General features: G+C 63.0%; 60 protein-coding genes and 1 pseudogene (2 of these 61 cut by a window edge). 36 read left to right on the top strand and 25 right to left on the bottom strand.

The features are described from left to right. The 6 genes from I2G20_RS08635 to I2G20_RS08610 all read left to right on the top strand — a co-directional run. Positions 1-34, top strand: the end of a protein-coding gene (locus I2G20_RS08635) for a Na+/H+ antiporter subunit E (RefSeq protein WP_196259280.1). 449 nt of this gene lie to the left of the window's left edge; 34 of the gene's 483 nt are visible here — the last part of the coding sequence; its start codon lies off the left edge, out of view; the stop codon is at positions 32-34. Beyond that, positions 31-357, top strand: coding sequence for a cation:proton antiporter (locus I2G20_RS08630; protein WP_196259279.1), 327 nt, complete (start codon positions 31-33; stop codon positions 355-357). The genes I2G20_RS08635 and I2G20_RS08630 overlap by 4 nt, the downstream gene beginning before the upstream one ends. Then, entirely contained in the window at positions 357-710 is a 354-nt protein-coding gene (gene mnhG / locus I2G20_RS08625) for a monovalent cation/H(+) antiporter subunit G (protein ID WP_196259355.1), read from the top strand. The genes I2G20_RS08630 and mnhG overlap by 1 nt, the downstream gene beginning before the upstream one ends. Positions 711-845: 135 nt before the next feature. After that, positions 846-1268, top strand: a complete 423-nt coding sequence (locus tag I2G20_RS08620) for a Ros/MucR family transcriptional regulator (RefSeq protein ID WP_196259278.1) — start codon at positions 846-848, stop codon at positions 1266-1268. Between the two features lie 219 nt (positions 1269-1487). Then, the gene (locus tag I2G20_RS08615; RefSeq protein WP_196259277.1) at positions 1488-1853 is read left to right on the top strand and encodes a helix-turn-helix domain-containing protein; all 366 of its coding nucleotides are present in this window, start codon (positions 1488-1490) and stop codon (positions 1851-1853) included. After that, positions 1840-2292, top strand: coding sequence for a DUF6456 domain-containing protein (locus tag I2G20_RS08610; protein WP_196259276.1), 453 nt, complete (start codon positions 1840-1842; stop codon positions 2290-2292). The genes I2G20_RS08615 and I2G20_RS08610 overlap by 14 nt, the downstream gene beginning before the upstream one ends. Before the next feature lie 46 nt (positions 2293-2338). Here the strand turns inward: I2G20_RS08610 and I2G20_RS08605 are convergent, their stop codons facing one another. Both I2G20_RS08605 and I2G20_RS08600 read right to left on the bottom strand, forming a co-directional pair. Next, the gene (locus I2G20_RS08605) at positions 2339-2770 is read right to left on the bottom strand and encodes a SufE family protein (protein ID WP_196259275.1); all 432 of its coding nucleotides are present in this window, start codon (positions 2768-2770) and stop codon (positions 2339-2341) included. Positions 2771-2893: 123 nt separating this feature from the next. Further along, complete coding sequence (locus I2G20_RS08600; protein ID WP_196259274.1) at positions 2894-3199, bottom strand: hypothetical protein; 306 nt, start codon at positions 3197-3199, stop codon at positions 2894-2896. Positions 3200-3508: 309 nt separating this feature from the next. Here I2G20_RS08600 and I2G20_RS08595 point away from each other — a divergent pair, with 309 nt between their 5' ends. The 3 genes from I2G20_RS08595 to I2G20_RS08585 all read left to right on the top strand — a co-directional run bounded on the left by I2G20_RS08595 (position 3509) and on the right by I2G20_RS08585 (position 6813). Beyond that, entirely contained in the window at positions 3509-5317 is a 1809-nt protein-coding gene (locus tag I2G20_RS08595) for a PAS domain-containing sensor histidine kinase (protein WP_196259273.1), read from the top strand. A gap of 11 nt (positions 5318-5328) precedes the next feature. Continuing rightward, on the top strand, positions 5329-6303 hold the full coding sequence (locus I2G20_RS08590; protein WP_196259272.1) for a peptidoglycan-binding domain-containing protein: 975 nt from the start codon (positions 5329-5331) through the stop codon (positions 6301-6303). Between the two features lie 162 nt (positions 6304-6465). After that, positions 6466-6813, top strand: coding sequence for a DUF1491 family protein (locus tag I2G20_RS08585; RefSeq protein ID WP_196259271.1), 348 nt, complete (start codon positions 6466-6468; stop codon positions 6811-6813). Here I2G20_RS08585 and I2G20_RS08580 read toward each other — a convergent pair. Then, complete coding sequence (locus I2G20_RS08580) at positions 6797-7948, bottom strand: DUF2336 domain-containing protein (protein WP_196259270.1); 1152 nt, start codon at positions 7946-7948, stop codon at positions 6797-6799. The genes I2G20_RS08585 and I2G20_RS08580 overlap by 17 nt on opposite strands. Positions 7949-8301: 353 nt before the next feature. Here I2G20_RS08580 and I2G20_RS08575 point away from each other — a divergent pair, with 353 nt between their 5' ends. Next, positions 8302-9126, top strand: coding sequence for a hypothetical protein (locus tag I2G20_RS08575; RefSeq protein ID WP_196259269.1), 825 nt, complete (start codon positions 8302-8304; stop codon positions 9124-9126). 70 nt (positions 9127-9196) lie between these two features. On the opposite strand, the gene I2G20_RS08570 is transcribed toward I2G20_RS08575, so the two are convergent. The 3 genes from I2G20_RS08570 to I2G20_RS08560 are packed head-to-tail and all read right to left on the bottom strand — an operon-like array spanning position 9197 to position 12473. Next, positions 9197-9742, bottom strand: coding sequence for a DUF1254 domain-containing protein (locus I2G20_RS08570; protein ID WP_196259268.1), 546 nt, complete (start codon positions 9740-9742; stop codon positions 9197-9199). Continuing rightward, entirely contained in the window at positions 9739-10278 is a 540-nt protein-coding gene (locus tag I2G20_RS08565; protein WP_196259267.1) for a DUF1214 domain-containing protein, read from the bottom strand. The genes I2G20_RS08570 and I2G20_RS08565 overlap by 4 nt, the downstream gene beginning before the upstream one ends. 32 nt (positions 10279-10310) lie before the next feature. Further along, positions 10311-12473 (bottom strand): transglycosylase domain-containing protein, encoded by a 2163-nt coding sequence (locus I2G20_RS08560; protein ID WP_196259266.1) that lies wholly within the window; start codon positions 12471-12473, stop codon positions 10311-10313. A gap of 160 nt (positions 12474-12633) precedes the next feature. Here I2G20_RS08560 and I2G20_RS08555 point away from each other — a divergent pair, with 160 nt between their 5' ends. Continuing rightward, positions 12634-13359, top strand: coding sequence for a phosphotransferase family protein (locus I2G20_RS08555; protein ID WP_196259265.1), 726 nt, complete (start codon positions 12634-12636; stop codon positions 13357-13359). A 10-nt stretch (positions 13360-13369) separates the two neighbouring features. Here the strand turns inward: I2G20_RS08555 and I2G20_RS08550 are convergent, their stop codons facing one another. Then, positions 13370-14590: a serine hydrolase domain-containing protein gene (locus tag I2G20_RS08550; RefSeq protein WP_196259264.1), complete on the bottom strand. Its 1221-nt coding sequence runs from the start codon at positions 14588-14590 to the stop codon at positions 13370-13372. A gap of 87 nt (positions 14591-14677) precedes the next feature. Here I2G20_RS08550 and I2G20_RS08545 point away from each other — a divergent pair, with 87 nt between their 5' ends. The 7 genes from I2G20_RS08545 to I2G20_RS08515 all read left to right on the top strand — a co-directional run bounded on the left by I2G20_RS08545 (position 14678) and on the right by I2G20_RS08515 (position 19199). Then, entirely contained in the window at positions 14678-15286 is a 609-nt protein-coding gene (locus I2G20_RS08545; protein WP_196259263.1) for a TetR/AcrR family transcriptional regulator, read from the top strand. A 73-nt stretch (positions 15287-15359) separates the two neighbouring features. Beyond that, positions 15360-15818 carry a YcgN family cysteine cluster protein gene (locus tag I2G20_RS08540; protein WP_196259262.1) on the top strand — a complete coding sequence of 153 codons (459 nt, stop codon included), beginning with the start codon at positions 15360-15362 and terminating at the stop codon, positions 15816-15818. Between the two features lie 254 nt (positions 15819-16072). Further along, positions 16073-16348 carry a hypothetical protein gene (locus I2G20_RS08535; RefSeq protein ID WP_196259261.1) on the top strand — a complete coding sequence of 92 codons (276 nt, stop codon included), beginning with the start codon at positions 16073-16075 and terminating at the stop codon, positions 16346-16348. 135 nt (positions 16349-16483) lie between these two features. Continuing rightward, positions 16484-16918, top strand: coding sequence for a curlin (locus tag I2G20_RS08530; RefSeq protein WP_196259260.1), 435 nt, complete (start codon positions 16484-16486; stop codon positions 16916-16918). Between the two features lie 59 nt (positions 16919-16977). Continuing rightward, positions 16978-17382, top strand: a complete 405-nt coding sequence (csgH, locus tag I2G20_RS08525) for a curli-like amyloid fiber formation chaperone CsgH (RefSeq protein ID WP_196259259.1) — start codon at positions 16978-16980, stop codon at positions 17380-17382. A gap of 234 nt (positions 17383-17616) precedes the next feature. Then, complete coding sequence (locus I2G20_RS08520; RefSeq protein WP_196259258.1) at positions 17617-18030, top strand: curlin; 414 nt, start codon at positions 17617-17619, stop codon at positions 18028-18030. A 116-nt stretch (positions 18031-18146) separates the two neighbouring features. Continuing rightward, complete coding sequence (locus I2G20_RS08515) at positions 18147-19199, top strand: dipeptidase (protein ID WP_196259257.1); 1053 nt, start codon at positions 18147-18149, stop codon at positions 19197-19199. Between the two features lie 39 nt (positions 19200-19238). Here the strand turns inward: I2G20_RS08515 and I2G20_RS08510 are convergent, their stop codons facing one another. From I2G20_RS08510 to I2G20_RS08495, 4 genes are all read right to left on the bottom strand, one after another. Beyond that, a complete protein-coding gene (locus I2G20_RS08510; protein WP_196259256.1) occupies positions 19239-20594 on the bottom strand; it encodes a dicarboxylate/amino acid:cation symporter in 1356 nt (451 codons plus the stop codon). Positions 20595-20784: 190 nt separating this feature from the next. Beyond that, the gene (locus I2G20_RS08505) at positions 20785-22074 is read right to left on the bottom strand and encodes a phospholipase D-like domain-containing protein (protein ID WP_196259255.1); all 1290 of its coding nucleotides are present in this window, start codon (positions 22072-22074) and stop codon (positions 20785-20787) included. Between the two features lie 53 nt (positions 22075-22127). Continuing rightward, positions 22128-22853: a DNA alkylation repair protein gene (locus I2G20_RS08500; RefSeq protein WP_196259254.1), complete on the bottom strand. Its 726-nt coding sequence runs from the start codon at positions 22851-22853 to the stop codon at positions 22128-22130. Beyond that, positions 22853-23200, bottom strand: a complete 348-nt coding sequence (locus tag I2G20_RS08495; protein WP_196259253.1) for an ArsR/SmtB family transcription factor — start codon at positions 23198-23200, stop codon at positions 22853-22855. Before I2G20_RS08495 ends, I2G20_RS08500 begins: the two co-directional genes overlap by 1 nt. A gap of 184 nt (positions 23201-23384) precedes the next feature. On the opposite strand from I2G20_RS08495, the gene I2G20_RS08490 reads away from it, so the two are divergent. After that, a complete protein-coding gene (locus I2G20_RS08490; RefSeq protein ID WP_196259252.1) occupies positions 23385-23861 on the top strand; it encodes an SRPBCC family protein in 477 nt (158 codons plus the stop codon). A gap of 31 nt (positions 23862-23892) precedes the next feature. Here I2G20_RS08490 and aac(3) read toward each other — a convergent pair whose 3' ends face one another. Then, positions 23893-24705, bottom strand: a complete 813-nt coding sequence (gene aac(3) / locus I2G20_RS08485) for an aminoglycoside 3-N-acetyltransferase (protein WP_196259251.1) — start codon at positions 24703-24705, stop codon at positions 23893-23895. A gap of 213 nt (positions 24706-24918) precedes the next feature. On the opposite strand from aac(3), the gene I2G20_RS08480 reads away from it, so the two are divergent. Beyond that, positions 24919-26142, top strand: coding sequence for a lytic murein transglycosylase (locus tag I2G20_RS08480; RefSeq protein WP_343070319.1), 1224 nt, complete (start codon positions 24919-24921; stop codon positions 26140-26142). Positions 26143-26220: 78 nt separating this feature from the next. Here the strand turns inward: I2G20_RS08480 and I2G20_RS08475 are convergent, their stop codons facing one another. After that, positions 26221-26718 (bottom strand): GNAT family N-acetyltransferase, encoded by a 498-nt coding sequence (locus I2G20_RS08475; RefSeq protein WP_196259250.1) that lies wholly within the window; start codon positions 26716-26718, stop codon positions 26221-26223. 78 nt (positions 26719-26796) lie between these two features. Between I2G20_RS08475 and I2G20_RS08470 the strand changes: the two genes are divergently transcribed. Together I2G20_RS08470 and trhA are read left to right on the top strand one after the other, a co-directional pair. Further along, a complete protein-coding gene (locus tag I2G20_RS08470; RefSeq protein WP_196259249.1) occupies positions 26797-27840 on the top strand; it encodes a sensor domain-containing diguanylate cyclase in 1044 nt (347 codons plus the stop codon). Between the two features lie 128 nt (positions 27841-27968). Next, positions 27969-28658: a PAQR family membrane homeostasis protein TrhA gene (gene trhA / locus I2G20_RS08465; protein WP_196259248.1), complete on the top strand. Its 690-nt coding sequence runs from the start codon at positions 27969-27971 to the stop codon at positions 28656-28658. A gap of 30 nt (positions 28659-28688) precedes the next feature. Here the strand turns inward: trhA and I2G20_RS08460 are convergent, their stop codons facing one another. Next, positions 28689-29648, bottom strand: a complete 960-nt coding sequence (locus tag I2G20_RS08460; protein ID WP_196259247.1) for a DMT family transporter — start codon at positions 29646-29648, stop codon at positions 28689-28691. A gap of 102 nt (positions 29649-29750) precedes the next feature. On the opposite strand from I2G20_RS08460, the gene I2G20_RS08455 reads away from it, so the two are divergent. Next, positions 29751-30062 carry a hypothetical protein gene (locus tag I2G20_RS08455; protein ID WP_196259246.1) on the top strand — a complete coding sequence of 104 codons (312 nt, stop codon included), beginning with the start codon at positions 29751-29753 and terminating at the stop codon, positions 30060-30062. 266 nt (positions 30063-30328) lie between these two features. Here I2G20_RS08455 and ilvD read toward each other — a convergent pair whose 3' ends face one another. Both ilvD and I2G20_RS08445 read right to left on the bottom strand, forming a co-directional pair. Then, positions 30329-32173, bottom strand: coding sequence for a dihydroxy-acid dehydratase (gene ilvD, locus I2G20_RS08450; protein ID WP_196259245.1), 1845 nt, complete (start codon positions 32171-32173; stop codon positions 30329-30331). 317 nt (positions 32174-32490) lie between these two features. Further along, positions 32491-33273: a MauE/DoxX family redox-associated membrane protein gene (locus tag I2G20_RS08445; protein WP_196259244.1), complete on the bottom strand. Its 783-nt coding sequence runs from the start codon at positions 33271-33273 to the stop codon at positions 32491-32493. Between the two features lie 251 nt (positions 33274-33524). On the opposite strand from I2G20_RS08445, the gene I2G20_RS08440 reads away from it, so the two are divergent. After that, complete coding sequence (locus I2G20_RS08440) at positions 33525-33722, top strand: heavy-metal-associated domain-containing protein (RefSeq protein WP_196259243.1); 198 nt, start codon at positions 33525-33527, stop codon at positions 33720-33722. Between the two features lie 512 nt (positions 33723-34234). Further along, positions 34235-34729 carry a DUF305 domain-containing protein gene (locus I2G20_RS08435; protein WP_207747574.1) on the top strand — a complete coding sequence of 165 codons (495 nt, stop codon included), beginning with the start codon at positions 34235-34237 and terminating at the stop codon, positions 34727-34729. A gap of 194 nt (positions 34730-34923) precedes the next feature. On the opposite strand, the gene I2G20_RS08430 is transcribed toward I2G20_RS08435, so the two are convergent. Then, entirely contained in the window at positions 34924-36132 is a 1209-nt protein-coding gene (locus I2G20_RS08430) for a BaiN/RdsA family NAD(P)/FAD-dependent oxidoreductase (RefSeq protein ID WP_196259242.1), read from the bottom strand. A gap of 280 nt (positions 36133-36412) precedes the next feature. Continuing rightward, a complete protein-coding gene (locus I2G20_RS08425; protein WP_196259241.1) occupies positions 36413-36895 on the bottom strand; it encodes a GNAT family N-acetyltransferase in 483 nt (160 codons plus the stop codon). 112 nt (positions 36896-37007) lie between these two features. Between I2G20_RS08425 and I2G20_RS08420 the strand changes: the two genes are divergently transcribed. Next, the gene (locus tag I2G20_RS08420) at positions 37008-37514 is read left to right on the top strand and encodes a DinB family protein (RefSeq protein WP_196259240.1); all 507 of its coding nucleotides are present in this window, start codon (positions 37008-37010) and stop codon (positions 37512-37514) included. A 32-nt stretch (positions 37515-37546) separates the two neighbouring features. On the opposite strand, the gene I2G20_RS08415 is transcribed toward I2G20_RS08420, so the two are convergent. Then, positions 37547-38842, bottom strand: a complete 1296-nt coding sequence (locus I2G20_RS08415) for an endonuclease/exonuclease/phosphatase family protein (protein ID WP_246472941.1) — start codon at positions 38840-38842, stop codon at positions 37547-37549. 108 nt (positions 38843-38950) lie between these two features. Between I2G20_RS08415 and I2G20_RS08410 the strand changes: the two genes are divergently transcribed. Together I2G20_RS08410 and I2G20_RS08405 are read left to right on the top strand one after the other, a co-directional pair. Beyond that, positions 38951-39334: a VanZ family protein gene (locus I2G20_RS08410; RefSeq protein WP_196259239.1), complete on the top strand. Its 384-nt coding sequence runs from the start codon at positions 38951-38953 to the stop codon at positions 39332-39334. A gap of 45 nt (positions 39335-39379) precedes the next feature. Further along, a complete protein-coding gene (locus I2G20_RS08405) occupies positions 39380-40486 on the top strand; it encodes a THUMP domain-containing class I SAM-dependent RNA methyltransferase (protein ID WP_196259238.1) in 1107 nt (368 codons plus the stop codon). A gap of 32 nt (positions 40487-40518) precedes the next feature. Here I2G20_RS08405 and I2G20_RS17525 read toward each other — a convergent pair. Together I2G20_RS17525 and I2G20_RS08395 are read right to left on the bottom strand one after the other, a co-directional pair. Beyond that, positions 40519-40644 (bottom strand): annotated as a pseudogene (locus I2G20_RS17525) (surface lipoprotein assembly modifier); the annotation flags it as partial. 45 nt (positions 40645-40689) lie between these two features. Next, positions 40690-41355, bottom strand: coding sequence for a hypothetical protein (locus tag I2G20_RS08395; protein ID WP_196259237.1), 666 nt, complete (start codon positions 41353-41355; stop codon positions 40690-40692). 337 nt (positions 41356-41692) lie between these two features. Between I2G20_RS08395 and I2G20_RS08390 the strand changes: the two genes are divergently transcribed. Beyond that, positions 41693-42403, top strand: coding sequence for a LexA family transcriptional regulator (locus I2G20_RS08390; protein ID WP_196259236.1), 711 nt, complete (start codon positions 41693-41695; stop codon positions 42401-42403). Between the two features lie 4 nt (positions 42404-42407). Here I2G20_RS08390 and I2G20_RS08385 read toward each other — a convergent pair whose 3' ends face one another. From I2G20_RS08385 to I2G20_RS08375, 3 genes are read right to left on the bottom strand one after another with little or no spacing between them, the layout of a single operon-like run. Continuing rightward, positions 42408-43157 carry an amino acid ABC transporter ATP-binding protein gene (locus I2G20_RS08385; protein ID WP_196259235.1) on the bottom strand — a complete coding sequence of 250 codons (750 nt, stop codon included), beginning with the start codon at positions 43155-43157 and terminating at the stop codon, positions 42408-42410. Further along, entirely contained in the window at positions 43154-44041 is an 888-nt protein-coding gene (locus I2G20_RS08380; protein WP_196259234.1) for an amino acid ABC transporter permease, read from the bottom strand. The genes I2G20_RS08385 and I2G20_RS08380 overlap by 4 nt, the downstream gene beginning before the upstream one ends. After that, positions 44038-44865: an ABC transporter substrate-binding protein gene (locus I2G20_RS08375; RefSeq protein ID WP_196259233.1), complete on the bottom strand. Its 828-nt coding sequence runs from the start codon at positions 44863-44865 to the stop codon at positions 44038-44040. The genes I2G20_RS08380 and I2G20_RS08375 overlap by 4 nt, the downstream gene beginning before the upstream one ends. A gap of 89 nt (positions 44866-44954) precedes the next feature. Between I2G20_RS08375 and I2G20_RS08370 the strand changes: the two genes are divergently transcribed. The 6 genes from I2G20_RS08370 to ggt all read left to right on the top strand — a co-directional run bounded on the left by I2G20_RS08370 (position 44955) and on the right by ggt (position 52163). Then, on the top strand, positions 44955-45470 hold the full coding sequence (locus I2G20_RS08370) for a DUF1697 domain-containing protein (RefSeq protein WP_196259232.1): 516 nt from the start codon (positions 44955-44957) through the stop codon (positions 45468-45470). Between the two features lie 82 nt (positions 45471-45552). Continuing rightward, positions 45553-46200 carry an LCCL domain-containing protein gene (locus I2G20_RS08365; protein ID WP_196259231.1) on the top strand — a complete coding sequence of 216 codons (648 nt, stop codon included), beginning with the start codon at positions 45553-45555 and terminating at the stop codon, positions 46198-46200. 113 nt (positions 46201-46313) lie between these two features. Further along, entirely contained in the window at positions 46314-47669 is a 1356-nt protein-coding gene (locus I2G20_RS08360) for a hypothetical protein (RefSeq protein WP_196259230.1), read from the top strand. Between the two features lie 85 nt (positions 47670-47754). Continuing rightward, positions 47755-48552: an ion transporter gene (locus I2G20_RS08355; RefSeq protein ID WP_196259229.1), complete on the top strand. Its 798-nt coding sequence runs from the start codon at positions 47755-47757 to the stop codon at positions 48550-48552. Between the two features lie 289 nt (positions 48553-48841). Continuing rightward, entirely contained in the window at positions 48842-50359 is a 1518-nt protein-coding gene (ilvA, locus tag I2G20_RS08350; protein ID WP_196259228.1) for a threonine ammonia-lyase, biosynthetic, read from the top strand. Between the two features lie 76 nt (positions 50360-50435). Beyond that, positions 50436-52163, top strand: a complete 1728-nt coding sequence (gene ggt, locus I2G20_RS08345) for a gamma-glutamyltransferase (protein WP_196259227.1) — start codon at positions 50436-50438, stop codon at positions 52161-52163. 62 nt (positions 52164-52225) lie between these two features. Here ggt and I2G20_RS08340 read toward each other — a convergent pair whose 3' ends face one another. Next, positions 52226-52864 carry a type VI secretion system-associated protein TagO gene (locus I2G20_RS08340; RefSeq protein ID WP_196259226.1) on the bottom strand — a complete coding sequence of 213 codons (639 nt, stop codon included), beginning with the start codon at positions 52862-52864 and terminating at the stop codon, positions 52226-52228. A 161-nt stretch (positions 52865-53025) separates the two neighbouring features. Here I2G20_RS08340 and I2G20_RS08335 point away from each other — a divergent pair, with 161 nt between their 5' ends. Continuing rightward, positions 53026-54136, top strand: the 5' portion of a protein-coding gene (locus tag I2G20_RS08335) for an insulinase family protein (RefSeq protein ID WP_196259225.1). Its footprint extends 1796 nt past the window's final position; only the first 1111 of its 2907 coding nucleotides appear in the window; it begins with the start codon at positions 53026-53028; its stop codon lies off the right edge, out of view.

Here is a 54136-nt window from a genome sequence, read left to right as displayed (position 1 = left end):
CGAGGCGAAAATCATCGAGGTCTTCGAGAGATGAGCGGCGCAGAATTTCTCCATTTCGCAACGACGATCTCGCTGGGATTACTGACGCTTGCGTTTCTCCTGACCATCTACCGGATCACGGTCGGCCCTTCGCTGCCCGACAGGGTTCTCGCGCTCGACATGCTCATCGCCGTCGTCATCGGTTATATCGCGGTCATCGCGCTGAGGACGGGCTTCATGCTCTATCTCGATATCGCCATTGCGCTCGGGCTCGTCGGCTTCCTGTCGACCGTCGCCTTTGCGCGCTTCATCCTGCAACGCTGGCAGATCAGCCAGGCCTCGTCCGAGGAAGAATCCAGGCCGGAGGCCCGCCGATGATCGTTGTCGAAGCCCTCAACTATCTCGCCGGCCTGCTGGTGATTATCGGCGCGATGTTCAGCCTGCTTGCCGTTATCGGCCTTCTGCGCTTGCCCGATCTATATACGCGCACGCACGCGGCGTCCAAGGCCGGCACCGTGGGGTCGGGGGCCGTGCTCGTTGCCATTGCCCTCGTTTCGTTCGATTTCGCGGTTATCCTCCGCGCTCTCGTGGGGATCGTGTTCTTCATGCTCACGGCGCCGATATCAGCACATCTGCTGGCCCGCGCCGCGTTCATGGCAGGATATAAGCCCCACCCCAAGACGCACCTCAATGAACTTGAAACGCATAGTGCAAGTCCAAGTAAACAATAGTTCACCCAAATTTCTGCCAAGAAGTGCTGGCATGCTTGCGTTGGATAGGAAATAATAATAATCCGTCCCATGGATGCGACGAGGTTTCCTCGCTCCCAAGGAAATAATGGCACCCCCGGCCAGAAAGGATATGTAATGACGACGCCCGCGACCGCGGATACGACGGTTGAGTTCGAATTTGTAGAGTTGAGCTCGGAAATCGTTTCCGCCTATGTCAGCAACAATCCCGTTGCTCCTGGCGATCTTCCCAAGCTGATTACGGAAGTTTATGCTGCTCTGAAAGGCTTGAACAAGCAAGAAGCCGGCGAACCGGCAGAAGAAAAGAAGCCTGCGGTGCCGGTCCGGAAGTCGGTAACCAGCGACTACATCGTTTGCCTCGAAGACGGAAAGAAGTTCAAGTCGCTCAAGCGGCACTTGCGGACGCACTATAATCTTTCGCCGGAAGAATACCGCGAAAAGTGGGGTCTGCCTGCTGACTACCCGATGGTCGCCCCTTCCTATTCGGCGACCCGGTCCAAGCTCGCCAAGGACAACGGTCTGGGCCGCAAGGCCGGTTGACGCCCCCGGCGCGCCACCGTTCTTACAAAAGGCCACCTCCGGGTGGCCTTTTTGCGTTTGACGATGCCAGAAGGGCATTGCCGAGCATCCGCCTTCCGCCGGGTGCGAGCCCAAGCCGCCCGCTGCATGCGTCATCATTGATCCCGAGGCTACCGACTTATCCCCGCCCACTCCACTTTCTATATAGGAATTATATCCTACATATGAGAAGGTGGTCCTATGGAACGGCGAAAGGTGGAAGCGGCGGAACGGCCCTGCGCTTCGGTGGTACAGATTGTTGCGGCCCATAAGGGGGTCGCCAGAAACGAACTCTTGCAGCCCACCCGGTCGCGGGCGGCGGTGGCGGCATCCCGCCAGATCGCCATGTATCTGTGCCACGTCCTGCTCGGGCTCAACCTCACCGAGGTCGGCCACTATTTCGGCCGCGACCGGACCACGGTTTCCCATGCCTGCGCGCGGATCGAGGATGCCCGGGAAGACCCGGCCTTCGACACCGAGATTCAAGGGCTCGAAGACCGGATCAATGCGGGGCTCGACGCTGCGCGGAACCGAGGCTGTGGAGGGCGGGTGGATGCCGGGCTCTGAACCGGCCATGCGGCTCGGCTTTCTCGAGCCGCACCACCTCGAAGCGGCGCGCCGGGTGGCCCGGCTGTTCGAGCGCGCGCACCTCATGCAACGCACGACGATACGATATACGCCCCAGCCGGCGGCGGGCCGGAACACGGGCGTGCACGGCCAGATCACGGATATGGCCGCAGACGCCCGCGCCGCTCTCGCCCAAATCCACCGGCTTCTCCCCGCCGATTGTGCGTCGGTCGTGATGGACGTCTGCTGCTATGAAAAAGGCTTACAGGCCATCGAAGCCGAGCGCGGCTGGCCCCGCCGCAGCGCCAAGCTCGTCCTGCGTATCGGGCTCGATCATCTCGCCGCCCATTTTGGGCTCTCTCCAGTCGCCAGAGGACCCCGCGCGGCTGGAACTGCCGGCTGGATGGCGGAAGGCGCCAAGCCCATGGAGTTTGGGTAAGGACAAATTTTAACTGAACGAATTGAACGAAAGACGTATAATCCGTTCAGTTATCCGCCAGCGACTTTGCGTCGCTGCGGATGCGCCCGACCATAGCGGCCAGCCCGTTCGCGCGTTGGGTCGAGAGATGCTCGCGCAGCCCGAGGTCGTCGAGGATGGGCAGGGCGTCGGTGGCAGCGATGTCTGCGGGCGTGCGGCCTGAATAGAGCGCCAGCAGGATCGAGACGAGGCCCCTGACGATCATGGCGTCGGACTCGCCGCGATAGGTCAGCACCGCCGCGCCGTCCTTCTGCGCGCGCTCGGTGACCAGCCACACCTGCGATGCGCATCCGCGCACGCGGTTGGCTTCGTTCCGCTCCTCGTCGGCGAGCGGGGGCAGGGCCTGGCCCAGCTCGATGATATAGCGGTACCGGTCTTCCCAATCGTCGAGAAACGAGAGGTTTTCGGCGATTTCTTCAAAGGCGGCGGTCGTCGTCATGTCCCGTTATGTAGAGCGTCGCCGCGCGGAATGCCATATCAAAAAGGGCCGCAAACGCGGGCAGAGCGTTTGCGGCCCAAACGGGAAACCACCTTTGTGTTGGATGGGTGGGGCGGCGGTTCCCTAGCTTGCCCAATCCGGCCGAGGCGGGGGCACGGGGGCCGGACCTGCTGACGGCGCGTCTTGCATGGGACTGAGACTGGACGGGGCAGCGTTGGTTTCGAGCGCACCAAGCACCATGGTGCGTCCGATAATGCATTCAAGCGATTCGCATTCGATGCTTCTGACGCCTTGCGAAATCGCCTGGGAGCCTTCCTGCGCGATCTCGCCTGCTTTCTGGGACGCGACCGTTCCTATGTCAGCGCCCACGGTGGGAGCAACGAGCATGAAACCGACAGTGAGCCAGAAGGCAGAGCGCAGGAGGAACATCGACTTATACCTGTGTCTCGCGGCAATCCCGCCGCTTGTCCGAACGTTACCCCGATCCCGTAAAGCCGATCTCTGCGACTTGCCTCAAATTAAGATAAAATTTTATGCAATTGCCGCACTCCGGCTGCACCGGATGCTAAGCAAGACTCTATTTACGCTACCCGGAGAAACACGCCTTCCCTGCGGCAGCCTTCGCGCGCTGTCCGACTCTATTTAAGGGTGCATTAGGGCTTGAATGAAACTGTGGCCCGAGATGCCGGTGGGACCGGCGCCGGGCGCGTTGTTTGCCCGGCTCAGTTGAGTCAGGCAATGCGTAACCGTTTCTTTCTTTCAGCGCTCGGCAAGCTGTTCACCGGCCCGAAATGGGCCAGTGCGCGTCCCGACGTGCTGCTCAAGCAAGCATTGCTGTTCAACTCCCTGTTGATGCTCGGCGCCGTCGCGATCGCTTATCCAGTGGCCTTCTACATGCTCACCCAGGGGCTGAGCGCGCCAGCCGTTCTGGTGACGGCAGGACTGGCGCTGGCCGCACTTGCGCTGGTTTTCCACATGCGGCGGGCATTCGAATGGGAACTGACCTGCCAGGTCGTGCTGATCACGCTCGTTGGCAGCGCCCTCTCGCTTGCCGATCCCGACATCTTCGATTTCGGCCTCGCCATTACGTTGATGGCCACGTTGATGGCGCTGCTGATGTCGCAAAGCCGCCGCAAGCATCTCGCCTGGCTTGCACCCGTAATCGCCATCGCCATGAGCGTGGGCGGGTACGCCGGCCACATTCCGAATCCGTTCACCCAGAACGGGCCCGATTGGCTGTTCCTGGTTGTCACTGTCTACTTGGCGGCTGCCCTGGTGGTCGCCGTCACCGCCAACCGGCTCAACACCGCTGCGCTCGTCAGGGGGCGGAGCAATCTGAGCACGTTCTCGCTTCTCGTTGAAAGCGTCAAGGATGCCGTGGTCCGCTATGGCGCAAACGGCAGCATCTTCTTTCTCTCGCGTTCGGCGGCGGACCTTTTCAACTGCCAGCGCTACGAGCTCGACGGCAACGGCTTTTTCGAGCGTGTCCATGTCATGGACCGCCCCGCCTACCTCGCGGCCCTTTCCGACGCCAGCAAGCGCGGCCTGCACACCAGCGTCGAAGTGCGGATGCGCCGGGATGGCGAGGGGGGCAAGGCCGCAAGGTTCATCTGGGTGGAGCTCAGCCTTTCGCCGGTGATCGACGACGCAGAGGCCGAAGTCCGGGAAATCCTCGGGATCATCCGCGACATTTCGGACCGCAAGCAGGCCGAGGGGAAGCTGGAAAAGGCGCGCGTGGATGCCGAGGAGGCTTCGCTGGCCAAGTCGCGGTTCCTCGCAACGGTCGGTCACGAATTGCGGACACCGCTCAATGCCATTGTTGGTTTCTCCGACATGATGCACGCCGGGATCGGCGGCGAGCCATCGCCCCAGCACAAGGAATACGCCGCGCTCATCAGCCAGAGCGGCCATCACCTGCTCGATGTGGTCAACATGCTGCTCGACATGTCCAAGATCGAGGCAGGCAAGTTCGAGGTGCAGGCCGAGCCCTTCATGCCGGCCAGCCTCATCGAACCCTGCACGCAGATCGTGGACAAGGCCGCCCGCGACCGCGGCATCGCCCTAAAGGTCGAAATTCCCGCCGCGCTCCCCACGCTGGTCGCCGACGAGCGTGCCTGCCGCCAGATCCTCATCAACCTGCTCTCGAACGCGGTCAAGTTCAGTCATGACGGCGGCGTCGTCCGGCTGGCGATGAAACGGCAGGGCAAGATGCTGCTGATTTCGGTCAGCGATAGCGGAATCGGCATGAAGCCCGAGACCGTGAGCCGCGTCGGCGAACCCTTCCTGCAGGCGCAGGATGGTTTGACCCGCCGCTATGAAGGCACCGGGCTCGGCCTATCCATCGTCAAGGGGCTGGTCGGTCTGCACCGGGGCAGGCTCGATATTGCATCGGCCCCCGGCATGGGCACCACGGTCAGCGTGCTGCTCCCGCTCGACGGGCCGGAAAGCACACACGGGGGGACGATCGAACCGCTCCATACACCCCGTCCCACCCCAGACGACGAAACGAAATGGCTCCAAGACGAAAAAAGAAGCGCAGCAAGATGACGGCGAACTCTATGACAAACATCCCGCTCGCCATCGGCGCCGGCCTTGCCGGCCTCGCCGTTCGTGGCGGTCACTGGTGTTTCGACAGGATGGTCCGCTCACCCATGGGCTCGACCGCGTTCATGCTCGCGGCGGGCCTGACGCTCATGGCGGGGACCAATGCGATGTTCCTCCAGGAAATGCGCCATCCCGCACCCATGTTTTCCGCAGGCACGCCAGCACCCGCCGCCGTGCCGGTGCCCCCGCCGGTCCGGCCGGTGATCGCGACACCCGCCGAGGAGACCGCCGCAACGACTGCAGTCCCGGCCGCCTCGCCAGCGTCGACGCCGGCCCCTGTCTCAGTCGCGGCCCAATCCGAGACGCCCGCGCCGACCGGCATCGGCAATGCCGACATCGCCGAGTTGCAGGAAAAGCTCAAGGCTATGGGGCTGTTCGACGGTACCGTGGACGGATATTACGGCCCCAAGACGGCCGACGCGATCCGTTCCTTTGAACAGCGTCACGGTCTGCCGCGCACTGGCGCTGCTTCTCCCCAGGTCATGCAGGCGGTGCGCAATGCGACCGCGAATACGTCCCAGGCACCTCAGCCGGCTGCCGCAACCCCCGCGGCCGCGCCAGTCGCTTCTCAGGCCGAGCAGGCGGAACTTGATACCCTGATCGCCGGGCTTGATGCCGGGGCGGTCGCGCCGACGGCCGCCGCCGTCCAGCCCGAGCGGGAAGTGGTCGCGCAAGCGGTTGTCTTCGATCCCGCGTCCGCTGCCTCGGCCCCGGCGAGCGTGCCACCGGCACTCGACCGTGAACTGGTCAGCGAGATCCAGCGCGGTCTGTCGCGCCTTGGCTTTCTGCAGGCGCCGGTAGACGGCATCGCCGGCGAAACCACGGCGCTCGCCATCCGCAAGTTCCAGGTCTTCAACAATTTCCCCGCCACGGGCGAAGTCAGCCCCGCCGTCCGCGACATGCTTGTCGCGGCGGGTGCCTATATATAAGCAGGGTATGCCGGGTTAACCCGGCATTCGGCTTTGTTGCAGGCATCGCGGCACGCCTCATCCGATCTTTCGCTTTGCGAAAGCCCATCCTCTCGCCTTGGAGGGGGAGGGTGGCCCTGCGGTGCCAGCGGGGGCGGGGATGGCAGAACGTGAAGGAATTCCATGTCGCGGTTGCGCAGCGATATCTGGTGCTCCGCCTTTGTGCGGCGTCATAACGATCTGGGGCGCTTTTGCGTGGTGTCCCGGCGTGGCGATCCCTCGGCCGGGCAGATATGGGTCGAGGTCGACCACCTCAACGGCACCGTTTCGTTATTCACGCCCGCGCCTTCCGCCTTGGCCGGGGAGGATCACGGCGCGAGGCTGTTCCAGTGCCGTTTCGACCGCACCGACCCCCTGACCGTGCGCGAGCGTATCGCCCGGGAGGTCGAATTCGACGACGACCTGTGGGTTCTTTCCGTGGAAATGCGAGGCGACGATTACGGGCTGGATCTCGTCAGCCCGTCCGCCTGACCGACTGCAGCTTGTCGAGCGCCTCAATGGCCTGATCGCCGACCGAACCGCTGCGCTGAGCGGGCTGGCGTTCGGCGGTGCGGCGCGAGGGCTGGATGAAGGGCGCGTATTCGGGCTTGGCAAGTTCCATCGGGTTGACGTCCCCGCGCCAGGCGCTCATCACATAGACCATCGCCGAGGTGCCGACTGTCTCGAACAGCCGCGCGAAGGCGGCGAGTGTCCGCGAACGGTCCTCGTCGTGGCTGGTGGCGTGGATCAGCACCTTGAGCCCGTCATAGGCCGTACATCCGAAGGCGCGCAGCACGACGAACAGCGCCGCCCCGCTCGTATCGTGAGCGATCTCCCCGCAGCGGACTTCATCGAGGCCGGTGATCTGGGTCAAAAGCCGCGTGATGGCCGGGCGGCGATTTTCCGAAAAGAGCTTCATGAGCGCAGCCGTGAATTCGCTCGTCGCCACCGAAATATGCTCGAACGTCCGCATCATCGGTGCCTGCGGCAGATTGCGATGTGCATAGGACTGCAGCACGTTGAGCCGCCCGCGCTCGGGCAGGTCGAAGAACACCGAGGTCAGGAGTGCCGCGTCGAAATCGGTGCGCTGGGAGAGTGTCCCAGCAACCTGGTGATCCATCTGCGCCGAGCGGATGAGGGCCGAAAGATACGCGCCGCGCGGCGCGATGCCCTCATTGGCCGCGAGGGCGCGGTAGACCTTGCGGCTGTTGATTGGAAAGAGCCGTGCAAGAACGGCATTTGAAAGGTCGCTGCGCTGGGCAATCGCCGCGATGACATCGAGTTCGCCCTTGTCGATGAGGCGCATGATGACGTCCTCGGACAGCTGCGGCGCCGAAACGATGTGACTGATCAAGCCTGTGCCCAGATTCTCGTAAACGAGGATTTCGAGCGAAGGCGTCAATTGGGGCGCGCTCGCGAGAATGGCGGCGGCCTTTGCCCGTGCTGTCGGGGCAGCAGTCGGGAAAAGACGGGTCACGAGGGCTTCGAACTGATCGGCCTCGGCCCGCAGTGGCTTGGGGCGCCGTGCGTAGGCGTCGCAAGCGGCGACCAGCAGGGTGTTGGCCCGTTCGATGCCGCCGGTTTCGATCAGAAGCTGGAATGTCTCGTAAGGCTGAAAGCCGATCATTTGCGATTCGTTCTCGCGGTCCCCGAAGCTGTTGAACAAATTATTCGTTTAAAATCGTTAGCGGATCATTAACCTTGATGAATTCTTAATGGCCCCATCGGCTCGGAACCGACCGGCATGGTGCCGGCGAGGGCAATGTGGTTCCGGGACGATGCAAGTCGTGAGGCCAACATGGGTGTGCTGTTGAGATTCAACGCGAGAACCCCGCGCGTCGAGCCGGTTCTGTCAGGGGCCGGGCGCCAGGACGCAAAGGTTCTTCTGTTTACGGGCGTTCGTTACGAGCGCGGAACTGCTGTTGGGAAACAGCGGTCGTCGCGCCGCGGCTCCGCACAGGGCAAGGAACAGATCGAACGGTGAGACTCGAGCTGATTCGCGGCGCTGCCGCCGCGATGTGCGCAATTGCTATTCTGTCGGCGCTTGCCGGGTGTGCCCGCCCGGTGGGCGATCTCGGCCGCGCTGCGCCCAGCGTCCTGCACGATGAAGTCATGCCCGCCGTCGGGCGCTTCCGCGCCGCCGCCGACGGCGAACCGGTCTCCGATTTCAACCTCACAGATCAGGAACGCGAAATGCACGACCGGGTGTGGCGCTTCCTCGTTGCGCCGCATGCAAAGGACTGGTTCTACGACACCGCCGTTGAACTCCAGCGCACGCGATTGACGCGCGAGACCGACCTCGCCTTCTCGCCCGACCGGTATTACGAGCACCTGCGCTCCGAGCGTTACGCCTCCTCGCGCGTCCGCTACCAGACCGTTGCCAGCGATATCGGGCACGACCTCGCAACCATCCCGGCGACCTTCGTTGCCATCTGCAGGGTAATCGAGGTCGACCGTCAGCGCGCCATCGCCGTGGGCAATGTGCGCCTCGGCGCCCCGGACAGCTCCCAGCAGGTCGCGGCCCGCAAATGGGAAAACGAACGGCGCATCGACTGGTTCGTCCGCGCGCTCGGTTACCGCTACGATTCCTATTCGACCGCGCTCGACCGTCTGCTGGTCGAAACCCCGCACGAGGAAGCCCGGATCGTCGATCTGCGGCTCGAGGAAATGGAAGTCTATGTGCGCCGGGCGCGGGCCCGCGATTTCTGCGGCGGCGCGGGCGCAGGTTTCATCGCCAAGGACGCTCCGCTGCCGTCGCGGCTCCAAACGCAGGTCTATGTGCCCGAGCCCGTGGTGCGGAAGTAGCGTCCCTCACATTTGAGCTTTCGCCAGGGTAGCGAAGGGCGCGGTGGGCCTTCCAAAAACTCGGACTGCTCTACCTGATCGTTGCGCATTCGAGCGCGCCCAGCGCATCGGCATAGCGTTCGCGCATGGCCCTGTGGGGCGGGGCGAGGCGCAGCACGACGATGACATCGTTGCCCGGTGACTCGACCAGAAGCAAACCGTCCGCGATCTCGAAACGCTGCTCGGCGAGCAAGCGGGTCTGTACCGGGTTGAAGATGCCCATGTCGATGGTTTCGCCCGAGCCCGACCGGTTCGTGGTCGCATAGATGACGTGGCCCTGCCGGTTGAAGACCGCGACGGACCAGTAGGCGAGGGGGAGCGCGCCGTTGACAATGCCCGGGCCGTCTTGCAGGTCGAGCTGGCAGATGCCGTAGACCAGTTCGGGGTCGAGCGCGAGCGGATTGGGTGCGCCGGGAGGAATGTCGTCTAGAACCTTGAACGTCTCGACCGCGTCCAAGAGGGCAAGCCGGCTCCAGAGGTCGCGCGTCGCTGCGCCGGGCAGGGTCAGGATGACGATCAGGTGGATCGCCAGCCCAAGCATGACCCCCGCCAGAAGCCAGAGCAGCAGCCTCTTCATCGGCAGTGATCCTGGGTTATCGCGGGCATCTCGCCCACCGTCGACGAGCCGCCGCCGAAAATCGCCGCGTCATAGAGCGTAAGCGCGATCTGGAACGGCCCTTCGCCCTCGATCTCCAGCCAGTTGCCCGGCGCAAGATCGGGCCCGACCGTGATAAGAACCGAACCGTCCGGCCTGCGGGCCATGCGTTCGGAATGAAGGGCCGGGCCGTCCGGCGACGCGGCGATATTGACCCCCTCGGGATCGGTCGCCACCAGCGTCCAGAAGCTCGCGCCGGGCACGCTGCCCTCGAGGCGATAGGTGCAGTTGCGCGCGAGCGGCGCGCCCGCGCTGTCGGCGATGGCCACGAACTGGATACCCTCGGCATAGCCCAGCTGCATGAGGCCGTTGCGGGCGAGATAAGCGCGCGAATAGGGGTTAGGGGTTTCCAGCCCGATATCGGGCCAGGCAGCCCAGGGGCCGGCGCGCACCGCCGCGATCAGCCGGCCATCGGTAAGCGCATACCAGGAAAGCCCGAAGCCCAGGGCCACGGCCACCGAAAGGCTCAATAGCAGGCGTAAGACCAACCCTAAAGACTCTCGCTCGTTGACGCGCCCTGCACGCTGGCCTGATCGATGCCGCCCGGCGCGCCCTCCGCCTGTGCCTGCCGCATTTTCTCGGACAGATCAAGGAGCTTGAGGGCCGCGGCCGCCGAAAGCGTGGGCGGGCGCTCGTCCGCTTCCTCTCCGTCCTCGGCCTGCGCGCCCTCGGCGATGACGAAGGGCCGCGGCGCCATGTCCACGCCGAACAGGGGTTTGACCTCGATGTTCGAGTGGGCGAAATCCATGAACTTCTTCCAGCTCTGTGCCGGCAGGCGGCCGCCGGTGAGGTTGTTCATGGTGGAGTAGTTGTCGTTCCCGTACCAGACGGAGGCGACATAATTGCCCGTAAAGCCGATATACCATGCGTCGCGATAGGAACTGGTCGTACCGGTCTTGCCCCCGCTGGGAACTCCCTCGAGCTGCGCCCGGCCGCCCGTGCCGCCGTAGTTGACGGCATGCATGATGTCGTTCATCGACAGGACGACATCCTCGCTCAGCAGACGGACCCGGTTCTGGTCCGGGCGCGCTTCATAGATCACCTCGCCCCTGAGCGTCGTGATGCGCGTGATCCCGAACCCGGTCGCCTGGTAGCCCCCATTGGCAAACACCGCATAGGCCGATGCCATGTCCAGCGCACTGACCGAGGCGACGCCGAGCGCCAGCGAGCGCGTGACCGGGAAATCGTTGCGGATGCCGAGGCGGTGCGCCAATTCGGCGATGGGATCGCGTCCCGTCTGCACCGACAAGCGGACGGGCACCGTGTTGATCGATGCAGCGAAGGCCGCCTTGATGGTCGTCGAACCGCGATACGACCGGCCGTAATTCTGCGGGCACCAGTTGCCGATGCACACCGGCGCGTCCGAAATCGAGGAGCGCGGCGTGATGTCGAGCATCTCGAATGCGGTGGCATAGACAAACGGTTTGAATGCCGATCCCGGCTGCCGGTTCGGCGCCGTCGCGCGGTTGAACTGGCTCTGGCCGTAATCGACCCCGCCGACCATGGCGCGCACCGCGCCGTTGTGTTCCATTGCAACCATCGCGCCCTGGGTGACGCGGAAGGCGGGGCCTTCCTCGCGGATCACCGAAATGATCGCATCTTCGGCCGCGCGCTGAAGTTCGGGGTCGAGCGTCGTGCGGACCACGAAACCCACCTCGTCGCTGTCGCCCACGATGCGCTTGGTCTCAAGGAAGGCCCAATCAAGGAAATAATTGGGAGCCGCGATCTCGTTCGAGCGGTCGACCGGTTCGGCCGGGCGGCGGCGCGCCGCCGTGACCTGGCCTTCCGTCAGATAGCCCGCATTGACCATGTTGGAGAGCACCACATTGGCCCGCCCGCGCGCCGCGGCGATATCGACGTGCGGGGCGAACCGGGTAGGCGCCTTGTAGAGACCCGCCAGCATGGCGGCTTCGGCGAGCGTGATGTCCTGCACCGGCTTGCCGAAATAATATTCGGCAGCGGCGACCACCCCGAACGCACCGCCGCCCATATACGCGCGGTCGAGGTAGAGCTTGAGGATCTCGTCCTTGGAGTAATTGGCCTCCAGCCAGAAGGCGAGGAACAGTTCCTTGATCTTGCGCTCGATGGTGCGCTCGTTGGAAAGGAACAGATTCTTGGCCAGCTGCTGGGTGATCGAGGAACCGCCCTGCAACGAGCTGTCGCCTTCGGCGTTCGACACCAGCGCGCGGATCGTGCCCAGCACGTCGATGCCCAGATGGTCGTAAAACCGCCTGTCCTCGGTGGCGAGCGTTGCCTTGATGAGATAATCGGGGATCGCGGAAAGTGCGACGGAATCGTCGGACCGGATGCCGCGCCGCCCGATCTCGTTGCCGTACCGGTCGAGGAAGGTTACCGAATAGTCCTCGGCGCGGTTGTAGTGCCCGGTGGCCGTGGCATCCATCGCCGAGAGCGCGAACGCCGTCATCAGGACCGCGCCGATGGCGGCAAAGCTCATGGCGTCCGATGCCAGCTCCACGAAAATGCGCTTGAACCCGCGCACCGAGAAGACGGCGAAGAAATCCTGGATCTTGGTATAGGACCGCCCGAAGGAACGCAGCCCGTCATAGAGGAACGAATCGAGCCACGCATCCGCTTCGAGCAAGCGGGCACGGCCCTTGGATCGCTTCTGCTTCCTGTAGAACGGATCCTGCAATGGAGCGGCATTTCCCTGATGTGACGAACGAAGCTATTGTATTGCCATTGAAGGGGTTAGGTCACGGTAAATATGGCGTGAGCGCGCACGGGTTAGCGCGTGTTGTGGCAAGAGGGCGTTGGGAAGGTAAGGGCCATATTGGCTTGGAGGGCAAACGTTCATGGATTTACAGATCGGGAGCAGTATCGGTAGCGGACGCCTGGCGGAAATCTTTGCGCATGGCTCCGATGTCATCAAGCTTTATCCCCCGGGGCAAGGGAAGGAAAAAGCCTTCCGCGAAGCCGCCAATCTTTCGGTCCTCGAAGGGACAAACCTCCCAATCCCTGCCGTGCTCGCCGTGGGGCAGTTCGGAGATCGTTGGGGTCTGAAGATGAGCCGCGCCCCCGAAGCGACGATCCCTTTGGATGATGACCGCCGTCCGCGGCTGATGGCTGGACTTCACTGGCGAATCCATCAGGTGAGGGGCAAACCGCTCACCGGCCTGCGGCGGAAATTGCGCCGCAACATCGAAAGCGCGTCACAGCTGAGCGGAGGGGCCCCCGCAATACTGCTCTCGCGGCTCGATAGCCTGCCCGACGACGACAGGGTCTGCCACGGCGATTTCCATCCCAACAACATCATGGGCAGCGAGGCGACGCCATTCGTGGTCGATTGGCTCGACGCAACCTCGGGGCCGGCGCAGGCGGACGCCTGCCGCACATATCTGTTGCTATTGTTCCACGCGCCCGCCTTGGCGGACAAATATCTCGCCGCTTACGCGAAAACGAGTGGTTGGCCCGAAGAGCAGATCCTCGCTTGGCTGCCTCTGGTCGCCGCAGCCCGGTTGGCCGAGAACGTGCCTGACGAAGAGCCGCGATTGCTAGCACTTGCGGCCGCGGCCGTCTGACTTGGGGCCATCACCGGCGCGGTGAGACGAGCGCCTGGAACTGGGCGATGGCCGCATAGACGGCAAGCCCGATACCGCTCGCAAGCTGCTCGAGTTCGACCATGTTGTGCGTGAGAAAGATAGAGACGCTGCCATCATTGGGATCGGCCTGCCACCAACCACCATAGGCCCCCGGCCAGCCGACCGAACCCACTCCGCCGCCGCACAGGGTGACCGACGCCGTGGCAGGATCCGTGACCACCGCGACGCCGAGGCCGAAGCTATGGCCGGTACCGAAAAGCGGCAGGCCGAACATTTGCGCGTTGGCACGCTGTGCGGGGGTGAGGTGGTTGGCCGTCATCAGCGCCAGGGTTTCCGGCTGGAGGAGGCGCACGCCGTTAACGGCCCCGCCACCGACGAACAGGCGGGCGAAGATGAGATAGTCGTCGAGGGTCGACCACAGCCCCTGACCGCCCGAGGCAAAGGCCATGTCGGCGGGGCGTTCGGGCAGAGCGTGGTTGCCGGGAACCGTTATGCGCTTGGTTAGGCGGCCCGCAGCGTCGAAGCCGTGTGGCGCAGCACGGCGGAAGTGGTTTTCCGGCGGGACTGCGAAACCGGTATCGATCATGCCGAGCGGATCGAAGATGCGGGAACGCAGGACATCTCCGAGGGGCGCGTCCGCGATGCGCGCGATGAGCAGGCCGAGGAGATCGGTCGCGTGACTGTAGTGGAAGGCGGCGCCGGGCTGGGCGATGAGCGGGAGTTCCGCCAGGGCGGCAATCCAGTCGTCGGGACTGAGCGGCGTGTCGATGTCGCCGCCAAGCGCCTCCGCATAGGCGGCGGCGATGGGGCCGGTGTGGAAATCGGCATAGGTGAAGCCGGCGCAGTGGGTGAGGAGGTCCTCGAACGTGATGGGACGGGTGGCGGGCACAGTGTCCTGCAGCGGGCCATCCGGGGTGGTCAGGACGCGCAATGAGGAGAACTCGGGCGCGAAGCGGGTGATCGGGTCGCCGAGCGCGAAGCGGCCTTCCTCCATGAGCATCAGTGCGGCGACGGACGTAACCGGCTTGGTCATCGAGGCGATGCGGAACAGTGTGTCGCGTTCGACGGGTAATCCGGTCTCGATATCGCGAACGCCGGCGCAAACAGCCCGGGCCGTTCCATCGCGCCACACCAGCGTCGCCACACCCGCGAGTTCTCCGGCAGCGACGGGTGCTGCAAGGGCTGCTGCAATGGGATCTCCGGATATCATCGACTTGCTTCCTGTCGCTGTGCAATATAATATAATTCCATTATAAAATAGATTCCATATAAAATAGCAATAGGGCATGACGCGAACATGAATCAGGGCGAAATGGCAGGAAATGCGCGCCGCAGACCGAAGGGCGACAAACGCCATCGCACGCGGGCGGCGCTGCTGGCGGCGGCGCGCGAGATCATTGCGGAGAAGGGTTATGAGCGCACGACGATGGAAGACGTTGCCCGCCGTGCCGGAATGACCAGCGGCGCGATCTACGGCAATTTCAGGAATCGGGACGAACTGTTCATCGCGCTGTCGGAAACCTATTGGGCACCCATTGCGCCGGTGTTCGCTCCGGGATCGAGCTTCGCCGGAAAGATGCGGGCGCTGGCCGAGGCGACGATCGCCGCGCTGCCCGAAAGACGACTGGCCGCCGTCGGGTTCCTGACTGGCAGGGCTTATGCCTTGACCCATGCGGAAATGCAGGCGCGCGTAAAGGAGGTCACGGCAAGGGATTATGACGCAGGAGCGGAATGGGTGCGCGCTATCGCCGAGGAAGAGGAGTTACCGATGCCGCCCGAACTTCTTGTCCGTGTCGCGCACGCGCTGGCTGAAGGGTTGACGCTTCAAAGGCTACTGACACCGGAACTCGTGCCCGATGAGGTGTTTTATGCCGCGTTCGCGATGCTGGCGGTCGAGCGCTCCTGACCAGCCTTCATGTTGACATATCCCTGCAGGAAGCCGAGGTGATAGGTTTGAAAAGCGAGCCCGGAACGAACTTATGCCCTTTTGGGAAGACAAGCCGCTTGAGGCCATGACCACCGAGGAGTGGGAAGCGCTCTGTGATGGGTGCGGGCGGTGCTGCCTTTTAAAGCTCGAGGACGAGGATACCGGCGACATCTATACCGCCGATGTCCGCTGCAAGCTCCTCGACGGCCAGACGTGTGCCTGCACCGATTATCCCAATCGGCAGGCCAAAGTTCCAGATTGCATCAAGCTGACCCCTGAAAAGGTGCTCGAGATCGGCTGGATACCCACTTCATGCGCCTACCGGCGGCTGGCCGAGGGCAGGGGGCTCGCGTGGTGGCATCCTCTGATTTCCGGCGATCCGGAAACGGTGCACACGGCAGGCATATCGGTGCGCGGGCGCACAGTGGCCGAAAGCGAGGCCAATACCGAGGATTGGGAAAGCCATATCGTCGATTGGCCCCATTGGGAGCCCGAGGACCAGGCGGACTGAAAAAGCCGGCTATTGAATAAGCGGCGCCGATAGCCTATCTAGGGGCGACAATTGCATGGCTGGCCGCCGCTGGCCCTTCCCGCAATCGCTGCGCATATCCGACGGAACGGGCTCTGGCCTGCGTCCCGCATTTGCGCCCGGACGCCGTTCCCCGCTGTCATCGCTCTGACGCGACAAGACGCTAGGCTGGGACGGTGTGATTCACAACGACATGAGAAAGACGTGGCCGCACAGGCGGCCGGAAAAGAAGAACAATGACACGATTCAATTTTAACGCCCGAGCCCGGATGTATCTGGGCCGCGACCGCGCGACCGCGCTGGCGCAGGGGCCAAAGACATTCCGCACCGCCGCCGAGGCCATTCGCTTCGCGGTCGAGGAGGCCGCGCCCGTCAGCCTGCACGGCGCCCTGCTCGTCGTGGGCAATGAGGGCTATTCGGGCGCCCGCATCCGGGCGATCTATGACTCGCCAGCCTATCCGCTGCGGCGCAAGGCGGATCTTGCTCAAGAATTTTCGCGAGTAAATTCATAGGCTTGTAAAAAAGTTTGCCGATGAACGGTTTCTGAATGCGCGATTCAGGGGCCGTTCGAGCGGCGCCCACTATTCCTGATCCTGCACAAAGCAACACGCGGTACGCAACACCCCGCAAGCAACAGGAGACGGAACATGAGCACCAAGACCATTTTCGCCAGCGCAGTCATCGCGGCATTCTCGTTTGTCTCGGCCCCCGCCATGGCCAACGACGTCTACATCAACCAGTGGGGCTTCGGCCATTCCGCGGGCGGTGAGCAGTCGGGCTTGAACAACACCATCGGCATCTACCAGGAAGGCTGGTGGAACAAGGCGGTCAAGAAGCAGCACGGCAAAAACAACGTCGCGGCCACCGGCCAGTCGGGCTGGAACAACTCCTCCACCACGTCCCAGACCGGCAACAACAACGCTGCAGGCGTCGGCCAGTTCGGCTCGAACCACACCACAATCCTCACCCAGGACGGTAACGGCAACATCGCCGCGGGCGTTCAGGTCGGCAATGGCTGCTCGGCCAATGTCAACCAGGCCGGATCGGGCAACGTCGCCGCTTTCGTCCAGGCCTGCCCCTGATGAACCTGGGAGGGCCAAGGCCCTCCCGGTCCACCCCCAGGTCCTCAAGGAGAAACGAAATGACTCGCACCCCTAACCGTATTCATGCCTATGCCTTCGCCATCGGCGGGGCGGTGGCCGCCATCGGCGCGGTCGCGGGCACCGGCTTTGCTCACTCGACCATCGAAACCGACGTGGTAGGGTGCGAGGTGCTCGCCAATGCGGCGGGCGGCGGCTTCGCCCTCGAGGCCGTCTACCACGCCGAGGCCTCCCAGCAAGGCTCCTATCAGTTTTCGGTCCAGAGCGTCGGCGGTTCGAGCCGCACCAATATCAACCAGGGCGGCGGCTTTTCTGCCCTCGCCGGTGAAACGGTGACCCTGGGCCGCGTAACGGTGGGCGGCGCCGCTGCCTACGACGTGACCCTCAAGATCGACGCTGGCGGCAAGTCCGTCGAATGCGGCGGCCGCATCAACGCTCGAGCCTGAAGCCACACCCTTTCATATTTGCCTCCCCAAAACCCACTCGCCCCGGTCCGCCGGGGCTTTTCTTTTGGGAGGAGTGAGAAGGGTGCAGCGATGCTGCATCGCATAAAGTCAGCGTTCGGCGCTCCCCCCAACATTAACGCCAGATAAACGCCGGTTTCCGGATCGGTTCAGGGCGGCTGTTCCAATGTGCGGTCATCGGTTGAACACCGGGCCAGATCAAAAAGGAGCAGGAACATGGTACGCAACATCACCAAGACCGCAATCGCAGGCATCATCGCAGCAACCATCGGCTTTGCAGGGCTCACGGCCCCCGCACAGGCCAACGGCCAGATTTCGATCAACTTCAACCCCACGACCGCCGATCAGGCACAGGCCGTCAAGCTCGGTCTCGGCATCTATGCCCTGACCAAGGGCATCCAGGGCGGCGGCGGGATCACCCAGAACGGGATGAACAACATGGCCGGCGTACTCCAGAACGGAAGCGGCAATTTCGGCGTCGTCCATCAGGAAGGCAACAACCACAACGGTTCGCTGCAGCAGCACGGCAATGCCAATTCCTACGGCCTTTTCCAGTTCGGCAAAGGGACCAACGCCCATGTGAACCAGCATGGCGGCCAGACCGGGCTGGGCTTCGTCTTCGGCTGGTAAACCGGGCCACCAACACGCATTTTTGCAAGGCGCTGCCGGTGACGGCGGCGCCTTTCGGTTTGTGCGCTCGGGGAATCGGTGCAGTGTGACGGCGAATTCTGCCCCCCGGAGCTCACATGACTGTGCCTGCCTACCCCGTGTTCGACGGCCATAACGACACATTGCTGCGCCTTTTCGATGCGGATCTGAAAAAACAGCCGGCCGATTTTTTCGCCGGCATCGACACCTTTCACATCGATATGCCGAAGGCGAAAAAAGGCCGGTTCGCGGGCGGCCTTTTCGCGATGTTCACGACCAATCCGGAGGGGGAAAGCGGCGCGCTGGCCGGCAAGCCCGTGATGGGCGCACCCATCAAGCGGGCCCGGGCCGAGCACTATACCTTCGGCATGATGGATAAGGGCGATGCCCTGGTCGCCGACTCGAAGGGAGCGATCCGGCTCTGCAAGACCGCCACCGAGATCCGCACGGCCATGGCCGATGGCGCGATGGCCATGGTCTACCACATCGAAGGCGCCGAGGTGATCGACACCGGCCTCGAAGCGCTCGATACGCTCTATGCGCGCGGGCTGCGCTCGGTGGGAATCGTCTGGAGCCGCAACAACGCCTTCGGCTATGGCGTGCCGTTCAGCTTTCCCGGCGACCCCGATTACGGTGAGGGGCTTACCCGGGCCGGGTTCGATCTGGTGCGGGCCTGCAACCGCCTGGGATTGATGATCGACCTTTCGCACCTCAATGAAAAGGGCTTCTGGGACGTCGCGCGCACCTCCGACAAGCCGCTGGTTGCCAGCCATTCCAACGTCCACGCGCTCTCGGCCTCGCCCCGCAACCTCACCGACAGGCAACTCGATGCCATTGCGGAATCGAGGGGCCTTGTCGGGCTGAATTTCGCCTGCGGCTTCCTGCGCCCCGACGGGCAGCATGTGAGCCGGGGCACGACGCTCGACATGGCGATCCGGCACCTCGATCGCATGATCGAAAAGCTCGGCGAGGATGGTGTGGGGATCGGCTCGGATTTCGACGGCTGCACGCTGCCCGAAGAGATCGGTGACGCGTCGGGTCTGCCCCGGCTGGTCGCCGCAATGGCCAGGGCCGGTTATGGCAGCGAGCTGATCGCCAGGATCACGCACCGGAACTGGATCGGCTTGCTCGAACGGACCTGGGGCAAATAGAAAAAGCCCCGGGGACAAGTCCGGGGCTTTCCTTGGCAATTATTCAGCCGCTACCGGCGACGTATCCAGCGCCTCGATGCTCTCGATCCGGTCATAGACATCCTGATCGAGAATGCCCTGGCGCTTGGCGACGATGGTCGGTACCAGCGCTTGCCCAGCCACGTTGACCGCCGTGCGGCCCATGTCGAGGATCGGGTCGATGGCCAGCAGCAACCCCACACCTTCGAGCGGCAGGCCCAACGTCGAAAGGGTCAGCGTGAGCATGACCGTCGCGCCGGTCAACCCCGCTGTGGCAGCCGAACCGACCACGGAGACGAAGACGATCAGCAGATAGTCGGTGATGCCCAGCTCTATCCCGAAGAACTGCGCAACGAAGATCGCCGAGATCGCGGGGTAGATCGAGGCGCAGCCATCCATCTTGGTGGTGGCTCCGAGCGGGACGGCGAAGGATGCATATTCGCGCGGGACGCCGAGGTTCTTTTCCGTCACGCGCTCGGTGATTGGCAGCGTGCCGATGGAGGAGCGGGAGACGAAGGCAAACTGGATGGCCGGCCACGCACCCTGGAAGTAGCGGATGGGGTTGAGCCCATGCGCGGTCAGCAGCGCCGGATAGACGATGAAGAGCACGATGGCGAGCCCGACATAGATGGCCGTCGCGTAGACGCCGAGCTGGGCCAGCGTCTCCCAGCCATAGGCATAGACCGCGTTGCCGAGCAGGCCGATGGTGCCGATCGGAACGAGCCGGATGACCCACCAGAGCAGCTTGAGCACGACCTTGAGGAACGAGCGGTTGAATTCGAGGAACGGCTTGGCCGCGTCGCCGACCTTGAGCGCGGCGACACCGATGGCGATGGACAGCACGAGGATCTGCAGGACGTTGAAGTTGAGGCTCGTCGTCGCCCCGGAGTCCCGTACCGTGGTGGAGGCTTGGAGCCCGAAGATGTTGACCGGGACCAGCCCGGTGAGGAAATCGAGCCATGTGCCCGTGCGCGAGGGCAGGCGGGCCGCTTCGGCGGTGACCGCGGTGTTGACGCCGGGCTGGAAGATCAGCCCCAGCGCGATGCCGATGGCAACCGCGATCAGCGCGGTAATGGCGAACCAGATCAAGGTCTGCCACACCAGCCGCGCGGCGTTGTTGAGTTCGCGAAGATTGGCGATGGAGGCAACGATAGCCGTGAAGATGAGCACCGGCACCAACGTGCGCAAAAGCGTGACGAAGGTGGAGCCGATGGTCGAAAGCGTCTGGGCGAGCCAGTTCGGCCCGCCGTCGACCGGGCCGATGGCGCGGGCGATGAGACCGAGGACAAGGCCGATCACCAGAGCGACCAGCACCTGGAATCCGAAATTTGCGTATAGCGGTTTGGACGGCCGGGCCGTCGGTGAAGACGTGGTCATGGGAGGAACCTTCAGGTCTTTGAGGGCGGGCAAAAATCCTCTCGGGATGAGCCGCCGATTATTCAAAGCCTAGTCCTCATGCCGCCATTCGCCAAGGCTTCCGATTGCGCGGAAACGACGCGAGAGAAAAAATTTTGGTGGCCTTTGGCGCTCGGGCGGAATGGAACAAGTGGTCCTGAGCCGCCCGGCGCTAAAGCTGGACGCGCAGCCCGGAAAACAGCCAATCCGCGATCTTCTGCCCGAACGGGCGGTCCTCCCAGCTTTGCAACGTCACCGGCCGCGCGCGGGCGAGGTCGGCGTCGTAGAGGGCGATCTGCTCGGCGGCAAAGGCCGTATCGTGGACGTTGAGGTTGAGCTCGTCGTTGAGCCGGAACGAGCGCTCGTCGAAATTGGCCGAGCCTATCGAGGCCCACTGATCGTCCACGATCAGGATCTTGGCGTGATACATGGTGGGTTCGAATTCGTGAAACCGCACGCCGGCCTCGAGCAGTTCGCCCCAGAAATGGCGCGAGGCGCTGCGCACGACGGCCTTGTTGGTATGCTCGCCGGGGATGAGAATATCGATTTCGACCCCGCGCCGGCGGGCCTCGAGCAGCTGCGCCAGCGCAATGTCGTCCGGGACGAAATAGGGCGTGCCGATGCGGATATGGTGCCGGGCGGACGCCAGCGCCGTCATGGTCATCAGGTGCATGTCGTTGCGCTCGCCCGTGGTCGAATAGACCACCTGTGCCTGACGCTCCCCGGCGGACTGCGGTGCGGGAAAATACGCCTCGCCCATGAGCTGCTCATGCGTCGCTTCCACCCAGTTGTGGACGAACGCGCCCTGGAACTCGCCGACGACCGGACCTTCGACCCGATAATGCGTTTCCCGCCATTCATCGGGATTGCGGGCGTCCCCCTGCCATTCATCGGCGATGCCGACGCCACCGGTAAAGGCGGTGCGGCCATCCACGATGAGGATCTTGCGGTGGGTGCGGTTGTTGATCTTGTCGATGGTATACCAGCGCACGGGCCGGAAGCGTACGACGCGAACGCCGGCTTCGGTCATGATGTCGAGGAGGTCGTCTTCCATCGGGGCGCTGCCCACCCAGTCGAGCAGCACGCGAACCTCGACGCCCGCCCGCGCCCGTTCCGCAAGGGCGTGGGCGAAGCGCTGGCCGATTTCGCCGCTCCAGTACACATAGGTCTCGAAGTTGATGCTGCGCTCGGCGCCCGCGATCGCTTCGAGCATGGCCGGAAAGATTTCATCGCCGTTGACCAGCGTTTCGATGCTGTTTCCGCCAAGAATGCCCGAGCCGAAAAGCCCGTTCATCGAGTGAAAGAACGTTGGCGTGCCTGCCGAAAGAACCGGGGGTAACGGCGCTTCCAGCTCGTGCTTGTCAGGCGCAAAGGTGAGGGTGAGCAGCGTGGCGACCACGCCTATCGCGATGCCAAACCCGAATAGAACCGGCTTTGTGATGAGCAAGTTGCGAAGGTTCATGTATCCCCGAGCCCCGCACGTAAACGCGAAATGCGGGGATTTGGTTCATTGCTTCATGACCCGGACTTCGCCCGCTCCATGTAGTGGGTGCGCCGGTCGTTGGGGAACTTCTCGAGCGCGGCGCGCAACATGGTCCGCGGCATGGTGGCGGCATATTTGTCGAGGAAGGCGATCAGCGCAGGGTCCGATTGCGGGATGCACCGCAGCATCCAGCCTACGGCCTTGTGCACGAGGTCTTCCCGGTCATCGAGAAGGATTTCGGCAATGGCGAGCGTGTCGGCAAATTCGCCCCGCTTGATAAAGGCGAAGGTCGCGAGAATTGCGGTGCGACGCTCCCATTGGCTGGCGGACCGCGCAAGCTCGTAGAGCAGGGTGCGCTGACCGTCCACCAGATGCGGGCCGATCACATGCCAGGCGCCCAGGTCGACAAGGTCCCAGTTGTTGATCCGGTCGTGGCGGCGGAGATAGAGCCGGTGCAACTCCTCGCGGCGCTCGGGCGTGGTGGACTTGAGCTTGTATTGCTTGGCCATGATCGACACCGCGGCAGCCCGGTGTTCGTGGATTTCGCTCTCGAGCAGGATTTCGATCTCAGAAGGGTCCAGAGCGACGAATTCCTTGGCGAGATCGAACACCGCGCCCATGCGCACACCCATGAACACGTCGCCCTCGCCATATTCGCCGGTGCCGAGCTTGAAATAGCGGTTGTATTTCAGCTTTTCGGCGTCCGACTGCAGCGCATCCATGCGGCTCTTGACGGCCTCCGCCGTGAGCGCGGCCATCAGCTCTCGGTGCTCCTCTGCGCGGCCTGGAGATCCTCGAGCAGGGCGTCGAGCCGGGAGTAGTTCTGCTCCCAGACCTGCCTGTATTCTTCCAGCCAGTCGGTCGCGGCCTTGAGCGCCGGACCTTCGATCTTGACCGGCCGCCGCTGCGCGTCGCGGCTGCGCGAGACGAGCCCCGCGCGTTCGAGCATCTTGATATGCTTGGAAATGGCCGGCTGGCTCATGTCGAAGGGCTCGGCCAATTCCATCACCGTCGCTTCCCCCTCGATCAGCCGCGCGAGGATAGCGCGGCGCGTGGGATCGGCAAGCGCGATGAAGGTGGCGTCCAGACGTTCCGATTCCGTCATTTTATAACCGTTTGGTTTGATACCCTTAAGGTTATGCAATCGGAGGGCAATGTCAAGTTCAAGCGGAATCTCCGTCTGGCGCCGCTTGCCTATGGACCGCTGGAAAATGTGGGGTAGGGTGTCGGCGCGGGCGAACGGTGTTCGTCCTTTGGGCATTGAACAATGCTGATACCCGGAGGCAATCATGACAATCAAGGCCACCCCCCGTAACGACCGCGAACTCGTGCTCGACCGGCTGCTCGATGCACCGCGGGACAAGGTCTATCGCTGCTGGACCGAGCCGCATCTGCTCACCCAATGGTTTGCGCCCAAGCCCTGGAGCACCCCGCGCGCCGAACTGGACGTGCGCCCCGGCGGCACCTGCTTTGTCGTGATGGCTGATCCCGACGGCAACGAATTTCCCAGTCCCGGCGTCTATCTCGACGTCGTGCCCAACGAAAAGCTGGTGTTCACCGACGCCTACACCCAAGCCTGGGAACCCTCCGAGCGGCCCTTCTTCACCTGCGAGCTGACCTTCGCCGACGAAGGCGGCAAGACCCGCTACATCGCCCGCGCCAAGCACTGGAACGTCGAAACCCGGGAAGAACACGAGAAAATGGGCTTCCACGAAGGCTGGGGCGCCTGCGCCGACCAGCTCGAGGTATTGGCCAAGTCGCTTTAGACGGACGGATCGGAAGAGAGGTGCGGCGATGCTATGAGGGCGACTTGGTCTCCCGCTCCAGCCACGCTACGGCGTAGGGCAGTATCCCGGCCGCATCGACCAGGACACAGGGCGCGTTCCCGACCTTGCCGCGTGTGCCCCTGCCGCTGGCAAGATAGCTCTCGACGATTTCGGTGAAATAATCGCGATCATCGAGCACAGGGCAGAGATAATCGCCGGTGTCGAATTCCTCGATCATCCGCCATTCCAAGCCGGCCGGGCTCAGGTACGGCACTTCTGCGCGTTTGATGCGCTTGCCCGGCACATTTGCCAGATGCTCGGCGTGGTGGATCAGGGTCATGGTATCGACCGGTGCGCCCAGCATCAGCACCTTGCCCTTGGCCTCGACCAGTTTGGCGAAGGGTGAACCGGGCCCATATCCATAATCGATAGGGTGATCTGCGACGAGCCAGTCCGCGCGCGCGCCGAGGGCGGCAACTGAGGCGCCGGAATTGGCGCTGCGTACGGCACCGGGAGTTGTGCGCACGAATTCGGGGAAGGAGCCGTTTTCGCGGAACGCACGCGAGGTGAGAGGATCGTAAGGCGGGATATGTACCCGCCATTCCTCGGGCACCCGCCCCTCCGCGTCGAGCAGGTCTTCATAAGACGCATCCCAATCGCAATAGGCCGCAATGGTGCCTTCCGGCCCCACGGCATCGCGAAGCGCGCCGATGATCGCGTCGGGGCCGCCAAGCACGCGGCCGATTTTGCTGAGCGCTGCATGGACCATCACGATATCGCCGGTCGCAAGCCCGAGACGGGAAAGGTCGGCGGTCAGGCCCGCGCGGGTCAGGAAGTCGGTCATGGGCCCCTCACAGCAGTTTGATCGGAAATGTAGGTAACCCGATGGGCCGCCGCAACGTGCTTAACGCGCTCTTAAATTCCTTGGCGCAAAATGAGGCTTCAGTTGAGTATCGGCCAGACGCAGGGCTTGTTCCGTTCGGGGGCGCGGACAGGCTCTCGCCACAATGGCGAGGCATGATGTGCCTGCATGGCCGAATAACGAGTAGGTGTAACCGTGCGTAAAACAGCCCCAGTTTCCGACCTTACCCGTATTTCGCGCCGTCAGGCGCTGGCCTTGACGCTCGGCGCCGGCGCTAGCCTGGCCATGCCCGGCATATCCTTTGCGAGCGTTCCCAACTTCGTGTCCTCGCTCTGGCCCGATGCGCAGGCGCGCGGCGTCTCGCGCGCCATTTTCGATCAGGCCTTCGCGAGCTTCGCGCCTTCCGACCGCATAATGAGCCTCACCCGCTCGCAGCCGGAAATGGTCAAGACCACCGGACAGTACATAGCCGATGCGGTGAGCGCGGCGCGCATATCGACCGGCCAGCGGATGCGTGGCGAATGGAGCCAGACCCTGGCCAATGTGCGCGGACGCTGGAGCGTGCAGCCCGAGGTCGTGCTGGCCATTTGGGGCATGGAGACCAATTACGGCTCCTATATGGGCGGCAATAACGTGATCCATGCGCTGGCCACGCTGACCTACGGTCAGTACCGCTATGCGTTTTTCAAGAACGAACTTCTGACCGCGCTGCAGATCCTTCAGGCCGGACACGTGGCGCCCTCCAACATGGTCGGCTCCTGGGCCGGTGCGATGGGCCATACCCAGTTCATGCCTTCGAGCTTTGTGACCTATGCCGTGGACTACAACGGCAACGGCAAGCGCGACATCTGGAATTCGGTGCCCGATGCCCTGGCCTCGGCGGCCAACTATCTCAAGTCCCATGGCTGGCGCGACGGCGAGACCTGGGGCTACGAAGTCGATCTGCCCGGCAATTTCGATTATGGGCGCGCGTGGGATATCGACCGCCAGAGCCTCGCACAGTGGCAGGCCATGGGCGTGCGCCGCACGGGCGGACGCGAATTCCCCAGGCCTTCTGACCAGGGCCGCATCTTCATGCCATCGGGTGCGCAGGGGCCGATTTTCCTGCTCACGCACAATTTCGATGTCATCAAGCGCTACAACAATTCCAACAATTACGCCCTGGCCGTCGGCCACCTCGCCGACCGTATCCTGGGTGTGGGCGGCTTCGCGAGGGCCTTTCCATCCAACGAAACCGGTCTCAACAAGGCGATGCGTACCGAGTTGCAAAGCCTGCTCAACGCGCGAGGCTATAATGTGGGGACGCCGGACGGCGTCATCGGCCCCAAGACCCGCAGTGGCATCATCGCCTTCCAGCGCGCCAATGGGCTGACCCCGGACGGCTACCCCTCGAGCATGCTGCTCTCGCGGCTGCGCTAGGCGGGCGATAGACTGGCGGAGTCGGACTTCCCCATCGCTTCCCCGGCCTTGGGCCGGGGCGGCCAATGGAGAGATGCCTCACCCGAGCCGCCAGATCATTGTCAGTTCTTCCTCGATCCAGTCGGCTCCAAGCGCGCGGTAGAAGGCGAGGGCGGTGGCATTGCGGTTCCAGACCTGCCAGAGCATGGATTTGCAGCCCCGGGCGAGGGCAAGGGATCGGGCATGTTCCATCAGCGCCCGCCCGGCACCCAGGCCCCGCGCCTCATGGGACACGAACAGGTCCGCGATGTAGAGCGCGGCCCCGACCTGTTCCATGCGGATGCCGAAATAGTAGACGAGGTAGCCGATGGGCTCATCGCCCGAAAAAGCGATGGCCGCCTCGCAGACGGCTTCGGGGCCGAAGCACAAGGCCTCGAAATCCCCGAACAAGGCAGGATCGATATTTTCCGGCTCTCCCAGCGTATCGAGCCAGGCGTTGAACTGCCGCCACAAGGCGCAGAGCGCGCCCAGATCGGCCCGCGTTGCCGCCCGAATGGACACGGCGGCCGGCTGTGCCGTTTGCAATTCCCTAACCATAAGACGGGCCGTTATTCATTTTTCCTAAAATCGGGGGTAGCCTAGAGCAAATGCGGTGGAAAATCATCCGAGGCAAACATGGCCATTGAACAGGACACCGGGGAGGAAGGCAGGATTGCCGCACTTTTCCGTCACGGTATTCCGGGCGTCAATGCGGACGACGCGCTGGATCGCATCGTCAAGATCGCCCGCGCGGCGCTCGGCGTGCCGATCGGCGCCGTCACCGCGGTGGAGCGCAACCGGCAGTCATTCCTCGCCTTGCGCGGGCTCGATGACGCCCCCCTTCCGCTCGATCAATCCTTCTGTGCCAGGGCGGTCACCGACAACAAGACGCTGATCGTGCCCGATGCGACTGCCGAAGAGCGGTTTTCCCAATTCGAGCTCGTCAAGGGCAAGGCCGGGGTGAGGGCCTATATGGGCGTGCCCGTGGTGTCCGCTGACGGATATCCGCTCGGCACGGTCTGCGTGATGGATACCCAGCCCCGCGCATTTTCCGAAGACGACGTGACCGTTCTCGTCAATCTGGCCCGGCTCGCCGCCTCTCATCTGGCCACGCGCCAGTCCGAAAGCTTCGACTTCGTGACCGGCGCCAATACGCGCCGCCGGTTCCAGATGGATGTCGAGCGCGAATTCGACCGTGCGGTCCGTTATGACCGGCCCGCCTGCCTCGTCTTCGTCGACCTCGACAATTTCGCCCAGGTCAACGAGGCCGTGGGCCCTGAAATGGCCGATGAGGTGCTCAAGGCCATCGCCAATCGCTGCCGCGAGGCATTGCGCTCGACCGACGTTTTCGGTCGCATCGGCGGCGAGGAATTCGGCATGCTGCTGCCCGAAACGCTGGCCTATGAAGCCAGCCAGTGCGCCGAGCGACTGCGCGAAACGATCGCCAAATTGCGCTTCAGGGCAGGGGGCGAGGTTGTCTCGATAACGGCCAGCTTCGGGGTCGCCCCGCTCAACCCCGCCATCAAGTCGGCCGTGCACTGGTTCGCCCAGGCCGACATGGCCGTCATGACCGCCAAGCGCGCCGGACGCGATTGCGTCGCCTTCGCGCCCCCTACCGAAGACGCGCCGGTCGGGCTCGACGAGGCTCACGAGGAGGCGGCCGCAGCGCGGTTGCATTGATCCGGGATCCGGTAACTTGCGATTCAGCATGTTTTTAGGCGGTACGTTCATCGTACCGCCTTACTTGTAGTTATAGACTTCCGGCTTACGCTTACGGCAATGGGAAGAAATCCCAAGGAGGTGCCGGGATGCGCGGTAGCGCGAGCCGAAATGCACGAGCCTATATCCTGCGCAGGCAGCGCGGTTTCACGCGCGCCGAACTCATCGCGGACGGCGTGGTGCATGGCGTCGGGCTGCTCGTGGCACTGGTGCCCGGGACCATCCTCCTCACCGTGGCGATGCTCCAGACGGCACCGGACGAAATCGCCGCGCTTGCCATCTATGTGGGGTCTTTCGTTACGTTGCTCACCGCGTCCATGGCGTTCAATCTCTGCCCGGAGGGCCGGTGGAAGGCCTGGCTGGCGCGGCTCGATCAGGCGGCAATTTTCCTTTTCATCGCCGGATCATATACGCCGTTCCTCGCCCTGCTGGGCGATGTGCCCATTGCCGAAAAGCTCCTCATCTTCGTCTGGGCCACGGCAATCGTCGGGGTGGCGCTGAAACTGCTCGTCCCCCAGCATTTCGGCCGTCTGGCCATCCCGTTCTATCTCGCAATCGGCTGGAGCGGTGTCATCGCCTTCCAGGCCTTGGCGGCAGCACTCCCCACGACGGCCCTCTGGCTTTTGCTGGCCGGCGGCATCGCCTATTCGGTGGGGATCATCTTTCACGTCTGGGAGCGGCTGCATTTCCAGAACGTACTCTGGCACGTTTTCGTCGTGATCGGCGCAACGCTGCACCTCGTCGCCGTATTCGACTCCATGGTCGTCAGCCGGCTGTAGGGAAATCCCGCCCCAACAACGCATACCGCCTTAGCGCGAAGGCCCATCGGGCTCGTCCGCGAGCACCTGATCGTATGCCGAAGGTGAAACGCGCGCGGCGATGGATTTGACCAGCGCGCGCTCGCGCAGCCAGATGTAAAGCCCCGAACCGATGACGATCGGAGCTCCCACAAACAGCCAGATGTCAGGCGGCTGGGCAAAGATCAGCCAGCTGGCAAGGCTCATCCAGATGATCTGCGAATAGCCGAACGGCGCCAGCACCGAGGCCGGCGCATAGCGGTGCGCGGCAATGGCGATCTGGTGACCAATCATGGCGGCGATGCCGACGCTGAGGAAAATCGCCCATGTAAAAAGCGAATCCGGCCACACCCAGCCGAAAACGACGAAGGGCAGCAGCGCAATGGCGCCGACTGCGCCAACATAAAGCTGCATGACGAGCGCGCTTTCCCGCCCGGCAAGCTTGCGGGTGAGGATGAAATAGAACGCCCCGGACAGCGAGCAGGCGAGCGAGAGGAATACGGCCCAATGGAATTGCGCGTCCCAGGGCTGGACGATCACGACGATGCCCGCGAACCCCACGAGAATGGCCATCCAACGCCGCCAGCCCACCGTTTCCCCCAGCAGGGGCACCGACAGCGCGGTAACCAGCAGGGGAATAGAGAACATGATGGTCGCGGTGACCGTAAGCGGAAGATAGATCAGCGAGACGAAATTGAGGACGGTCATCCCCAGGAGCAGCATCCCGCGAACGACAAGGAGTGTCGTGTTGGACGAGCGGAACGCGCCCAGCCCCAGCCGCGGTAATGCGAGGCCGAGCATGAAGGCGAACTGCACGACATATCGCCCGAACGCCACCTGGAGCGGGGGCATGCCATTGACGACCATCCATTTGGCGGCCGCATCGCAGGCGGTGAAGAACACATAGGTGACGAGCACGATCCCAATGGCGAACAGGCGCCTGTCTTCTGTGGGCGCAACGGGTTGGGACATCGGGGAAGGCCTAAGGGAAAGAAAAGGGGGGTAAAGCGTTTTGAAAGGCTAGCCTATTGCGCATATTGTGCAAGCACCAAGAGAATGAACGGGAGATTTGACATGACGACCAGCCGCCGCAACGTGGACCGCGTACTCGACAAGGGGGAAAAAGATCTCGTTGAAAGCTCCCGGCATCCCGGCGTCTCGGCGCTCGACGGCAAGGAACTCGCAAAGCTCGTCAAGCTGCTGCGCGAACGCCGCGACCGGGCTCGCGACATCGCCAAGTCCCAGCGCCGCAACGCCCGCGGCAAGGGCGCCGGAACCGCCAAGGAAGGCGCCGAACGCGGCAACAAGGAAAAAATGAGCGTTCTTGCCCAGGCCCTCCAGCGCGCTAATAAGGAAGTTGCCCGCCGAGGAGGGATCGAAGGGTAGGGGGTCCGAAATTCGGCTGTCGCCGAACCGCCGATCCTCCCCGCAAGGGGAGAAGTGCTGGCCCCCGGGCAAAGGGGAGAGGCAAAGGATCGGCCTCTGATCGAACAGGCAAGCATACCGGCCGTTGCAGCACCGCACTGAATTCCGGGGTTTCTCCCCGGAATCCAGATCGATGTTGCCGCACCGCAAAGCCTTTCCGCTGGATCACCCGGACAAGCCGGGGGATCGGCAGGTGTTTGGATCCGAGCGGGAAAGGCGCGCGGTCTCTACTCCGGCAGGATCCGCACGGCCCCCAGATCGGCCGAGGACGCGAACGCCGCATAGGCCTTGAGGGCCGTCGTCACGTTGCGCTTGCGCTTTTCCGCCGGCTTCCAGGCGTCGGGGCCCTTGGCTTCCATCGCGGCGCGGCGGCGTTCGAGTTCGGCGTCGGACACCAGAAGGTTGATCGTCCGGTTGGGGATGTCGATCTCGATCCTGTCGCCCGCCTCGACCAGCCCGATGGCGCCGCCGCGCGCCGCTTCCGGCGAGACGTGGCCGATCGAGAGGCCCGAGGTGCCGCCCGAAAAGCGCCCGTCGGTCAAAAGGGCACAGGCTTTGCCCAGCCCCTTGGATTTGAGGTAGCTCGTGGGATAGAGCATCTCCTGCATCCCCGGTCCGCCCTTGGGGCCTTCATAGCGGATGACGACGACATCGCCTTCCTTCACCTTGCCGGTCAGAATGCCCGAGACCGCAGCGTCCTGGCTCTCGTATACAACGGCCGTGCCGGTGAATTTGAGGATCGAGTCGTCGACGCCCGCGGTCTTCACCACGCACCCGTCGCGCGCGATGTTGCCCTTGAGCACGGCCAGCCCGCCATCCTTGGAATAGGCGTTCTCGGCCGAGCGGATGACCCCGCTCTTGCGGTCGAGATCGAGCTCCTTCCAGCGGTTTTCCGTCGAAAACGCTTCCGTCGTCCGCACCCCGCCCGGGGCGGCCATGAAGAAATTGCGCACGCTTTCCGAATTGGTGCGCGAGATGTCCCACTTGTCGAGCGCATCGCCCAGCGTCGCCGAATGCACGGTTGGGCAATCGCGGTTGAGCAGGTCGGCCCGGTCGAGCTGGCCGAGGATCGACATGATGCCGCCCGCGCGGTGGACGTCTTCCATATGGATGTTGGCGACCGCCGGGGCCACCTTGCACAGCACGGGGACGCGGCGCGACAGCCGGTCGATATCGTCCATTCCGAAATCGATCCCGCCTTCGTAGGCCGCGGCGAGAATGTGCAGCACCGTGTTGGTCGAGCCGCCCATCGCGATATCGAGCGTCATCGCGTTCTCGAACGCGGCCTTTGAAGCGATGTTGCGCGGCAGGACGTTCTCGTCCTCCTCTTCGTAATAGCGGCGCGCCAGATCGACGATCAGGTGCCCCGCCTCGAGAAACAGCCGCTTGCGGTCCGCATGGGTGGCGAGCGTCGAGCCGTTGCCGGGCAGCGAGAAGCCGAGCGCTTCGGTCAGGCAGTTCATCGAATTGGCGGTGAACATGCCCGAGCACGAGCCGCAGGTGGGGCATGCGTTTTCCTCGAACGCCTGCACCTCGGCATCGGTATAGGACTCGTCGGCGGCAACGACCATCGCATCGATCAGGTCAACCGACTTGACCTGATCCTTGTGGATGACCTTGCCCGCTTCCATCGGCCCGCCCGAAACGAAGACGGCGGGAATGTTGAGCCGCATGGCGGCGTTGAGCATGCCCGGCGTGATCTTGTCGCAATTGGAGATGCAGACCATCGCATCGGCACAGTGTGCGTTGACCATATATTCGACGCTGTCGGCGATCACCTCGCGCGAGGGCAGGGAATAGAGCATCCCGTCATGGCCCATCGCGATGCCGTCATCGACGGCAATGGTGTTGAATTCCTTGGCAACGCCGCCCGCCCGCTCGATCTCGCGCGCCACGAGCTGGCCGAGATCCTTCAAATGCACGTGACCGGGCACGAACTGGGTGAAGGAATTCACCACGGCAATGATCGGCTTGCCGAAATCCCCCTCCTTCATGCCGGTGGCGCGCCACAAGCCGCGCGCGCCCGCCATGTTGCGGCCGTGGGTGGAAGTGCGTGAGCGATATGCGGGCATGATTGAACGACCTGCTGCTTGAAGGGTTTGCCAAAACGCCGTCCCGCACGCCGGATCCCCGACGTCCTGACGCGCGGTCATGAGTGTGCCCCAAGTTCTAGACCGGAGTATGGAGGAAGTAAAGGGAAACCGTACCGTACCGTACGGTACGGTTGGACAAGTGCCCTTGGCTGGCGGGAAGGGCGGCGGCGGAAAAGGTGGTGGGGAAAACTCGGGGAGGAGGGTGCCAGCGCTGGGTCCGCTTTCGACCCCACAAACGACACATACGCCATCGCGATTTTGATCCGGAAGCTGACGTTCGGCTACAAGTGCACCCGTCAATGGCCCCCGCTTACGGTCATGATCATTGGCTTGACCAACATCCAGACCGCCATCAGGATCATCATCAGGTTTTCCGTGAGCGAGACAAATCCTAGGGGCACTTTCGTGTCACCGCCCACGCAGGCACATTTGAGTTCGCGTCTGTCGAGATAGACGGCCTTGAACACCGAGGCCGCACCAATCGTGCCGATGAACAACGCTATGGGCACCGAGAGCCACATGAGCGCACCGGCCAGCATCAGAAGTCCCGCGAGCGTTTCGGCATATGGGTAGATGTAGCCATAGGGCACCCATTTGCGCGCCAGAAGGTCATAGTTGAGGAACATTGTCGAAAAACTTTCGACATCGCGCAGTTTTTGCAAGCCCAGCAGCACCATGGCCGTGGCAATGAACCACTCGGCGGTCCGGAGGGCATCGAACATGCCCAACGCCGCCCAGGATATGGCCAGCGCGGTGAGAAAAGCGACAGCGAAAATGGCTATGACTGGCCGGTAAGTCAGGTCGTCTTTGCCTGGCACTTTCTTGCCGAAATATGCGCGCAGATCGGTGTAGCCGCCGATGCGCTTGTCGCCGAAAAAGGTCTGCGGCGTGGTCTCTACATCGTGTTCGGTCTTGAAGGCGTCGACCTCGGCGCGCGTTCTGAGCGGGTGATCCTCGACAGCATAGCCCTTGGATTCCAGCAGCCATTTCGATTTGAGCCCGGACGGACACAGGTGATCGGGTAGGACCATCCGGTAAAGCCGTGCAGTCGATCCTTGCGATTGATCCGATTGGGCCATGAGCGTTCTCCTTGGTCATTGCAGCGACGGACACGGGCACGCAGAGTGCCGATAGGTCTAACGGCCCAGCGCACACATGGATGCTTTGAGACAAAGCCCAAATAAGTCATCGAGGTCAGTTTCCTGCTTCCAATGATGGGAAGGTCAAGCTCTGATCGCACGGCGTGTTCACGAGCGGAAATCCGCTTGACCTTACCCCCATTGGAACCTTCACCCTGTGGATTGATATGGGCCCGGAGAAGGATCATCCAATGAACCTCATCATTGAAAACATGGCCTGCGGCGGTTGTGCCAAGGGCGTAACGGCGACCATTCGGCGCGTCGATCCCGATGCCGAGGTCGAGATCGACATCGCATCCAAGGCCGTGAGCGTGAAATCGGATACGGACACCGAAAAAATCCTGGCGGCACTCACTGAGGCTGGCTTTCCTCCTCGCCAGCTGGCGTGAACGCGGTGAAGTGCCATCGAAATGGCCGATTTTGGGATAACGCTCAATATGCAGCCGCGCCCGTCCAAAGGCTGAGAGCAATAAGGACCGAATTGATCCGTTGAAACCCCTCCGGACGCCAACGCAGTTCATACTCGCCGCGATTCTGGTTCTGGCAGTCTCGCTCGCCTTGCCAATGACAGGTGCGATGGCCGCGTCGCCTTGCCCGCAATCGATTGGCGAGGTCATGCACGATGCTCATGCTGAGCACGGCCATCATTACCATGCATCCCGGTCAATGAGTGAAGCTCCTATTGGGCTTGGGCCATGCGGCGTTGATTGCTGCATGATGGGAAAGTGCTGTGCGGCCCTTGCGCTCATGGCACACGGTGCGCCAATTGTCTGGCCAACCGGATCGCTTGAGACTCGTTTTTCTGCGGGCACTCTCCGATGGCAGACGGACGTCTCTGTTCCGCCCCCACGAAATCTCTTCGTCTGACCGTTCGAATTCACGATCAACAGGAGAATTACCAATGACACGCGTAAATCTGACTTTGGCGGCCGCCCTTGCGCTATCCGCGCTTTCAATGCCCGCTTTTGCCCAGGACAACGATTTCCAATTGCCCGAGCAGTGCTCGACTTCTGCCAGCTCGGGCGCCATGGATCATTCGTCCATGGGGCATGGCGCCATGCACGGCAATCAACATGGCGGCATGGCCTCGGGCATGATGGACATGATGGGCATGGCGGATATGGATCTCGACGCCATGCCCGAGCACGTGCAGGAAAACATGCGCAAAATGATGATCACCATGCCCGCAATGCATGACGGCATGATGATCGAGGATCCCGACATTGCGTTCGCCTGCGGGATGATCGCGCACCATCAAGGCGCGATCGACATGGCGCAGGTCCTGCTCGATCATGGCAGCGATCCACAGATGCGCTCACTGGCCGAGGAGATCATCGAGGCCCAGGTCAGCGAGATTGAGTTCATGACCAACTGGCTGGCCGAAAACGCCGACTAGGGACCCAAGGGGGCCGCGTGGATCAAACCGCGCGGCTTTCTGTCGCGAAATTGGGTAATTGAGCTGGAACCGGACAGTCCGCTTTCCACCCCCCAACCTCCCCCAAACCCCCGACACCAGCGCATCCACGGAACCCAGCCTCGGCGCCTTCAGCACGTAACCACCGATGGCGAGATGTTCGGTGTGCGGGTCGTTCAGGCCGTCCGCTCGGAAATCGCCGTGCCCGCCGCCCAGCCGGAGGACCACGCCCACTGGAAATTGTAGCCGCCGAGCCAGCCGGTGACATCGACCACCTCGCCGATGAAATAGAGCCCGTCGACGGCTTTGGCTTCCATCGTCCGCGAAGTCAGCCCGGCCGTATAGACGCCACCGAGTGTCACCTCGGCTGTGCGGTAGCCTTCCGTGCCGATGGGAAAGACCTCCCAGTTCTGAACGGTCTCGGCGATGGCGGCGAGCTTTCTGTCGCTCGCCTCGCCGATCGGTCCGGTCCAGCCGTGGGTTTCGGCGAGATAGGCGGCGAGCCGTTTGGGCAGGATGTCGCCGAGCGCTGTCGAGATCGCACGGCGGCCGTTCTCTCGCTTGGCCGACAAAAGCGAGGCAAAGACGTCGTCGCCGGGCAGGAAAACGATGCGGATCGGCTGCCTTTCGCGCCAATAGGACGAAATTTGCAGGATCGCCGGCCCGGAGAGACCGCGATGCGTGAAGAGCAATGCTTCCTCGAACGACGTCCTGCCGCAAGACACGCTCGCATTGGCCGCCACGCCCGCGATCTCCCGAAAACCGGCGAGCACGTCCTCGCCGAAGGTGAGCGGAACGAGCGCGGGGCGCGTCTCGGTTACGGCAAGTCCGAATTTTTCCGCGATCTGGTAGCCAAGGCCGGTCGCGCCCATTTTCGGAATCGACTTGCCGCCGCAGGCGACGACGAAATGCCGGGAGCGGATTTTCGCCGCCCCTTCGCCGCCGAGCGTGACGACAAAGCCGCTCTCGTCGCGCTCGATTGAGTCGAGCGTGGTGCTCAAGCGCAATTCGCAGCCGGCCTGGTTCATCTCGTCCAGAAGCATCGAAACGATCTGTTTTGCCGAACCGTCGCAGAAGAGCTGGCCGAGCGTCTTTTCGTGCCAGGCGATGCCGTGTTTTTCGACGAGCGCTATGAAATCGTGTTGCGTGTAGCGGCCAAGGGCCGACTTGGCGAAATGCGGGTTGGCGGAAATGAAGTTCTTCGCAGCTGTCCCGATATTGGTGAAATTGCAACGCCCGCCGCCGGAAATGCGGATTTTCTCGCCCGGCGCCTTCGCATGATCCACCACCAGCACGCGCCCGCCGCGCGCAGCGGCATGGATCGCGCACATCATGCCCGCCGCACCCGCGCCGAGGATGACGGTGTCGAAGGTTTCAAGCGCCATGGAACGCAGCACGCGCCCGTGCCCGTAAAAGGTAGCGCACCAATAAGGCCGGCCTCGTAGTCATTTGCAACATGGTAATTTAATCTCGCGGCACGCGGATCGGAGAGAAATATGAACAGACAAGATCCCTTTTGGGGGCGCGGTGCTGCCGGACCCATTCGCCCGGTGAAGGCTGCTCTCGCAGCGGAGCCACCCTAAACCTGCCAGTTCCCTTCCACCCCATGATTGCCGCTTGCGAAAGCAAATTGCATTGTGGCGTGTGCACTCCCACCAACTTCCCCTAAACCCCCCGATACATCACCAAAGCATCCACATACCCCAGCGTCGGATGCCGGAATGCTCCCGGCAGCCTGCCCACAATCTCAAACCCCATTTTTTGCCACAACGAAACTGCGCGCTCATTCGTGCTGACGACGAAGTTGAACTGCATGGCGCGGTAGCCCTGGGCGCGAGCGGTTTCGAGCGAGTGTTCGCACATGCGGCGGGCGATGCCTTTGCCGGCTGCAGCTTGCGCGGTGACGTAGCCGCAATTACAGACATGGCGTCCGCCGCCCTGCTGGTTGGGGCGCAGATAATAGGTGCCGAGGATGGCGCCTGAATCCTCAGCGACGAAGACCTGTTTGTCCGCGCCCATCCAGTAGGCGAGCGCTTCATCGCGGCTCAGATCGGGATCGAGCGTATAGGTCTCGCCCGCGCGGATCACGGGTTCTATGATCGACCAGATAGCGGGGGCATCGGCTTGGGTGGCGGGGCGTATGTGCATGCGCGATGATTAGCGTTTGCAGCCTCGACTGGAAAGCCGGTTGTCGCGTTGCCATTGTCCGCTGCAAATGCGCCGCATAGACTTGCCCGCCAACAGAAACCCGAGTCCCATCATGATCCTCCCCGGTTACGTACAAACCATGGCCGCCTACAATGCCGAGCTCAACCGCCGCGTCTATGGCGCTGCGCTTCGGCTTTCCGAGGAGGACCGCAAGGCCGATCGGGGGCTGTTCTGGAAATCGATCCATGGGACGCTGAGCCATCTCTATTGGGCGGACCGCATATGGCTGTCGCGCTTCGGGGCGGCGGAGGCGCCGGAGGTGGCGATCAAGCAGAGTGGGAGGATGGTCGAGGATTTCGACGATCTCTGGACCCGGCGTCAGGCGCTCGATGACGATATCATCGCCTGGGGCGAACGGGTGACGCCTGCGGACCTCGAGGGCGATCTCGTCTGGTATAGCGGTGCGGTGGGCCGTGAGATGACAAAGCCGCGCGCGCTGTGTGTCATGCAGATCTTCAACCACCAGACCCATCACCGCGGACAGGTCCACGCGGCGCTGACGGCGCTTGGCGAGGCGACGGGGGATACCGATCTGCCCTTCGTGCTGCCGGAACGGTGAGAGGAGGGGCCGCGGAAACACAGCCGGCCGCCTCAGACGCCTCTTAATGAAAACTTCGCCCGCACGACGCCGTGGTCTGAAACCCCTTCGGCGAGTTTCAGCCCGTCGTCGTTGAGGTGGTCGTTGTAGATGTCGAGCCCGTCGAACTTCCAGATCCGCTTGCGGCTCTGGTCGTAGAGCTCCTGGCTGACGAGGATGTGGTCGAGCGAGCCATGCACCCGCTTGTGGATGTAGGTGTAATAGACGTCGCGCAGGGAGCGCAGCTGCTGGAGCGCCTGGCCTGAATAAAGCGCGGTATCGCTGCCGCCAGTCGAGAGCGGCTGGAGATAATTGGGCTGTTCGGTGAGGATTTCGAGCGTGTTCGAATCCTGTCCGTCGTTGAGATCGCCCAGCACCACCACCGGGGTGTCGCTGCGCTTGGTGAGGTCGGTGACCATCTGGCGCACCGCAAGCGCCTCGGCGGTGCGGCGGACGGTCGAGATGGCCGATCCGATGGCCGCGGCATGATCGCGGTAGAGCGCCGATTGTCCGCGATACCACGGTTCTCTGTCGATACGCGTCGGTGCCTTGGATTTGAAATGGCAGACAAGGACATGGATCGCCGGGCGCTCCTCATGCGGGCGAACGGTGAACTTGAGCACCGGGCGGGAGAACTTCGAGATGCCCACCGTCATCAAAGGCGTCTGGGGGTCGTCGCCCCGGCTTTCGAGCCTGAAGCTTTCGGGGAATTCGGTGATCCATTCGGGCGTGCCCTGCACCATTTCCGTCCGCACGGCGGCGGCGCAGGTGATGCGCTGGCCGAGCTGGTTGTCCGGCACCAGCAGGGTGTAATCGGTGCCCATCCCCGATTGCGCGAGTATCCTTTCGAGCGGCCCCTTGTGCCAGAGCTCCTGAAACCCGAAGACATCGGCCTTGGCCCGCGCTATCATCGCCGCCGACCACGCCACCTTCCGGCTCACATGCGCGGGCTCATGGCCGACGCTGTTGGTATACATCGGCAGGTTCGGCTCGTTGAGATTGAAGAGATTGAAACTCGTAAAAGAAACCGTCCGCGATTTCATGGTCATGCCCCCTCCCGGCGCGAGCGTCGAAAGATACGCCCCGTTTCCTGACTGGACAATGACGGGCGGTGGAAGCGGCTCATCGAGCGCTGGACTTGCGGTTATTGGGGCGAGACGAACATTGGCACCCGATCGATCATCTTCCTTGCCGACGCGCCGGGGCTCGAAGCCGTTTGCGGGATCACGGTCGAGGGCGAGGGAATCGTTCGCGGCCTCATTGCAATCGGTTTCGGGAGTGTAAACGCCCGACGGCCACCTGCCGTTCATCCTGCCTTAGTCGCGGCATGATCGGCCATTAATGAGGGCGGTCTAGACCTTTTCTCCGCTCCCCCCGATGCATTCTCGTGCATTTCGGGCCAGGAATAACAACTGACGATGATTCGACGCATTTTGCTTATTGGATCGGTAATTCTGATCCTCGTTATAGTAGCCGCATCGCTGGTGCCGGGCGGGTGGCGCCCCCATACGCCGTTGCACACCACTTTTGAGCATTTCGTGGCCTATGGGCTGGTCACGTTCTGGTTCACGATTGTGCTCGCCCGGCTGTCGGCGCGGGTGCTTGCAGCGGCCGGGCTGATCGGGTTGTCCGTGGCAATGGAAGTGGCGCAAGTGTTCATTCCCCAGCGCGGAGCGGCGCTGGTCGACATCTATTTCAGCGCAGCCGGTGTCGTGTCCGGGCTGTTGGCGGGCCTCCTTGTGATCGGCGTGTTCACGCTGGCGAAAAATCTGCTGGTACCGGCGAACGACGTATCCAGGTGACATTCCAATCGCCATTTCCGTCAGAAGCGGCTAATCAGTCGCGCCATGTCTCAGGAATTTGAAATTTTCCTCGTCGCGGTACCGGGGCTGGAGACCGCGCTTTGCGAGGAGGCGCGCGCGGCGGGCTTTGCCGGCGCGCGCGTGGTGTCCGGCGGGGTCGCGTTCGAGGGCGGCTGGCTTGACGCCATGCGGGCCAACCTCGTCCTGCGCGGGGCGAGCCGGGTGTTGGTGCGGATCGCTTCGTTCCGGGCGATGCACCTGGCGCAGCTCGACAAGCGGGCGCGCAAGCTGCCGTGGGGCGATGTCCTGCGCGCCGACGTTCCGGTGAGCGTCGAGGCGACATGCCGCAAATCGCGCATCTATCATGCGGGAGCGGCGGCACAGCGGATCGCGCGGGCAATCGGCGAGGAGCTTGGGGCGCCCGTCGGGGACGACGCGCCGGTAAAGGTCAAGGCGCGGATCGAGGACGATCTGTGTACGATCAGCATCGATACCTCCGGCGAGGGGCTGCATCGGCGCGGGCATAAGCAGGCGGTCAACAAGGCCCCGATGCGCGAGACGCTGGCCGCCCTGTTCCTGCGCCAATGCGGGTACAAGGGCGACGAGCCTGTCCTCGACCCCATGTGCGGATCGGGGACCTTCGTGATCGAGGCGGCGGAGATCGCCGCGGGGCTGCTACCGGGGCGGGATCGCGGCTTTGCCTTCGAGCACCTCAACCCGTTCGATGCGGACGCCTGGGCGGAGATGCGCCGCTCGCCGCAGATGAAATCACCGACCCAGCGGTTCCTGGGCAGCGACCGGGACGCCGGGGCGATCCGGATGAGCCGGGAAAATGCCGGGCGGGCAGGGGTCGTGGAGTTCTGCGCCTTCGAGCAGCGCCCGATCTCCGAAATCCAGGCACCAGAAGGCCCGCCCGGCCTCGTCATCATCAACCCGCCCTATGGCGCGCGGATCGGGGAGCGCCAGAAGCTCTTTCCGCTCTATCGCGAGATGGGCCAGGTCCTCATGAATCGCTTCCGCGGCTGGCGCGTGGGCCTGATCGCCGCCGACGCAACCCTGGCCAAGGCGACCGGCCTGCCATTCCTGCCGCCGGCAAAGCCGGTCGACAATGGCGGGATCAGTATCACGCTGTGGCGGACCGAAGCGTTATAACGCTTGCCGGAACTCCGGACGGTGATTTCTGCTCAAAACCCTTTCGACAAACCCATCGAAACGTCGTGACTGTCGTGGTCGTGGAGCGACACGTTAGAAAATTGCCGCGTGTATTGATAGGTGAGGGTCGGCGTGAAGCCGCCAATGTCGAATGAGCGGTGGGAGACCGTGGGGGCGGGCGTGAGTTGCCCACCTGCCGTGCCTTAATCGAAGGCCCAGGGGCGAAGTTCCTGCGACGCGGCGCCCTGTTGGGATGAGCCGTCGCCTTCCAAAGGAATCGGGTTCGCCTCGAAAACCAGCCATTTGCGCGCCGGGGTCATCAAGACCGCCACCGGATAGATTGTCGCCAATGCCGTCTCCGTCGTGGCTGGCCCGGCGAAATCCGCGACGAAGGTAAGCACGCCGCTCGTAAGTTCCCCGCGCTGCAGTTCGGCTTGGGTCACCGTTATGCACCCGATCATTTCCCGATCAATGGTAATGCCCTGAGAACTGGCCTGGCTCCACGAAATCGCCAGGGCCATGGCCTGAGGATAGCCCTCGCACCGCACGGCTTCGAACCCGGGCGTCTGGGCGAGAGCCGGGGCCAGAAGTGCAGCGGCAAAAAAGAGTGCGGCCAAGGGTTTGGCGACATCAGTCGCGGAGCGAGCGAACGACCGGTTCACGATGGATGACCTGGGGATAGGGGGAAGGTTTCCCTGCATCGGCCCCGATTGCTCGCCGCAGTGCCGATGGTGGCTCACGGTCGGGCGGCAATCATCCGCCGGCCAAGGCGAAGGCGCGGATGCCGCGATACCTTGCCCGGTATGGCCGACAGCAACGCTGCCGATCCGGAGAACGAACAGGTTGACGATGACGGTCAAGAACTTCATTGGGCCCCCCTTCAAGAAGCCGGCCGCCTGGCCGCGGTAGCCAGACGGCCGGTTCTAGCCCCCCGGCTAGAAGCGGAAGTTCACACCCGCACGGACGGTGTGAAATTGCAGGTCCTGATCAAGGCCACCCAAGGCAGGGAAATGGCGTCGACGGCGGCTGCCGCGACAGAAGGTCTCAAAAAGGTCATAACTATTGCCTCAACAGCAGTCGTTGATAAGGGTGCCCGGATAGTCGGACGCCAATTCGCCCGACTCGTTCGACATAAATACAAAACGTATTCAAATATTGCAATGGCCTGACTGCGACTTGCACTCATTCCATCGCTATGCAGATGGTATGAGTGCAAGTGGAGAGCGCCTGCGGCGCGCGCGTATGGATGCAGGGTTCCGCTCCGGCAGGGCCGCTGCCGAGGCGTTGGGCATCAGTACTGCCACTTATGCAGCCCATGAAAACGGCACGCGGCGCTTCGGCCCCGAAGAGGCGCGGCGCTATGCACGCTTTTTCCATGTCACGCCGGCCTGGCTGCTCGCCGTGGACGATCAGAAACCGGGCTATATGGCGGGTTTCAAAGAGGGGGATACGCCATCCCAGCCCCTCGCCGGCCCTGCCCCCACGGGTTCCAGCCGGCAAGCCCTGGTCGCCGAATACGACCTGGAAAAGCCGCTAATCCCAAAAGACGGTCGGAAAGCCGAGGCGCTGCTGCCGTTCCATCATACTGACAGCTGGGCGCTCCCTAAGGCGTATCTGATCCAGACCTTGAAGGCCGATCCGGAAAAGACCGTCATCGTGTCCGTTCTGGACGGGGACATGGCGCCGACCTTTTTGCCGGGGGACAAGGTGATCGTGGACCTCGGCCAGCGCCAGCCGCTTGAGGACGGTGCCTATCTTCTCGCCAAACCCGTGCGCATTGCGCGTCTCAAATTCACCGACAGGGAAAGCGGCGTCGTCCTTGTGGGCTACGACAATCCCAACCATGGGAGCGAGGCCGTGAGCATCGACAGGCTGACGATCCTGGGCCGGGTCTGCGCCATCATCGGCAGGCGATAGCCCCCTATAGCCGCCCCGCCTCGATAATCCGCTGCAGGAATTGCGCCGTCCGCTCGTTCTGCGGGGTTTTGAACATCGCTTTCGGATCGCCCCTCTCGAGGATGCGCCCGCCTTCAAGGAAGCAGACCGTGTCGGCGACGTCGCGGGCAAAGCCCATTTCGTGGGTGACGATGACCATCGTCATGCCGTCGTCCTTGAGCCTGCGGATGATGCGCAGAATTTCCCCGATCAGTTCGGGATCGAGCGCGGCGGTGATTTCATCGAGGAGGAGCACGTCCGGGTTGGTCGCCAGCGAACGGACGATGGCGACGCGCTGCTGCTGGCCGCCCGAAAGCTGCTCGGGATAGCTCAGGGCGTGGTCCCCCATGCCGAACATGGCCAGCAATTCGCGCGCCCTGGCTTCCGTCTCGGCGCGGGGGAGGCGGTGGACCTTGCGCGGCGCCAGCGTGACGTTGTCGAGCACCGTCATGTGCGGGAAGAGATTGTAGGACTGGAAGACGATGCCGACGCGCTTTTGCAAGCCCGTCGCACCAAAACTCTCGTCCTCGATGGACACGCCGTCGAGGCGGATGGCGCCGTGGTCGAAGTCCACGAGGCGGTTGATGCAGCGCAGGAGCGTGGACTTGCCCGAGCCCGAGGCGCCGATGAGGCAGACGACCTCGTGCAGTCCGACATTGAGGCTGACACCATCGAGCACCAGGGTCTCACCGTAATATTTGGTGAGGTTGTCAATTTCGATCCGGGGTGTCGTCATCCGGCCCTCTGCAGCCGCCGCTCACGGTCCTTGCGGGTGACATAATCGGCCAGCCGCGCCATCGGAATGGTCGCAAGCATGAACAGGGCCGCCGCAACGACGAGCGAGGAATAATTGAAGGTCTGGGCGGTGTAGATCTGCGCCTCGCGCACCGCGTCCCGCACCCCGATGACCGAAAGCAGCGCCACGTCCTTTTGCAGCGCGACGACGATGTTCATCAGCGCGGGCAGGACGTTGCGCAGCGCCTGCGGCAGAATGGCGTAGATCATGGTCTGCCACTCGCTCAGCCCGAGCGATTTGGCCGCTGCCCATTGGCCTTCGTGCACCGCTTCGATCCCCGAACGGTAGATCTCGGCGACATAGGCGGAATAGGAAAGGATCATCGCCACCGTGCCCCAGAACAGTCCGCTATTGGGCAGGCCGGGCAGGTTGAGCGCGGGAATGCCGAAGCCGAACAGCAGGACCAGCAGAAGGGCGGGTATGCCCCGGAAAATGTCGATATAGATCGTGACCAGCAGCCGGAACGGCGTGAACAGCGGCGCACGCAGCGAGCGCAGGACCGCGAGGACCAGCGCCCAGATGGCCATGCAGAAAAGCGCCGTCAGCCAGATGCGCAGGCTGATCCAGAAGCCCGAGAGCACGCGCGGGAAAGCCGCGATCATCGCGTCGAGGTTGAAGAACTGAAGCTGGACGCGCGGCCATTGCGGCGCCGAGGTGATCCACCACCCCAGAAGACCGAAGACGATGACGACGCTGGCAATGGAAATCGCGGTGGGCAGCACCGCCGCGCGCCATTCGTTGCGGCGTCGCGGCGGCGCGGGCGTGCGTACCGCCGCCCCATCGGGTGGAACGCCTCCAGGGGCGGCGGAAGGCATATCGGTCATTCAGTGATGACCGGCAGGTTGGGATCGGCGACGAGCCAGGTGTTCTTGAGGTCTTCGATCACACCGCGTTCCTTGAGCGCATCGAGCCCCTCATCGATCCATTCGGCCAGCGGATTGCCGAACTCGAACAAAAGGCCATGGCCGCGGTCGTTCTCGTCGGGCGGCAGCAGCGCGACGATTTCGGCGTCGGGCACCTGCACGGCGGTGAGGAACAACGCGGTGGGCAGAGCGACGACCGTTGCGTCGATCTGGTTGGCCTGCATGGCCTGGAAGACGCCGATCTGGTCGTCGTAAACGGCCGCATCCTCGATGCCCATCACCGATTCGAGGTAGGTGAAGTCGGTGGTCCCCACGGCAGCGCCCCAGCGGGCCTCCCGCAGGTCGGCAAAGCTCGTAGCGCCTTCGACCGGGCTGCCCGGCAGGGCGACGACCGCCTTGTCGGGCTGGAAGTAGACCTGGCTGAAGGTCACCACCTCGGCGCGGGCCTCGGTCACCGAAATCTGCTGGATGGCGAAGTCGTAGTTCTTGGCGCCCGGCGCGATCGACTGGTCGAACGTCTCGCGCACCCACACGACATCCTCGGGCGCAAATCCGAGCTCCTCGGCCAGCGCGTACACCAGCGCGTTCTCGAACCCTTCGCCGCCCTCGGGATTGTCGTCCATCATCCAGGGCGGATAGACCACGTCGCCGGTGGCGACGGTCAGCTTGCCGGGCGTATGAAGGCGCGGATCGTCGATCGTCCCTTCCTGCGCCGCCGCAGCCCCGCTTGCGAGCAGGACGCCCGCCGCGGCAAGTGCCGCGATGTGAGTGCACATGTTTGCCATCCCCGAAATTCTCCTTTGTGTTTCAGCTTTGAATTCAGCCGGAAGGCAGATTAGCCTTGCTGGAAATTTCGAGGCAAGAGGAGAAAAGAGTGACGATATTCATCGGGCTGCTGCGCGCGGTGAACGTCGGGGGCACGGGCAAGCTGCCGATGGAGGAACTCAAGGCCATGTGCCGGGACGCCGGTTTCATCGATCCGCAGACCTATATCGCCAGCGGCAACGTGGTGTTCGGCACCGAACTTGACCCAGCGGCGGCCAAGGCGGCGTTGGAAGTACGGCTGGAAGCCTATGCGGGCAAGAAGGTCGGCGTGATCGTGCGCACGCCGCGCGAAATGGCGGCGGTGCTGGACAACAACCCTTTCCCCGACGGCGCCCCTAACCGGGTGCTCACCATCTTCCTCGATACCCCGCCGCCGTCCGGTGCGCTGGACGACGTCAGCCACCAGACCGACGAAAGAGTCGCGCTTGGGACGCGCGAGATCTACGTCCACTATGGCGAGGGCATGGCTCGGTCCAAGCTTAGGATTCCGGCAGCGAAGGATGGAACCTCGCGCAACATGAATACGGTTGCCAGACTGGTGGAGATGGCGCGGCAGCGCGACTGACCGACATGCGATTTTCCCCTTGCGGGCGCCAATGGCAGGCGTAGGATCGCCCGACGGCCGCGGCTGTTTGGGGGGATTTCCGATGTTGCTTTCACGATTGGTGCGGGCCGGGGCGCTCGCGGCACTTTTGGCGTTGGGTCTGATTGGCGCGGCTATGGGACAGGTGCCGGAAGCCTGCGGGAGCTACCCGATGCAAAACCCGCGCCACACCTGCCTGTGCCCGGCCGATGCCACTCCGGGTCCGGTCTGGGGTTCGAACCCCTATACCGCCGACAGCGACATCTGCACGGCCGCCCGACATGCCGGCGTGATCGGTGCCGCCGGCGGCGTCGTTAATCTCGACCGCCGCCCGGGCCAGCGGGCCTACGAAGGAACGATGCAGAACGACGTCCAGACATCGGACTGGGCGGTCTATCATTCGAGCTACACATTCGTGAAAGTTCCAACCAGCGGCCCCGAATACTGCACCCCCTTGCCCCCCAAGGTGGAAATCATGACCTGCCGGTGCGACAGGAAAACCAGCGGACTGGTTTGGGGATCGGGTCCCTATGCGGCCATCAGCGATGTATGCGCGGCAGCGACCCATGCCGGCGTCGTCACCGGCGATGAACAACTCGTGACGGTGATCGCGGTGAGGGGGCTGGACCGCTACACCGGTTCGACCCGCAACAACGTTCTGACCCTCGACTCGGACGGCTTCAATGCGAGTTTCATTTTCGACGGGAATTGAGGGGAGGGCTTCTCGGTCGGGGGAATTTAAGTAGTCAGCAAATTTATGTTGATTGTCGGGCATTCTCGCGGGAGAGTACCTCGATTATCCTTGTCGGCAACTGGGGGAGCGGCATGGAACTTCCGGCTATTTTAGCGCGCGGTGAACGATCAAGACTATTTCCTGTACTTGCGGAGAATTCTAAAGAAGGACGGACCCTATCGATTTTCCTGTCATGCTTGGAAAACATCGAGGAATTCCGGGCTGCAATGTTCACTTCGATCGGGCAACGGATCGGAGCACGCACGAAAATCGAAACGTACACCGAAGTCGTTCTGAAAAAGAGCGGCGACAAGCAATCGAGACCGGACGGGCTGATTATCCTGAAAGGGAGTTCTGCCCAATGGACGGCCCTGGTGGAGGCTAAAGTCGGTAACTCCGAACTGACAAACGATCAGGTGGAGTCCTATACCGATATCGCAAAGCAAAATGGTGTCGATGCCCTGATCACGCTTTCCAATCAATTTGCGGCGCTCCCAACCCATCATCCGTTGGTGATGTCCAATTCGACGCGCAGGAAATGTGCGATATTCCACTGGTCGTGGATGTTTGTCCTGACTCAAGCAACGTTGTTGTTCAACAACGGACAGGTAACGGATGCCGACCAGCGGATTATTCTCCATGAACTCATCCGCTTCCTCTCCCACCCGAGTGCGGGAGTTCGCGGTTTCGATCAAATGCCGTCGGGCTGGACTGACTTGGTTTCAAATGTTCAGGCAGGTGGCCGCATTGTTGGTAATGCGCCGGAAACAAAGGAAATTGTGGGCGCTTGGCATCAGGAAGTGCGAGACCTCAGCCTCATCCTGAGCAGGCAATTGGGCCACGAGGTATCGACCAAAATTTCTCGTGCCCATGCGGCCGATCCTGCTGCTCGTCTGAAGGACACAATTAGCGACCTCGTAAACGAGGAATGTCTCAGGGCGACCTTTATTGTACCCGATGCGGCGGCTCCTATTGAGGTCGTTGCGGATATCAAGAAAAGGTGCATCACCGTTTCGATGTCCCTCAAGGCGCCGGGGGACAGGCGCGGGACCAAGGCGAGAGTGAGCTGGCTTTTGCGCCAGCTTCAAAAAAGCACACCCGCCAATTTGCATGTCAGGCTCTTTTGGCCAGGACGTGCAGCCCACAGCCAATATACGCTGAGCGCTCTTAGAGATAATCCCGACCTCGCGGCAAACGACCGGGCAAACCAGGTAGTGCTTTCGTTTGAAACACTGATGGTCAAGGACCTCGGAGCGAAGTTTTCGCAGCGCAAGAATTTTATCACGGAACTCGAAGCGACAGTTCCTGAATTTTACGAACAGGTTGGACAATATCTCAGAGGATGGGTGGCATCGGCACCGCGGCTTAGGAAGAACGTGGCGAGCCTGAAGCTGTTTCGACCGAAGCCATCAGCAAGGAAGCAGAGCGAGCAGCACTTGATCGCATAAGCGAGGGATAGGCACCCCTATTTCCCTTGACCGCGCGGGGCAAATCCGATTTCCCTCACGGCGATTTGCCAATATTGGTTTTGCCATGCGCGGACGCCTTTCGATCTTTTTGACTTCCCGGCGCTGGGAGCAGTTCATCATTACCGTGATCGTCGTCAACGCGATCACCCTGGGGCTGGAAACGGTTCCCGAGGTGGTGGCGGTCATGGGGCGGTTGCTCGAAGTGCTGGACCGGGTGATCCTGGGCATCTTCGTCATCGAAATCGCCTTGCGGCTCTATACCTTCGGGTGGCGGTTCTTCCGCGATCCCTGGTCGATCTTCGACTTCACCATCGTCGCCATCGCCCTGATCCCGGCGACGGGGCCGTTCACCGTGCTTCGGGCATTGCGCATCCTGCGCGTGTTGCGGCTGATTTCGGTCGTGCCGTCACTGCGCAAGGTGGTCGGCGGGCTGATCAATGCCCTGCCGGGTCTGGCCTCGATCATCGTTCTGCTGTTGCTGGTCTTTTACGTGTTTGCCGTGATGGCGACCAAGCTGTTCGGCGCGAGCTTCCCCGACTGGTTCGGCTCGATCGGAGCATCGTTCTATTCGCTGTTCCAGATCATGACGCTCGAAAGCTGGTCGATGGGCATCGTCCGGCCGGTGATGGAGGTCTATCCCTGGGCGTGGATGTTCTTTGTGCCGTTCATCGCCTGCACGGCCTTTACGGTGCTCAACCTTTTCATCGGTGTCATCGTCTCGGCCATGCAGGAAGAGCACGAATCCATCGTCGAGGCCGACCGGCAGGCGCTGCAATCGGAGACCGAACTGGTGCTGGCCGAAGTGCGGGCCCTGCGCGCCGAAGTGGCCGAACTGCGCGAGGAGTCGAGGGCGAGGGGCTGAGCCTGCTGGCTCCTTGCGGGATCTGGCAATCCGTCCCTTTGCTTCCCTTTCCGTAATCACCCGGCTTGTCCGGGTGATCCCGAACGATGGTTGCGCCACGCTCTGGGCTGAGTGTGCATCCCGCGCGCTGGACAGCGCGCTGCTGGATCACCCGGTCGAGCCGGGTGATGACAGAGGAAGGGAGACTGGTACGTCAAACGGCCAAATCCTCTATGCCACTGGTGCGAGGTTTCCTTCTGTCCACCAAGGCAGTATCAACGACCGATAGCCCTCAATATCCGGTCGCACCATGCAGGACACCATCCGCCGCATACTCTCGTCGAGCGTCTACGACGTTGCCGTCGAAACCCCGCTCGAAAGAATGGGGCCACTCTCGGACCGGCTGGGGCGGGCGGTGCTGCTCAAGCGCGAGGACCTGCAGCCGGTGTTCTCGTTCAAGCTTCGTGGGGCCTACAACAAGCTCGCGACGCTTAACGCCGACGAGAAAGCGCGCGGGGTGATCTGTGCTTCGGCCGGCAATCATGCGCAGGGGCTCGCCTATTCGGCGACCCGCATGGGCGTGCGGGCAGTCATCGTCATGCCGCGCACCACGCCCTCGATCAAGGTCGAGGCGGTGCGGCGGCTGGGCGGCGAGGTGGTCATCTTCGGAGATGCCTTCGACGATGCTCGCGAACACGCGCTGGCCCTATGCGAAAAGGAAAACCTCGTCTTCGTCCACCCTTACGACGATCCCGAGGTGATCGCCGGGCAGGGGACGATCGGCGTCGAGATTCTCCGCCAGCATTCCGGGCCGCTGGCGGCGATATACGTGCCGGTCGGCGGTGGGGGTCTGGCGGCGGGTATTGCCACTTTCGTCAAGTTCCTGCGGCCCGATGTGCGGGTGTTCGGGGTTGAACCCGAGGATGCAGCCTCGATGAAGGCGGCGCTGGACGCTGGAAAACCGGTTCCGCTGAGGGAAGTCGGCATCTTTGCCGATGGCGTTGCGGTGCGGCAGGCCGGGGAGGAAACCTTCCGGCTGTGCAGCCAGTATCTCGATGGCATCGTCACGGTCTCGACCGACGAGATATGCGCCGCGATCAAGGACATTTTCGACCATACCCGCGCCATTGCCGAACCTGCGGGCGCGGTGGCACTGGCCGGGCTGCGCAAGCACGCCCCGAGCCTCGACCTGCCCGGCGCTGTCGCGGCTATCCTTTCAGGCGCCAACATCAATTTCGACCGGCTCAGGCACGTGGCCGAACGCGCCGAGATCGGCGAGCGGGCCGAGGCGCTTTTGGCCGTGACGATCCCCGAAAAACCCGGCGCCTACCGCGCCTTCATCCGACTCTTGGGCGACAGGGCCATCACCGAGTTCAACTACCGCTTCGCGCCCGGCGCCAGCGCGCAGATTTTTGTTGGCGTACAACTGAAGGGCGGCCAGGCCGAAAAGCTCTCGATCATCGAGACGCTGCGCGACGCAGGCCATCGCGTGCTCGACATGACCGACAACGAGGTCGCCAAGCTCCATATCCGCTATATGGTCGGCGGGCGCGTCGAGGGATTGAGGGACGAATTGCTCTATCGCTTCGAGTTCCCCGAACGGCCCGGCGCGCTGCTCAAATTCCTCGAAGGCCTGCGCGCGGACTGGAACATCTCGCTGTTCCACTATCGCAATCATGGCTCCGACTATGGCCGCGTGCTCGCCGGAATCCAGGTGCCGCCCGGCGAGCGGGAGATGTTCGAAGCCTATCTCGACAAGTTGGGCTACGCCCATTGGGACGAAACGGAAAATCCGGCCTATGGGATGTTTCTGGCCCCGCCTGCATGAAATTCAATGGGTTGGCGCGAGGGAAAAGCCGCTCTAACATCCCCTCGGGACGCGTCATCTTCTCAAGGAGGATATCATGCTATCTTCACCAAAGCGGGTGATGCTGCTGGCGGGGGCGATGATGCTCGCGCCGCTTGCTGTGGCGCAGGAAGCGCCGCAGCCTGAGGATACGACCGCCATTGCCGAGCGCAGGTCGGTCACGGCGCAGGACTTCATGGTCGCAAGCGCCCACCCGCTGGCGACGGAGGCCGGCTATGCGGTGCTCGAGGCCGGCGGGACGGCCGCCGATGCCGCCGTGGCGGTGCAGGTCATGCTCGGGCTCGTCGAGCCGCAAAGCTCGGGCCTCGGCGGCGGGGCGTTCCTCCTCTATTGGGACGCAGAAACCGGCACGCTCACGAGCTACGACGCCCGTGAAAAGGCGCCGCTCGCGGCGGACGAAACCTACTGGCTTGGCGAGGATGGCGAGCCGTTGGCGTTCATGGATGCCGTTATCGGCGGCCGGTCTGCCGGCGTGCCCGGCACGCCCAAGCTGCTCGAAGTGCTGCATCAGGACCACGGCAGTCTCGACTGGGCCGATCTTCTGCAACCGGCCGTCGAGACGGCGGAAAACGGCTTCACCGTGACCCAGCGTCTGGCCGGTGCGGTCGCGGGAGCGCAGGGGCTCGATACCTTCGTGACCACGGCGGACTACTTCCTGCCGGGCGGGACGCCGATTGCCGAGGGCGAGACGCTGACCAACCCCGATTATGCGGAAACACTGCGCCTGTTCGCCGCCGAGGGCGCTGCGCCGTTCTATACCGGGGAGATCGCCGAGGACATCGTTGCCGCGCTCGCGACCAACATCAATCCGGGCATGCTGACGATGGAGGACTTCGCCGCCTATGAGGTGGTGACGCGCGAGCCGGTCTGCTTCATGTACCGGACTTACGAAGTATGCGGCATGGGGCCGCCGAGTTCGGGCGCCCTGACGGTCGGGCAGATCATGGGCTTTCTCGAGCAGTTCGATGTCGCGGAGATGGGCGAGGGCGTCCAGTTCCGGCATCTCTTTGCGGAAGCCTCGCGGCTGGCTTTCGCGGATCGAGGGCTCTATATCGCCGACAGCGATTTCGTGGACGTGCCCGAGGGGCTGCTTGACCGCGATTATCTCGCCGAACGCGCCAGCCTCATCGATCTCGAAACCTCGATGGGCGTCGCCGCCCCAGGCACACCGCCGGGCTGGGATCAGGCGCTGGCATCCGATAGCGAACGCCCGCGTGCGGGGACTTCGCATTTCGTCATCGTCGACGGCGAGGGCAACATGGTTTCGGCCACGACCACCATCGAGAGCGGGTTCGGCAACCGGGTCATGACGCGCGGCTTCCTGCTCAACAACGAGCTGACCGACTTCTCCTTTGCCGCCGAGGCCAACGGCGCGCCTGTGGCCAATCGCGTCGAACCGGGCAAGCGCCCGCGTTCGTCCATGTCGCCCACCATCGTCTTCGAGGGCGGCGAACCGGTGCTCCTGACCGGAAGCCCCGGCGGGGCGGCGATCATCCACTATACCGCGCTCTCGCTCGTCTCGATCCTCGATTGGGAGATGGACCCCCAGGACGCCATCGACCTGCGGCACGTCACCAATCTCAACGGGCGGACCAATATCGAGGAAGGCGAGGGGGCCGAGGAACTTGCCGCGGCCCTAGAAGCGCTCGGGCACGAGGTCGCCATGGTCAACCTCAACTCGGGCCTGCACGTCATCAGGATCACCGATGAAGGGCTGATCGGTGCCGCCGACAAGCGGCGCGAAGGCGTCGTGATGGGGCGCTGACACAACTGGGTGCGGCCGTCAGCGGCCGCACCTTCAAGGCCGAGACCGGGCGTCTCGACCCGCTACCACCCGCAGGCCTCGCGCACCGGCACCAGCGCCTGCTCGATCCCCTCGAGCTGGAAGCTGACGGTGGCAGAGCGCTGGCCCTGGGGCTGCGCGCGGACCAAGAGGCGCTGGGCCTGCAAGAGCTGGTCGAGGAAATTCATCGCGTCGTTGGTTGAGAAAAACCCGAGCGCTGTGCGGTCGGCGCTCAGTTGCAGCGACTGGCTGCGTCCGGGCAGCCGGTCGAACTGGATAGTGAGAATGCCGCTGTTCGAGGTCGGCGTGCCAAGCGGATATCCCGCAAAGCCGAACTGCACAACGGTCGTGCCGTCGAGGCACATGATCGTCATGCGCGCCGGCGCGCGGCCACGGGGCAGGGCGGGGATAAGCTGCTCGGACTGCAGGGTAGCGAAGGGCCGCTCGGTCCCCTCGATCTGTGAAACCTCGACACCGCTGGCCCACATGCCCTGTTGAGGCGTGTCCTCCTCGCCCTCGCCTGTGAATTCGTCGGAGCGGAACAGGCTGTCATAACAGGCTAGCCGCTCGGTGGCCGGGCCGATGAGCGCACACCGCTCGGGCGAAGTCTGTTGCGCGCCTGCAGGCGCAACCGCCAGAAGGCCCGCGATCGCGACCGCCGACGCCAGCCAGTGCTTGCTCATTATGCTGTTTCTCCCCGGTTTCGGTTCGGCCCAATGTGGTGGGATGAACTCGCCAAGTCCATATCTTTTCACACGAATGTTTGCCAGACGCCGGAAACGGTTGGCGTCGGGCCATGTTGTCCCTACATGTTGCTCTGCACGTTTTTGAGAAGGACCCGCCCATGCCCACCCATCCCGCATTCGACCTTATAGCAGAAGAACAGATTCCCGAGGTCAATGCGTTGGCGCGGCACTACCGGCATAAAAAGACCGGGGCCGAGGTTCTTTCGCTCATCAATGACGATGAGAACAAGGTGTTCGGGGTTTCCTTTGCGACCCCGCCCGAGGACTCGACCGGCATTGCGCATATCCTCGAGCATTCGGTGCTGTGCGGATCGGAAAAATTCCCGGTCAAGAAGCCCTTCGTGGAAATGCTCAAGGGCTCGCTCCACACCTTCCTCAACGCGATGACCTTTCCCGACAAGACCGTCTATCCGGTCGCAAGCACCAATCTTGCGGACTTTTACAACCTCACCGAAGTCTATCTCGACGCGGTATTCTTTCCGCTGATCTCCAGGGAAACCTTCCTCCAGGAAGGCTGGCACTTTGAACTCGAAAGCACCGATGCGCCCTTGATCTACAAGGGCGTGGTGTTCAACGAGATGAAGGGCGCATATTCCTCACCTGACACGGTGTTCCGTGTGACAGCGCAATCGTCCCTGTTTCCTGACACGACCTATGGCCTGTCGTCGGGTGGTGATCCGAAGGTGATGCCGGACCTCTCCTACGAGCAGTTCAAGGCCTTCCATGAGCGCTATTATCACCCTTCCAATGCCCAGATCATTTTCTACGGCGACGACGATCCGGCAAAGCGGCTCGATCTGCTGGACGCAACGCTCTCGCGGTTCGAGAAGACCGGACGTGCGCCGGTGGTGCCGCTCCAGAAACGCTTCGACACGCCCATCCGCATCGAGGCGACCTATCCGGCCGATGAAGATAATCCGCGCAACGCCTTCGTCTCGGTCAACTGGATGTTCGACCCTGCCGAGGACATCGAGGAGCATCTGGCGCGCAACGTCATGGCGCTGGCGCTGTTCGGGACCCAGGCCGCGCCGCTCTACAAGAAGCTGACCGATTCCGGTCTCGGCGAGGCCGTGATGGCCAATCTCAACGACATGTACCGCCAACCGTGGTTCTACGCCGGGATGCGCGGGGTGGACCCCAAGGATGCCGACAAGCTCGAAGCCCTCATTCTCGAAGGGCTCGAGGAACTGGCTGCCAATGGCATTGACA

The organism is Pelagibacterium limicola (assembly GCF_015694405.1).
Lineage (GTDB): Bacteria > Pseudomonadota > Alphaproteobacteria > Rhizobiales > Devosiaceae > Pelagibacterium > Pelagibacterium limicola.
Note: the sequence above shows the minus strand (reverse complement) of the source record. Positions and strands in the feature narration are given on the sequence as shown.

Bases quoted from the DNA above. Each gene is read 5' to 3' on its own strand.
- I2G20_RS08435 (WP_207747574.1), top strand. From the start codon at position 34,235: ATGACACGCGTAAATCTGACTTTGGCGGCCGCCCTTGCGCTATCCGCG.
- I2G20_RS08500 (WP_196259254.1), bottom strand. From the start codon at position 22,853: ATGGCCGCGCTCACGGCGGAGGCCGTCAAGAGCCGCATGGATGCGCTG.
- I2G20_RS08410 (WP_196259239.1), top strand. From the start codon at position 38,951: ATGATTCGACGCATTTTGCTTATTGGATCGGTAATTCTGATCCTCGTT.
- I2G20_RS08515 (WP_196259257.1), top strand. From the start codon at position 18,147: ATGACTGTGCCTGCCTACCCCGTGTTCGACGGCCATAACGACACATTG.
- I2G20_RS08395 (WP_196259237.1), bottom strand. From the start codon at position 41,355: ATGAAGTTCTTGACCGTCATCGTCAACCTGTTCGTTCTCCGGATCGGC.
- csgH (WP_196259259.1), top strand. From the start codon at position 16,978: ATGACTCGCACCCCTAACCGTATTCATGCCTATGCCTTCGCCATCGGC.
- I2G20_RS08445 (WP_196259244.1), bottom strand. From the start codon at position 33,273: ATGGCCCAATCGGATCAATCGCAAGGATCGACTGCACGGCTTTACCGG.
- I2G20_RS08595 (WP_196259273.1), top strand. From the start codon at position 3,509: ATGCGTAACCGTTTCTTTCTTTCAGCGCTCGGCAAGCTGTTCACCGGC.
- I2G20_RS08550 (WP_196259264.1), bottom strand. From the start codon at position 14,590: ATGATATCCGGAGATCCCATTGCAGCAGCCCTTGCAGCACCCGTCGCT.
- I2G20_RS08390 (WP_196259236.1), top strand. From the start codon at position 41,693: ATGAGTGCAAGTGGAGAGCGCCTGCGGCGCGCGCGTATGGATGCAGGG.
- I2G20_RS08545 (WP_196259263.1), top strand. From the start codon at position 14,678: ATGAATCAGGGCGAAATGGCAGGAAATGCGCGCCGCAGACCGAAGGGC.
- I2G20_RS08365 (WP_196259231.1), top strand. From the start codon at position 45,553: ATGTTGCTTTCACGATTGGTGCGGGCCGGGGCGCTCGCGGCACTTTTG.
- I2G20_RS08440 (WP_196259243.1), top strand. From the start codon at position 33,525: ATGAACCTCATCATTGAAAACATGGCCTGCGGCGGTTGTGCCAAGGGC.
- I2G20_RS08375 (WP_196259233.1), bottom strand. From the start codon at position 44,865: ATGGCAAACATGTGCACTCACATCGCGGCACTTGCCGCGGCGGGCGTC.
- I2G20_RS08505 (WP_196259255.1), bottom strand. From the start codon at position 22,074: ATGAACCTTCGCAACTTGCTCATCACAAAGCCGGTTCTATTCGGGTTT.
- I2G20_RS08405 (WP_196259238.1), top strand. From the start codon at position 39,380: ATGTCTCAGGAATTTGAAATTTTCCTCGTCGCGGTACCGGGGCTGGAG.
- I2G20_RS08600 (WP_196259274.1), bottom strand. From the start codon at position 3,199: ATGTTCCTCCTGCGCTCTGCCTTCTGGCTCACTGTCGGTTTCATGCTC.
- I2G20_RS08520 (WP_196259258.1), top strand. From the start codon at position 17,617: ATGGTACGCAACATCACCAAGACCGCAATCGCAGGCATCATCGCAGCA.
- I2G20_RS08585 (WP_196259271.1), top strand. From the start codon at position 6,466: ATGTCGCGGTTGCGCAGCGATATCTGGTGCTCCGCCTTTGTGCGGCGT.
- I2G20_RS08495 (WP_196259253.1), bottom strand. From the start codon at position 23,200: ATGACGGAATCGGAACGTCTGGACGCCACCTTCATCGCGCTTGCCGAT.
- I2G20_RS08535 (WP_196259261.1), top strand. From the start codon at position 16,073: ATGACACGATTCAATTTTAACGCCCGAGCCCGGATGTATCTGGGCCGC.
- I2G20_RS08615 (WP_196259277.1), top strand. From the start codon at position 1,488: ATGGAACGGCGAAAGGTGGAAGCGGCGGAACGGCCCTGCGCTTCGGTG.
- I2G20_RS08460 (WP_196259247.1), bottom strand. From the start codon at position 29,648: ATGTCCCAACCCGTTGCGCCCACAGAAGACAGGCGCCTGTTCGCCATT.
- I2G20_RS08610 (WP_196259276.1), top strand. From the start codon at position 1,840: ATGCCGGGCTCTGAACCGGCCATGCGGCTCGGCTTTCTCGAGCCGCAC.
- I2G20_RS08530 (WP_196259260.1), top strand. From the start codon at position 16,484: ATGAGCACCAAGACCATTTTCGCCAGCGCAGTCATCGCGGCATTCTCG.
- I2G20_RS08430 (WP_196259242.1), bottom strand. From the start codon at position 36,132: ATGGCGCTTGAAACCTTCGACACCGTCATCCTCGGCGCGGGTGCGGCG.
- ilvA (WP_196259228.1), top strand. From the start codon at position 48,842: ATGCAGGACACCATCCGCCGCATACTCTCGTCGAGCGTCTACGACGTT.
- I2G20_RS08555 (WP_196259265.1), top strand. From the start codon at position 12,634: ATGGATTTACAGATCGGGAGCAGTATCGGTAGCGGACGCCTGGCGGAA.
- I2G20_RS08470 (WP_196259249.1), top strand. From the start codon at position 26,797: ATGGCCATTGAACAGGACACCGGGGAGGAAGGCAGGATTGCCGCACTT.
- I2G20_RS08490 (WP_196259252.1), top strand. From the start codon at position 23,385: ATGACAATCAAGGCCACCCCCCGTAACGACCGCGAACTCGTGCTCGAC.
- I2G20_RS08360 (WP_196259230.1), top strand. From the start codon at position 46,314: ATGGAACTTCCGGCTATTTTAGCGCGCGGTGAACGATCAAGACTATTT.
- I2G20_RS08475 (WP_196259250.1), bottom strand. From the start codon at position 26,718: ATGGTTAGGGAATTGCAAACGGCACAGCCGGCCGCCGTGTCCATTCGG.
- I2G20_RS08630 (WP_196259279.1), top strand. From the start codon at position 31: ATGAGCGGCGCAGAATTTCTCCATTTCGCAACGACGATCTCGCTGGGA.
- I2G20_RS08380 (WP_196259234.1), bottom strand. From the start codon at position 44,041: ATGACCGATATGCCTTCCGCCGCCCCTGGAGGCGTTCCACCCGATGGG.
- ggt (WP_196259227.1), top strand. From the start codon at position 50,436: ATGCTATCTTCACCAAAGCGGGTGATGCTGCTGGCGGGGGCGATGATG.
- I2G20_RS08385 (WP_196259235.1), bottom strand. From the start codon at position 43,157: ATGACGACACCCCGGATCGAAATTGACAACCTCACCAAATATTACGGT.
- I2G20_RS08620 (WP_196259278.1), top strand. From the start codon at position 846: ATGACGACGCCCGCGACCGCGGATACGACGGTTGAGTTCGAATTTGTA.
- I2G20_RS08605 (WP_196259275.1), bottom strand. From the start codon at position 2,770: ATGACGACGACCGCCGCCTTTGAAGAAATCGCCGAAAACCTCTCGTTT.
- I2G20_RS08540 (WP_196259262.1), top strand. From the start codon at position 15,360: ATGCCCTTTTGGGAAGACAAGCCGCTTGAGGCCATGACCACCGAGGAG.
- I2G20_RS08425 (WP_196259241.1), bottom strand. From the start codon at position 36,895: ATGCACATACGCCCCGCCACCCAAGCCGATGCCCCCGCTATCTGGTCG.
- I2G20_RS08415 (WP_246472941.1), bottom strand. From the start codon at position 38,842: ATGAACGGCAGGTGGCCGTCGGGCGTTTACACTCCCGAAACCGATTGC.
- I2G20_RS08590 (WP_196259272.1), top strand. From the start codon at position 5,329: ATGACAAACATCCCGCTCGCCATCGGCGCCGGCCTTGCCGGCCTCGCC.
- I2G20_RS08580 (WP_196259270.1), bottom strand. From the start codon at position 7,948: ATGATCGGCTTTCAGCCTTACGAGACATTCCAGCTTCTGATCGAAACC.
- trhA (WP_196259248.1), top strand. From the start codon at position 27,969: ATGCGCGGTAGCGCGAGCCGAAATGCACGAGCCTATATCCTGCGCAGG.
- I2G20_RS08510 (WP_196259256.1), bottom strand. From the start codon at position 20,594: ATGACCACGTCTTCACCGACGGCCCGGCCGTCCAAACCGCTATACGCA.
- I2G20_RS08455 (WP_196259246.1), top strand. From the start codon at position 29,751: ATGACGACCAGCCGCCGCAACGTGGACCGCGTACTCGACAAGGGGGAA.
- I2G20_RS08420 (WP_196259240.1), top strand. From the start codon at position 37,008: ATGATCCTCCCCGGTTACGTACAAACCATGGCCGCCTACAATGCCGAG.
- I2G20_RS08570 (WP_196259268.1), bottom strand. From the start codon at position 9,742: ATGAAGAGGCTGCTGCTCTGGCTTCTGGCGGGGGTCATGCTTGGGCTG.
- I2G20_RS08340 (WP_196259226.1), bottom strand. From the start codon at position 52,864: ATGAGCAAGCACTGGCTGGCGTCGGCGGTCGCGATCGCGGGCCTTCTG.
- ilvD (WP_196259245.1), bottom strand. From the start codon at position 32,173: ATGCCCGCATATCGCTCACGCACTTCCACCCACGGCCGCAACATGGCG.
- I2G20_RS08355 (WP_196259229.1), top strand. From the start codon at position 47,755: ATGCGCGGACGCCTTTCGATCTTTTTGACTTCCCGGCGCTGGGAGCAG.